This window comes from Bacteroidales bacterium, from assembly GCA_041671145.1.
GTDB lineage: Bacteria > Bacteroidota > Bacteroidia > Bacteroidales > JAHJDW01 > JAQUPB01.
In genome coordinates this window covers 1-57671 of the sequence record JBAZBZ010000011.1, presented here as the reverse complement: position 1 = coordinate 57671, position 57671 = coordinate 1, and the positions used below count along the sequence as shown (strand labels likewise).

General features: G+C 32.1%; 46 protein-coding genes (1 of these 46 running past the window's edge). 22 read left to right on the top strand and 24 right to left on the bottom strand.

All coding sequences use genetic code 11. The features are described from left to right. A protein-coding gene (gene recA / locus WC223_05860; GenBank protein MFA6923764.1) for a recombinase RecA crosses the window boundary here: on the bottom strand, positions 1–779 show its 5' portion. The gene continues 235 nt to the left of window position 1, outside the view; 779 of the gene's 1014 nt are visible here — the first part of the coding sequence; it begins with the start codon at positions 777–779; the stop codon falls past the left edge of the window. A 352-nt stretch (positions 780–1131) separates the two neighbouring features. On the opposite strand from recA, the gene WC223_05855 reads away from it, so the two are divergent. Beyond that, a complete protein-coding gene (locus WC223_05855; protein MFA6923763.1) occupies positions 1132–1740 on the top strand; it encodes a rhomboid family intramembrane serine protease in 609 nt (202 codons plus the stop codon). A 49-nt stretch (positions 1741–1789) separates the two neighbouring features. Here the strand turns inward: WC223_05855 and WC223_05850 are convergent, their stop codons facing one another. After that, positions 1790–3604, bottom strand: a complete 1815-nt coding sequence (locus tag WC223_05850) for an LTA synthase family protein (protein ID MFA6923762.1) — start codon at positions 3602–3604, stop codon at positions 1790–1792. Between the two features lie 199 nt (positions 3605–3803). Here WC223_05850 and WC223_05845 point away from each other — a divergent pair, with 199 nt between their 5' ends. Continuing rightward, a complete protein-coding gene (locus WC223_05845; GenBank protein ID MFA6923761.1) occupies positions 3804–4301 on the top strand; it encodes a hypothetical protein in 498 nt (165 codons plus the stop codon). A 211-nt stretch (positions 4302–4512) separates the two neighbouring features. Here the strand turns inward: WC223_05845 and WC223_05840 are convergent, their stop codons facing one another. Together WC223_05840 and WC223_05835 are read right to left on the bottom strand one after the other, a co-directional pair. Further along, positions 4513–5880, bottom strand: a complete 1368-nt coding sequence (locus tag WC223_05840; protein ID MFA6923760.1) for a peptidylprolyl isomerase — start codon at positions 5878–5880, stop codon at positions 4513–4515. Continuing rightward, positions 5858–6736 carry a hypothetical protein gene (locus tag WC223_05835; GenBank protein MFA6923759.1) on the bottom strand — a complete coding sequence of 293 codons (879 nt, stop codon included), beginning with the start codon at positions 6734–6736 and terminating at the stop codon, positions 5858–5860. Before WC223_05835 ends, WC223_05840 begins: the two co-directional genes overlap by 23 nt. Before the next feature lie 249 nt (positions 6737–6985). On the opposite strand from WC223_05835, the gene WC223_05830 reads away from it, so the two are divergent. The 3 genes from WC223_05830 to WC223_05820 all read left to right on the top strand — a co-directional run bounded on the left by WC223_05830 (position 6986) and on the right by WC223_05820 (position 9148). After that, a complete protein-coding gene (locus WC223_05830) occupies positions 6986–7768 on the top strand; it encodes a class I SAM-dependent methyltransferase (GenBank protein ID MFA6923758.1) in 783 nt (260 codons plus the stop codon). A 94-nt stretch (positions 7769–7862) separates the two neighbouring features. Continuing rightward, positions 7863–8606: an ABC transporter ATP-binding protein gene (locus tag WC223_05825; GenBank protein MFA6923757.1), complete on the top strand. Its 744-nt coding sequence runs from the start codon at positions 7863–7865 to the stop codon at positions 8604–8606. 17 nt (positions 8607–8623) lie between these two features. Then, the gene (locus WC223_05820; GenBank protein ID MFA6923756.1) at positions 8624–9148 is read left to right on the top strand and encodes a cob(I)yrinic acid a,c-diamide adenosyltransferase; all 525 of its coding nucleotides are present in this window, start codon (positions 8624–8626) and stop codon (positions 9146–9148) included. A gap of 83 nt (positions 9149–9231) precedes the next feature. On the opposite strand, the gene WC223_05815 is transcribed toward WC223_05820, so the two are convergent. The 5 genes from WC223_05815 to WC223_05795 form a co-directional block, all read right to left on the bottom strand. After that, positions 9232–10074 (bottom strand): SDR family oxidoreductase, encoded by an 843-nt coding sequence (locus tag WC223_05815; GenBank protein ID MFA6923755.1) that lies wholly within the window; start codon positions 10072–10074, stop codon positions 9232–9234. Positions 10075–10258: 184 nt separating this feature from the next. Beyond that, positions 10259–11095: a caspase family protein gene (locus WC223_05810; protein MFA6923754.1), complete on the bottom strand. Its 837-nt coding sequence runs from the start codon at positions 11093–11095 to the stop codon at positions 10259–10261. Positions 11096–11202: 107 nt separating this feature from the next. Then, positions 11203–11778, bottom strand: coding sequence for a phosphatase PAP2 family protein (locus WC223_05805; GenBank protein MFA6923753.1), 576 nt, complete (start codon positions 11776–11778; stop codon positions 11203–11205). 165 nt (positions 11779–11943) lie between these two features. After that, positions 11944–12936 (bottom strand): GTPase ObgE, encoded by a 993-nt coding sequence (gene obgE / locus WC223_05800; GenBank protein ID MFA6923752.1) that lies wholly within the window; start codon positions 12934–12936, stop codon positions 11944–11946. A 466-nt stretch (positions 12937–13402) separates the two neighbouring features. Then, on the bottom strand, positions 13403–13978 hold the full coding sequence (locus tag WC223_05795; GenBank protein MFA6923751.1) for an adenylate kinase: 576 nt from the start codon (positions 13976–13978) through the stop codon (positions 13403–13405). 231 nt (positions 13979–14209) lie between these two features. Here WC223_05795 and purE point away from each other — a divergent pair, with 231 nt between their 5' ends. From purE to WC223_05770, 5 genes are all read left to right on the top strand, one after another. Continuing rightward, positions 14210–14722, top strand: coding sequence for a 5-(carboxyamino)imidazole ribonucleotide mutase (gene purE, locus WC223_05790; protein MFA6923750.1), 513 nt, complete (start codon positions 14210–14212; stop codon positions 14720–14722). Between the two features lie 52 nt (positions 14723–14774). Next, entirely contained in the window at positions 14775–16676 is a 1902-nt protein-coding gene (gene dxs / locus WC223_05785; GenBank protein MFA6923749.1) for a 1-deoxy-D-xylulose-5-phosphate synthase, read from the top strand. 312 nt (positions 16677–16988) lie between these two features. Further along, positions 16989–18014, top strand: coding sequence for a branched-chain amino acid aminotransferase (locus WC223_05780; protein MFA6923748.1), 1026 nt, complete (start codon positions 16989–16991; stop codon positions 18012–18014). Between the two features lie 109 nt (positions 18015–18123). Then, positions 18124–18873: a hypothetical protein gene (locus WC223_05775; protein ID MFA6923747.1), complete on the top strand. Its 750-nt coding sequence runs from the start codon at positions 18124–18126 to the stop codon at positions 18871–18873. Positions 18874–18895: 22 nt separating this feature from the next. After that, the gene (locus WC223_05770; protein ID MFA6923746.1) at positions 18896–21625 is read left to right on the top strand and encodes a C25 family cysteine peptidase; all 2730 of its coding nucleotides are present in this window, start codon (positions 18896–18898) and stop codon (positions 21623–21625) included. 183 nt (positions 21626–21808) lie between these two features. On the opposite strand, the gene WC223_05765 is transcribed toward WC223_05770, so the two are convergent. Continuing rightward, the gene (locus WC223_05765) at positions 21809–22531 is read right to left on the bottom strand and encodes a pyridoxine 5'-phosphate synthase (GenBank protein ID MFA6923745.1); all 723 of its coding nucleotides are present in this window, start codon (positions 22529–22531) and stop codon (positions 21809–21811) included. 165 nt (positions 22532–22696) lie between these two features. On the opposite strand from WC223_05765, the gene WC223_05760 reads away from it, so the two are divergent. The 9 genes from WC223_05760 (at position 22697) to WC223_05720 (ending at position 38274) form a co-directional block, all read left to right on the top strand. Then, a complete protein-coding gene (locus tag WC223_05760; GenBank protein ID MFA6923744.1) occupies positions 22697–23359 on the top strand; it encodes a CBS domain-containing protein in 663 nt (220 codons plus the stop codon). Positions 23360–23495: 136 nt separating this feature from the next. Beyond that, positions 23496–24944, top strand: coding sequence for a BamA/TamA family outer membrane protein (locus WC223_05755; protein ID MFA6923743.1), 1449 nt, complete (start codon positions 23496–23498; stop codon positions 24942–24944). Positions 24945–25046: 102 nt separating this feature from the next. After that, a complete protein-coding gene (locus WC223_05750; protein MFA6923742.1) occupies positions 25047–25646 on the top strand; it encodes an RNA polymerase sigma factor in 600 nt (199 codons plus the stop codon). Next, on the top strand, positions 25643–27307 hold the full coding sequence (locus WC223_05745; GenBank protein MFA6923741.1) for a hypothetical protein: 1665 nt from the start codon (positions 25643–25645) through the stop codon (positions 27305–27307). The genes WC223_05750 and WC223_05745 overlap by 4 nt, the downstream gene beginning before the upstream one ends. A 93-nt stretch (positions 27308–27400) precedes the next feature. Continuing rightward, positions 27401–28660 carry a PKD domain-containing protein gene (locus WC223_05740; GenBank protein MFA6923740.1) on the top strand — a complete coding sequence of 420 codons (1260 nt, stop codon included), beginning with the start codon at positions 27401–27403 and terminating at the stop codon, positions 28658–28660. A 421-nt stretch (positions 28661–29081) separates the two neighbouring features. Further along, entirely contained in the window at positions 29082–33830 is a 4749-nt protein-coding gene (locus WC223_05735; GenBank protein MFA6923739.1) for a PKD domain-containing protein, read from the top strand. Between the two features lie 14 nt (positions 33831–33844). Further along, on the top strand, positions 33845–34927 hold the full coding sequence (locus WC223_05730) for a PorP/SprF family type IX secretion system membrane protein (GenBank protein MFA6923738.1): 1083 nt from the start codon (positions 33845–33847) through the stop codon (positions 34925–34927). A gap of 2 nt (positions 34928–34929) precedes the next feature. Then, the gene (locus WC223_05725) at positions 34930–36969 is read left to right on the top strand and encodes an OmpA family protein (protein ID MFA6923737.1); all 2040 of its coding nucleotides are present in this window, start codon (positions 34930–34932) and stop codon (positions 36967–36969) included. 99 nt (positions 36970–37068) lie between these two features. Next, positions 37069–38274, top strand: a complete 1206-nt coding sequence (locus WC223_05720) for a YCF48-related protein (GenBank protein ID MFA6923736.1) — start codon at positions 37069–37071, stop codon at positions 38272–38274. A 215-nt stretch (positions 38275–38489) separates the two neighbouring features. On the opposite strand, the gene WC223_05715 is transcribed toward WC223_05720, so the two are convergent. From WC223_05715 to dut, 7 genes are all read right to left on the bottom strand, one after another. Further along, positions 38490–38843 (bottom strand): RNA-binding protein, encoded by a 354-nt coding sequence (locus WC223_05715; GenBank protein MFA6923735.1) that lies wholly within the window; start codon positions 38841–38843, stop codon positions 38490–38492. 67 nt (positions 38844–38910) lie between these two features. Continuing rightward, a complete protein-coding gene (locus WC223_05710) occupies positions 38911–40425 on the bottom strand; it encodes an NAD(P)H-hydrate dehydratase (protein ID MFA6923734.1) in 1515 nt (504 codons plus the stop codon). 90 nt (positions 40426–40515) lie between these two features. Further along, positions 40516–41796 (bottom strand): peptidoglycan DD-metalloendopeptidase family protein, encoded by a 1281-nt coding sequence (locus WC223_05705; protein MFA6923733.1) that lies wholly within the window; start codon positions 41794–41796, stop codon positions 40516–40518. A 7-nt stretch (positions 41797–41803) separates the two neighbouring features. Beyond that, positions 41804–42652 (bottom strand): DUF4292 domain-containing protein, encoded by an 849-nt coding sequence (locus tag WC223_05700; GenBank protein ID MFA6923732.1) that lies wholly within the window; start codon positions 42650–42652, stop codon positions 41804–41806. Positions 42653–42661: 9 nt separating this feature from the next. Continuing rightward, positions 42662–44410, bottom strand: coding sequence for a tetratricopeptide repeat protein (locus WC223_05695; protein MFA6923731.1), 1749 nt, complete (start codon positions 44408–44410; stop codon positions 42662–42664). A gap of 100 nt (positions 44411–44510) precedes the next feature. Then, positions 44511–45521 (bottom strand): sugar phosphate nucleotidyltransferase, encoded by a 1011-nt coding sequence (locus WC223_05690; GenBank protein MFA6923730.1) that lies wholly within the window; start codon positions 45519–45521, stop codon positions 44511–44513. 25 nt (positions 45522–45546) lie between these two features. Further along, positions 45547–45981 (bottom strand): dUTP diphosphatase, encoded by a 435-nt coding sequence (gene dut, locus WC223_05685; GenBank protein MFA6923729.1) that lies wholly within the window; start codon positions 45979–45981, stop codon positions 45547–45549. A gap of 84 nt (positions 45982–46065) precedes the next feature. Here dut and WC223_05680 point away from each other — a divergent pair, with 84 nt between their 5' ends. After that, complete coding sequence (locus WC223_05680) at positions 46066–47346, top strand: radical SAM protein (protein MFA6923728.1); 1281 nt, start codon at positions 46066–46068, stop codon at positions 47344–47346. A gap of 164 nt (positions 47347–47510) precedes the next feature. On the opposite strand, the gene WC223_05675 is transcribed toward WC223_05680, so the two are convergent. The 7 genes from WC223_05675 to WC223_05645 all read right to left on the bottom strand — a co-directional run bounded on the left by WC223_05675 (position 47511) and on the right by WC223_05645 (position 55738). Continuing rightward, positions 47511–47840 carry a type II toxin-antitoxin system RelE/ParE family toxin gene (locus WC223_05675; GenBank protein MFA6923727.1) on the bottom strand — a complete coding sequence of 110 codons (330 nt, stop codon included), beginning with the start codon at positions 47838–47840 and terminating at the stop codon, positions 47511–47513. Then, positions 47825–48013 (bottom strand): hypothetical protein, encoded by a 189-nt coding sequence (locus tag WC223_05670; GenBank protein MFA6923726.1) that lies wholly within the window; start codon positions 48011–48013, stop codon positions 47825–47827. The genes WC223_05675 and WC223_05670 overlap by 16 nt, the downstream gene beginning before the upstream one ends. 239 nt (positions 48014–48252) lie before the next feature. Then, complete coding sequence (locus tag WC223_05665; protein MFA6923725.1) at positions 48253–50598, bottom strand: transglycosylase domain-containing protein; 2346 nt, start codon at positions 50596–50598, stop codon at positions 48253–48255. 162 nt (positions 50599–50760) lie between these two features. Beyond that, complete coding sequence (locus WC223_05660; GenBank protein ID MFA6923724.1) at positions 50761–51789, bottom strand: glycosyltransferase family 2 protein; 1029 nt, start codon at positions 51787–51789, stop codon at positions 50761–50763. A gap of 60 nt (positions 51790–51849) precedes the next feature. Next, positions 51850–53133 carry a M20/M25/M40 family metallo-hydrolase gene (locus WC223_05655; GenBank protein ID MFA6923723.1) on the bottom strand — a complete coding sequence of 428 codons (1284 nt, stop codon included), beginning with the start codon at positions 53131–53133 and terminating at the stop codon, positions 51850–51852. A 44-nt stretch (positions 53134–53177) separates the two neighbouring features. Continuing rightward, on the bottom strand, positions 53178–53723 hold the full coding sequence (locus tag WC223_05650) for a TlpA disulfide reductase family protein (GenBank protein MFA6923722.1): 546 nt from the start codon (positions 53721–53723) through the stop codon (positions 53178–53180). A 113-nt stretch (positions 53724–53836) separates the two neighbouring features. After that, a complete protein-coding gene (locus tag WC223_05645) occupies positions 53837–55738 on the bottom strand; it encodes an amidophosphoribosyltransferase (protein ID MFA6923721.1) in 1902 nt (633 codons plus the stop codon). Positions 55739–56027: 289 nt separating this feature from the next. On the opposite strand from WC223_05645, the gene WC223_05640 reads away from it, so the two are divergent. Beyond that, entirely contained in the window at positions 56028–56459 is a 432-nt protein-coding gene (locus tag WC223_05640; protein MFA6923720.1) for a hypothetical protein, read from the top strand. A gap of 172 nt (positions 56460–56631) precedes the next feature. Next, on the top strand, positions 56632–57671 hold a 1040-nt coding region (locus tag WC223_05635), incomplete at its 3' end, for a glycosyltransferase family 4 protein (GenBank protein MFA6923719.1).

The following is a 57671-nucleotide window of genomic DNA, read 5'->3' as shown; positions in this document are numbered from 1 at the left end:
AAAGGAGGAGCAACTTTATTTTTCACAACTTTAACTTTTACTCTGTTACCGACAGCAATTTCACCTTCCTTTATCTGGCTTATTCTTCTTATGTCAAGACGAATGGATGCATAAAATTTTAATGCATTTCCTCCGGTTGTTGTTTCAGGATTGCCAAACATAATCCCTATTTTTTCGCGAAGCTGGTTGATGAAAATGCAACAACATTTTGTTCTGCTGATAGTAGCAGTTAACTTACGTAATGCCTGCGACATAAGTCGCGCATGAAGTCCCATTTTTGAATCGCCCATCTCGCCTTCAATTTCGCTTTTAGGTGTAAGTGCCGCAACCGAGTCAATTACAAGAATGTCAATTGCTCCGGAACGTATAAGATTATCGGCAATTTCCAGCGCTTGTTCCCCGTTATCGGGCTGGGAAATTAAAAGATTTTCAACATCAACGCCAAGCTTTTGTCCGTAAAACCTATCGAAAGCATGTTCGGCATCAATTAATGCTGCAATTCCGCCTTTCTTCTGCGACTCTGCAATTGCATGCAGCGCAAGAGTGGTTTTCCCTGACGATTCAGGACCATATATCTCAACTACTCTTCCTTTTGGTAATCCGCCAACTCCTAATGCAACATCAAGTGACAACGAGCCCGTGGAAATAACTTCTACCGCTTCAATCGCATTGTCTCCCAATTTCATTATAGTTCCCTTGCCATAAGTTTTTTCGAGTTTATCAATAGTAAGATTAAGAGCTTTTACTTTTTCGCTTGTTTCATTTACTTCTTTTGCCATGATTATTTAGTTTTCAGTTTATAATTTCCTGTTATTGTTTTACAAATTAAAATATTTTTAATCAATTAATCAATTTCTTTTTGTTTAAGATATTAACATTATTAGTCGCAAGTCGTAAGTATTAAGTCGCAAGTAGTTGCTAAACGCTTTTGTGATACTTGATGTCCTCGTGTCTTAGTGGCATATTTTTTATTTAACGACAAATAAATAACAATAAAATTATCGCATCAAGCATATTTTAGAATTAGCTTAAGTTTATTTAGAATTTGCAGTAATATTTTTAGAATTTATAAAAAACCGATTTGGATTTTGTGCTTAGTCAATGAAATATTTTATTAAATTTGCTTCTCTTATGAATAAGGATAACAAGGTATTTAAAAGCATGATTTTTCCGATGTTCCTTGTTTTAACAATATGGATTGTTGAATACATTGAGGTTTCGTATGATTTAAATTTTATAAGTTATGGAATTATACCTCGTACAAAAGAAGGATTAATAGGGATAATAACATCTCCTTTTATTCATGCCAATTTATCGCATTTGGTATCAAATTCCATCCCCTTGTTTTTAATGCTTTGGGCGTTGTTTTATTTTTATTATGAAATTGCATTCCTGATTTTTATTTTGCTGTTTTTTATGACCGACATTCTTGTGTGGATTTTCGCAAGAGATGCAAGTCATATCGGGGCAAGCGGATTGGTTTATGCCACCGGTTCTTTTTTGTTTTTCAGCGGTATTATCAGAAGAAGTACAAAATTGCTTGCAATTTCTTTGCTTATAACTTTTATGTATGGAGGAATGATTTGGGGAATTTTTCCTAAATTTTATCCTCCCGATATTTCATGGGAAGCCCATTTAATGGGAGCAATTTCAGGCTTTATTATTGCAATTATTTTTAGAAAAAAAGGACCGCAACGCGAAAAATATGATTGGGAAGATGAAGATGATAATGAAGAATAGTAAAAGTAATAAGCTGCGAGCCATGAACAGAGAGAAAAAATATCGAAAATTAAAACGCAGGAGTTCGTTTCATTATTGATAAATCGAGATATTGCTGAAATACACTTTGCATAAGTGCTTTTCCTTTGTTTAAGTTATTTTCATTGAGAATTGCAGGCAATTTATTTTTTTCATAAACTGTTTTATTAAGATTGTGGTCGAAAATAACTGATTGGTTTTTATCAATAAATCCAAAGCCGTTGTCGAAAGTATAAAATGCAAAACCTTCGGAATTTTTATTAAAAATATTTTTACTGAATCTGAATTTGCTGCAATTTATATTTAGCTGTGAAAGCAGAGTTGCAGCGAAATCAATATGCGAAGCAATTTTATTGTTTTTCACACCACGGTATTCTTTTTTTAATACATCGCCATAAAATAGAAATGGAATATGGTGTCTGCCAATTTCGTTGTAATTTCTGCATTTCGGGAATGAATGAGCATGGTCGGCTGTAATAATGAACAAAGTATTTTTATACCATTCCTGTTGCTTTGCTTTTTGCAGGTATTGCGATAAGCATTTATCGGTGTAGTGAATAGTGTTTTTATATTTCTCACAAATATTATCATTGCCGAAAATATTTTCAACATCGGCATCGAACCACTCGTGGGATGTGCTTGTCATTATGATTGAGAAAAAAGGTTGTTTTATGTTTTTAATATCTCTCAAATGAAAATCAAATAATTCTTCATCATAAGCCCCCCACAATGTTTTTCTTTTAATGTTAAAGTCATTTTCTCCGATAAGTTTATCAATTCCGGCGGTTTTAAGGTAAACATCGGTATTTGCAAACCATAATTTTCCACTGCAATAGTATGAAGTATAATAATTTTTATTTTTCAAAACAGAAATGAGATTAGGAAGTTTTTCGAATTTTCCGAAATCTTTAATTACTGAATTTTGGGGCTGTGCCGGAAAACCGCTAAGCAAAGCAACTAAACCCTGGTCGGTACGAAATCCTGTTGCATAAAAATCAGTAAAAAGATAACCCGATTTACTTAATGAATCAATTTGCGGGGTAATGTTTTTTTCACCATCTAAACACCCTACTGCATCGGCACTTAAGCTTTCAATAAGTATTAAAATTATATTTGGACGATTTGTATTTATTATAATTTCTGTCGTATCTTTTATATAGGGATATAATTCTTTAATAATTTTATCAGCTTCTTTTTGATTAAAATAATTATATGGATTTTTTGTAACCTGTTTCTTGAAAAATATTTCTGCAAAATTCCAAAATCCATTAAGTGAAGCATTATTTAAAGTTGAATTTGTCGAATAGTAAGCCCAGCTTTTACTTATAGGATATTTCTGCAATCCGCCTCTGATGCCTGTAATACAAAGAAAAATCAACAAAACAGAAAATAATATTTTTTTGAAAATATTTAAATTAATGCTATTCTTAAAATAAATAAATTGCGAATAAAAATAAATCCAGATAAAACTTTGAAGAATAATAAGAATAAATAAAAGTAAATGTTCTTTTGAAAAAATAAGTCCGAATGCCTCACGCGGATATCTAAAACTTTCCATTGCCATTGCATTTATTTTCGAACCCCACGATAAATTAAGCCCTATGTCAGCTGCACCAACAAGGATATTAAGAATTATTAAAATTATGGTAATGCTATTTATTATATTAAGAAATATATTTTTTGCAATAAATAAATAGATTATAAAAAATAATACCGGAAAAACAATTAAATAGCATATTGCTGAAATATCAACGCCAATAGAGTAATAATTGCATGATAAGATTTCCTGAACAGAAACATTTTTGAGCATTTTAAAGCTGAAAAGCAGAAAAATTATTCTTTGCATAAAAAAGAAAATGTACCAGAAAATAAAGAATTTCAGAAAATATTTTATTGCAACTCGCATAAAATTACTTTATCAGGCAAAATTAAGTAAAATGAGGTAACATAAAAAGTGTTGATATAATAAATTATTATTTTACATTTGTAGGAACATAATGTTTCGCTGAATTATTTTTTTTATAAACTTTTAAAATAAATTAAAGATGAAAAATAAAGCATTACGATTAATTTCAATTTCAGTTTGCTTTTTTTTGATTGCATCTTGCTCGCATGAAAAGCAATTTACACAAAAAAGATATGACAAACTTCAGAAAGCTGCTGTAAACAGCGACGGAGCAAATTATTGCAACAGCAATAAAATACCAGAAAAATCTAAAGTAATTACAGCAGAAGATGAAAATTATGTTCCAGATAAGAACAACGATTTACTTTCATATATTCCTGAAAATAAAAATAGCATTTCAACTTCTCACGAAGAAGCATTAATTCCTTTTATTTTAAAAAAAGCAACAAAAAAACTTTCAGTTTCAAATTCTAATGATGTAAAAAAACAAAATTACAAGCAGGATGTGAAAAAATCTGATACAAAAGCAGCACCGAGAGGAGGAAGAGGGCACGATTTCTGGAATATTGCAATTACATGCATTCTTATTATCTGTATTGCGCTTGCTGTATATTTAATAATTACCAAGTCGAAATAAAATAAGTTTTCGGTTTTCAGTTTAGAGTCATAAGTCATTAGTAAAATTGCGAACTAAGAACTAACTAGTGCCTGTCCATAAAGTCGAGAGTTTGGTTCAGAATGTCCGAGTTCGAGGCTTTCGAAGTTTTAAAATCAGGAGTTTACTAAAGTAAATGACTGATTTTAAAACGAGAGTAACGAAGAAATCGGACATTCTGGACAAATTCTAACTATAACCAGTTATATTTAAAATTACATCCTTTATATATACTGTTTATTTTAATGTAGGAATGTTGCTTTGCTTTATTTATCCATTCTTTAATAGCTCTATTTTGTTTTTCGGTTAATGCAGCATTTTGTATTTGCTGATAATCTTCGGTAAGGTTGGCTTTATGGGGTGCCGTGCGACTTTTCAACATTACAACTCTTAATGCCTGTTTACCGTTTTTATCTTTCATTATCACAGGTTTTGAAATTTCGCCTACAGTCATTTTATCAACTACAAAAAATAATGAAGGGTCGATTTCATTCATCTGAAATCTCGACGAGCTTGTTGCCGGATTTACAATTAATCCTCCGTTGTTCCTGCTGTCATCATTAGAGAACTTTGCAGCAGCATCGCTAAATATATATTTTTTATTTTTAATTAACGTGGAAATGCTGTCAAGAAAATTATTAGCTTTTGTAATATCTATGGCAGAAATTTTAGGGACAACAAGTATCTGGCGAAGGTCAATACTTTCACCGCGCCGTTCCAAAAGCTGCAGAATATGATAACCTGCTGGACTTTCTATTACGGTTGAAACTTCTTTTTCTTTAAGGTTGAATGCAACAGAACATATTTCGGCAGGGAGGTCGCTTCTGACTTTAAATCCTATATCACCACCTTTTTTTGCCGATTCTACATCTTCGGAGTATAATGCAGCAAGAGTAACAAAGTCCTCCCCATTGATAATTCTTTTTCTGATTTGTTCGATTTTTTCCTGTGCTTCTTTCTTTTCTTCGATGTTTATCTCGGGATTTTTAACAATTTGCAATATTTCAACTTCCGAATTTACAAGAGGCAAACTATCGGCAGGAATTTTTTTGAAATATGCTCTTACTTCCGATGGAGTAACTTTAATATCATCTGTAATTTTTCGCTGCATTTGTTCCGACAAAATTTGTTCCCTCACTGTTTCCCTGAAGTCCTCTTTTATTTCAATAATTGATTTTTTATAATACTCCTCAAGCTTTTCCTGTGAGCCGATTTGATTTACGAAATACCGCAATCGCCTGTCAAGTTCCGATTCCACCTGCGAATCGGTAACTTTCAAACTATCGAGCTGTGCCTGATTCAGCAATAATTTCTGGAACAGCATATCTTCAAAAACCGAACATTTCATATCTATATCGTTACCGGATGTCATTCCCTGACCCATTGCCTGCATATATTGATTTTCCAAATCGGATTGAAGTATTATGCTGTTGCCGACTGTTGCAATAACTTGGTCAATAACTTTACCCTGCGAAGAGGCAGTATTGTTTACGAAAATAATACAACCCAGGATTAAAATTATTTCTTTTAAAATGCTTTTATTTTTTATGTTTTTTATCATATATCTCAAAATCTTTATTTTTAAATGCGTCTTTAAGTACCTGTTTTTCCATTTCATTTATCAAATCAATTTTTCTTTTGTTTATTATAATGTTTTTTACATTTTCCTTTTCAAAACTTAACGGAGAAATACTCTCTTTTATTTTAAATCCTTTAATATTTATAAAATAATTGCTTTCGGCATCCTGTATTTCGATAAATGTATGGTTCATCAAATAATTTTCTTGGTCATAAGTTTTTATAGGAATTTCTTTCAACACATCATCAAAAAGCAGCCACGACTGGTCATCAAGAAAATAATTCTCGGCATTTTCCCTGCAATATTCTTCAAGCAACATTCTGTCTTTTGGATTATTTGATTTACACCACGCTTTTACTTTCAATAAAGCAGGTGCTTTTAAAGGAGTTTTTACATATAACACCTTTACAATATTATCTTTTAATAAAAAATCCTTTTCATTTTTGTTATAATAATCTTTTATTTGTTCTTCGGTAACAACAGTGTCAAGTTTCTGACGAACAAGTTCCTTTTCATAAGCATAAGTAATAAGTGAATTCCGGTAATCTTCGAGTTGAACATCAAAATTCTTTTGCTCTTTTGTAAGATTTTCTTCGGCTTTATGAAGAAGCAGATTTAGTTTTATCCAACTGTTTATGTAGTTCCGAACAATAATTTCACTGTCCTTTGATTTTGTATTCTGAGGAACAATATTGAGCAAATTACTTTTGTCAAGGTATTTATCATAAACTCTCGCAACAACTTCATTATTTTTTTCTTTTTTAAAATACGAACATGAGAAAATAAACAATGTGATAAGTGCAACCGAAATTATATTTATATTTTTTCTAAAAAACATTTAAAGTAAATGAATAATTAATAATAAAAAACTTGTTGGCTAATAACAACCTTTTATTTAACCTGCCCAAAAGTACACAATATTTACATTAAGATTAAAAAAAATTGTATAATTGCGTAAAACTAAATTTTAAGTTTGACTGAAGATTATAAAATTTAGAAATTAGGATTTAGGATTTAAAATAATTTGCGAAATTTTGAATTTGTAATTTTTTTTTACGATTTACGATTAACTATTAACTTTTCCCCAATGACTACTTTTTGTTTTGCATTAAAATATTTTCGTTATCTCTTAACTTCTTCTGGAGGTCATTCCATTCATTCTCCTTTTGTGTATGATTTATTTGCAAACGTAATTAATAAAAAAACAGATTCTTCGATTTTTAAAAGTATTAAAAACATAAGAAATTCAATGCTTGCCTCAAATGAAATTATTGACTGCATTGATTATGGGGCAAGCGGCTCGGAAGGAAATAACACAAAAAGAAAAATTTCCGACATTGCAAAAAAATCCGCAAAGTCCCAAAAATACTGTGCTTTATTATTTCGACTTGTAGATTCTTTCAAGCCAAAAACAATTTTGGAATTGGGAACATCACTTGGCATCAGCACCCTTTATCAGGCACTACCAAACTATCATCCAAAAGTAATTACAATTGAAGGTTGTGAAAATACTGCTGCAATAGCAAGAAATAATTTCAAGATTTCAGGTCAGAAAATTGATGTAATCACCGGTGAATTTACTCGTGTTTTACCTCAAATATTGAAATATATTAAAAACACAGATTATGTTTTTTTTGATGGCAATCATCGCTACGAACCGACAATAAGCTATTTTGAGCAATGTCTGGAAAAAGCAAACGATAATTCGCTATTTGTTTTTGATGATATTCACTGGTCTGATGAAATGGAAAATGCATGGAAATATATCAAAAATCACGAGAAGGTTAGCATATCAATTGATTTGTTTTTCATGGGTTTGATTTTTTTCAGAAAAGGAATAACAAAACAAAATTTTATTATCAGATTTTAACTAAATTTGCAGAATTATGTTTGTGGTTCGTAGTTTGTGGTTCGTTGTTCGAACTTTAAACTTTAGACCTTAAACTTTAAACTTTTTAAAAGTAATGGCAGAAGAATTGATAGTTTTAAAAAATCTTGTAAAAAATTACAAAGTCGGAACTGAAATCATCAGGGCGTTGCGTTTGATAAATCTCGCTATTTATAAAAATGAATACGTTGCATTAATGGGTCCGTCTGGTTCAGGAAAATCAACACTTATGAATATTCTCGGATGCCTTGATACACCTACTTCAGGTGAATATTTTTTAAACGAAATTAATGTGAGCAAAATGAGCGACAACGAACTTGCTGAAGTAAGAAACAAGCAAGTGGGCTTTGTTTTCCAAACGTTTAATCTATTGCCCCGTTCTTCTGCTCTTGAAAATGTTATGCTGCCACTTGTTTATGCAGGGCTTAATAAAAATAAAAGAATTGAAAGAGCAAGTATAGTCATGAATAACGTGGGGCTTACCGACAGGATTAAACATAAACCGAATGAGCTTTCAGGCGGACAGCGACAAAGGGTTGCAATTGCAAGGGCTCTGGTAAATTCACCTGCTATAATGCTTGCCGATGAACCAACAGGTAATCTCGATTCAAAAACTTCAGTGGAAATAATGGGACTTTTTGAAGAAATTCATAAAAGCGGAAACACAATCATTGTTGTTACTCATGAGCCAGATATTGCTAAATATGCCCACCGCATAATCAAACTAAACGACGGCATGATTATCAGTGATGAAAAAAATAACGATATAAGAACTTTTGAAAATGAAAAACTGAAGTTAGCAGTTGAAAGCAACGACTAATAAATAATAAACGGAAAATGAAAATATACACAAAAACCGGAGACAAAGGAAAAACCTCATTAATTGGGGGATTGCGTGTTTCCAAATGTCATCATAGAATTGATGCTTTAGGAAGTGTTGACGAACTCAATTCGTGGCTCGGTTTAATTTGCTCTCAGAAAATTGATAAAATTTCAAAAAATAATTTATTTGTAATTCAAAAAAATCTTTTCGCTATCCAGTCAGCACTTGCTGTCGGTTATGATAAATCAAAAAAAATAAAAAAACCAAATATTAATTTTTTAAAAGAAAATGACTTGAATTTTCTTGAAAAAGAAATTGATAAAATAGAAAAAAAATTACCTGCACTCAAAGAATTTGTAATTCCCGGAGGGAACCAAATATCTTCACATTGTCATATTGCACGCACAGTATGCCGCAGAGCAGAGCGTATTACCATTAATCTTTCCGAAAAAGAAAAAGTTGATGAATTTATATTAAAATATCTAAATCGCCTTTCCGATTATCTTTTTGTTCTTGCCAGAAAAGAGTTTAAAGTTTAAGGACTAAAGTTTCAAGAATTGTCAAATTGCTGAATTTTTAACCATTTGTAGTATAACAATTAGTCATTTTTATATTTAAATATCTATGCAACAAGTCCCGCAAATTTTTCACTTACTTTCCAGAGTTTGTCCGCAATTTCGGAGTCGTATGATTCTTTTGATGTTCTCTTTATTTTTTTCTTAGCAAAATATTCACCCGACACGCCGTCAACTTCAGGAGAAGATGCAAGGTAAATTGAAGTTTCTGCACCTTTTTCGGGAGTTAATAAAAATGGCTTAAATGAACTCCACGCGAATTTATAAAATCCTTTTAAATCTCTGTCGAATTTTGTATTAACCCCTCCTGGATGAACCGAATTTACTGTTACTTCGGTGCCTTCAAGTTTTTCGGCAAGTTTTTTTGTAAATAATACATTTGCGAGTTTTGCTTGTCCATAAGATTTTGCTGAACTGTATTTTTTTTCAAACATTAAATCATCAAAATCAATATGTCCCATAAGGTGAGCAACTGAGGAAACATTGATAATCCGTGACGGCTTGCTTGATTTTATTGTATCAAGTAATAAATTTGTGAGCAGGAAATGTGCAAGATGACAAACAGCAAGTGTTTTTTCAAAACCATCTATAGTAGTTTCTCTTTTGCTTAAAATAAGCCCTGCATTATTGATTAAAACATCGAGACGATTGTATTTATTTTTGAATTCCGCAGCGAGTTGCCGAACTGAAGAAAGAGAAGATAAATCGCAGAGCAGGTATTCAACATTCGGGTTTTTACTTTCCGATTTTATTTCTTCAACAGTTTCTATTGCTTTATTTTTATCGCGTGCAACCAAAACCAATGTCGCCTGCATTTTCGCCAGAGCCATTGCTGTTGCCTCGCCAATACCTGATGTGGCTCCCGTTATTAAAACAATTTTACCTTTCATTTTTTTGATATAGTGATTTCAAAATATACAAATTTATCGTGTGTTTAGTATAAAACAATAAAATTATCTTAAAAGCCCTTTGTGGTACTTTGCGAAAACCTTTGTGTGCCTTTGTGGTAAAAAAAATCAACCACAAAGTCGCACAAAAGATAGCACTAAGGGGCACAAAGAAAAAAAAGTTATTTTAATTAACCAAATAAAATTCTTTCACCTTGCTTGAATCCAAAAATCCTTTTTTCTCAATTTCCTTGCTTCCTTCAAGATGCGGATTTTGTTTAAAATCATTTGCATCCAAAGCTTTGTTAATATTTTTTACAACAGTAACAAGTGATTCTGATAAACCATTCGGTTTTTGAAGTTCTTTCAATAAAAAATAAGTTAATGCACCATTTGGTCTGTTGTTAAATGTTGCATCGGCAGAAGTCTGATTTGACTGACATCCGGAAATTAAAGCAACATTAAGTTTACTTGCTTCCTTTGGTAAACTATTTGGTTGTATTTTTGTTTGATTATTAAAAGTTTGCAATCGCCATTCTATATCAGCAGGAGGCATCATTGTTTTGGCTGTTTGTTTTGTTTTTGGAAAATATTTGCTCATGTCTCCAGAGTGACATGAATCGGAAATCCAGACAAATTCAACTCCTTTAGGAACCGCAGAAAACAACTTTGCAAAATCTTTGTCTCTAATCATATGTTTATCGGTCCAGTCAAAATCAACGGGACAAATAACTTCGTCTTTCCCGTCAACTTCACCTTTTTTATCTCTTGTGACAACCTGTGCACCGTGTCCGCTGTAATGAAATAAAATTCTGTCGCCTTTCTTTACTCCAGTTATAAGCCACTTCAAACGAGCTAAAATTTCTTTTGCAGTTGCACGCGAATCGGTAAGCAATCGAATCTCTTGCATTTTGAATTTGCAATTTTTTACAAGAAAATTTGCCATGTCGGTGATGTCGTTTACGCATCCGCTTAGCGGTGCACCTGGATATTTGTTAATCCCTACTAATAATGCTCTGTTCATGATTTTTTAGTTTTAAGGTTTTTGATTTTATTGATTGTTTTCTTTTTTTAATCTTTTTTTGTGTAAAAATATAATTTATAATGCGAAGAGCTTCAGAATATATTAAACTAATTAAAAATTTTATTTTTCACAATAGTATAAATTTTAAAAACCATCAAAGCCACACAAGCTCCGAAAACCGCACCACAAATAACATCGCCTAAATAATGTACACCAAGATAAATTCTGCTGAATGAAACTATGCTTGCCCATATAATTAAAGAAGGAGCAAGCCATTTAAAATTTTGTTTCAAAAGTTTTATTATGAATATTGAAATTGCAAAAATATTTGAAGCATGCGATGAAACAAAACCATATTCGCCTCCACAATAATTTTTTACAATATGAATTTTTAAAATAATACCATCATCGTGGCAAGGACGTGTTCGTTTTACCATGTCTTTAATAAAACAAGAAGTTTGGTCGCTTATAATTATTAGAACTAAAATAAAAAATAAAACAAGATATGTTTTCTTTTTTTCAGTTTTAATAACAAGATACAATAAGAATAAATACAACGGAATCCAAATGAATTTGTCGCTAATCCAATACATAACAAAGTCAAAAAAACTGTTGTGAAATTGATTCAGGAATAATGTTATTCTGGTATCAATGCTGTTTAATATTTCGATGAAATTAGTCATCAGTCATAAGACATTAGTCATTAGTAAAAACATTGTTGAATTGCTCAATTGCCAAGCAACTTGGCGACTTGGCGTCTTTGCGGTTAAATATTTTTTTTGGTTTCTCGCAGAGACGCAGAGAAAAATAAAACAACTGACAACAAATTATTAATTATTATTTGTTAATTATTCATTGTTCAATTCTTTCCACAAAACATCTTTTAATTCCATGAGTCCAAAACCAGTATGCGAAGAAATAAAAACAAATGGAATTTTCGGAATATTTTTTTTAATTTTTTTCATTTCATTTTCATTTATCAAATCCGATTTTGAAATTGCAAGTATTCTCTTCTTATCAAGAAGTTCGGGATTATAAGTTTTTAATTCATTCAACAAAACCTCATATTCTTTTTTTATATTTTCCGAATTTGCAGGAACAATAAATAAAAGCAGAGAATTTCTTTCGATGTGTCGAAGGAATCGCAACCCAAGTCCTTTCCCTTCGCTTGCCCCCTCTATGATACCTGGAATATCAGCCATTACAAATGACCTGTGTTCACGGTAGGCAACCACTCCCAAATTAGGAACAAGTGTAGTAAAAGGATAATCGGCAATTTCAGGTTTTGCTGCTGACAATACAGACAGCAATGTTGATTTCCCTGCATTAGGAAATCCAACCAGACCAACGTCAGCCAATAATTTTAATTCAAATATTTTCCATCCTTCAGTTCCTTTTTCTCCCGGCTGTGCAAATCTTGGAGTTTGATGAGTTGCTGTTCTGAAATAATGATTTCCCATGCCTCCTCTCCCACCCGACATAAAAATTTTTGTTTCGCCGTCTTCAGTAATTTCAAGTTCCGTTTCATTTGTTTCGAAGTTTTTAATTATTGTGCCAAGAGGAACTTCAATAATGGCATCATTTCCATCAGCGCCTGTACATAAATTATGGCTCCCCTTTCCTCCGTCTTTTGCGGTAATATGTTTTGTGTATTTTAAATGAAGAAGTGTCCACAATTGTTTATTGCCTTTAATAATAACATGCCCGCCTCTGCCGCCATTTCCGCCATCGGGACCGCCTCTCGGTTTTGATTTTTCATGGCGCAAATGAACGGAACCACCTCCGCCTTTTCCCGATTTACAAAAAATTTTTACGTAATCAATAAAATTAGATTCGGACATTTTAGGTAGTTTAAAGTTTAATGTTTAAAGTTTAAAGTTGTTCGTAATTCAGGGTTTGAAGCTACTATTAATTGGTCATTAGTAAGAAAAACTTCGAAATTCGATATTCATTATTCGATGTTCGATATTTTTTTATTATAAAATCTTTAAAATTAATATTCATGGCTTGTTAAAAAATAATATTTACAATTAATTTGGTATGGTAATATCCCGCATGTGCAAAATTAAACTTTGTGAACTTTGTGTAAACCTTAGTGTTCTTTGTGGTTAAAAAAAAGATAACCACAAAGGGCAAAGAACTGTATTTGGTTAACACTACCTTTATTTTTAATGTAAAGTTTATTTATCAGCAATTCCTCAATGTTCGAAATTCGATATTTTTTTATTATAAAATCTTTTAAGTTATTAGCCATTAGTTTAAAAGTAAAAAATTTTAAACTTTAGACATTAAACTTTAAAACTCTATTTATTTTTTCAACGAATCAATCACTTTAGCAACGTTTACAAAAATATCATCGATACTACCCACGCCATGAATCAATGAAAGTTTATTTTGTTTCTTGTAATAATCAAGCAAAGGAAATGTTTGTTTTTTATAAACTTCAATTCTGTTTTTAATTACTTCTTCTGTATCATCGGTTCTGCCAGTTTGTTGTGCTCTGTGAAGCAATCGTTTCATAAGTATGTCTTCGGGAACATCGAGTGCAACAGTTATTGAAACAGGAGAATTATTATTGTTTAAATTCTGGTCGAGTTTTTCTGCCTGCATTATTGTTCGCGGGAAACCATCGAAAATAAAACCTTTTGCATTTTGATTTTTAGAAACTCTGTCGAGAAGAATTTCAATTATTAATTCATCTGAAACAAGTTCTCCGCGTTCCATTATTCCTTTTACTTTTAAACCGAGTGTGGTTCCTCCTTTAACTTCAGCTCTCAAAATATCACCTGTTGATAAATGAACAAGGTTGTATTTCTCAATTAGTTTTTCAGATTGCGTTCCTTTTCCTGAACCCGGAGGTCCGAATAATACAATATTTAGCATGGTTTTGATTTTTTTTAGTTATTAATGATTAATTTCTGTTTTAGCGTTAAAAATAAAAACAACAGTTCACAAACTTTTTAGTTATGAGCATTTCACGAAATATAAATGCTTAATCAGCAACAATTATTTCCGCTAATATAAATATAAATTCAGTAAAAGAAATTAAATTTTTATTTGAATACGAATTGATAATTATTAAAAAAACAATTACGTTTGCATAAAATTTAAAATATGGAACCAAAAGTTAGTATTATTATGGGAAGCACTTCCGATTTGCCTGTTATGGAAGAAGCTGCCAAAGTTCTCGATGAATTTGGAATTCCTTTTGAAATCAATGCACTTTCAGCACACAGAACTCCCGACAAAGTTATGGAGTTTGCAAAAAAAGCATATTCAAGAGGCGTGAAAGTCATAATTGCTGGAGCAGGCGGAGCAGCTCATCTGCCGGGTGTCATTGCAGCCAGCACTCCAATTCCGGTTATTGGCGTACCCATTAAATCATCTAATTCCATTGATGGATGGGATTCCATTCTTTCGATTCTGCAAATGCCCGCCGGAATTCCGGTTGCTACGGTAGCTTTGAATGGTGCTGCAAATGCAGGTATTCTTGCCGCTCAGATTCTTGCAACAGGAAATAAAGAAATTTTAAATAAGATTATTGATTATAAGGAAAATTTAAAAATAAAGATTATTAAAGCAAATGATGAACTTTCTAAAGTGAAGTTTAAACACAAAGTAAAATAAAAAGTTTGAAACTTTAAGATTAACAAGATTTTCTTCACAATTTCACAAATTTATTTGCCGGATGAAACCCAAACCTCTTCTTGATAAAATACAGTACCCTGCGGACCTTCGCAAGCTAAAAGAAGAAGAGTTGCCGCAATTATGCGATGAACTCAGAGAATTCGTTATTGACGCAGTTTCAAAGAATCCGGGACACCTTGGCGCAAATCTTGGAGTTATAGAACTTACTGTTGCCATACATTATGTTTTCAATACCCCCAACGACCTTCTTGTTTGGGATGTAGGGCATCAAGCGTATGCTCATAAAATACTGACGGGACGCAAGGATTTATTTTATACAAACCGCTCTTATAAAGGAATAAGCGGTTTTCCACGCAAGTCGGAAAGTGAATATGATTGCTTCGGGACCGGACATTCTTCAACTTCAATTTCTGCAATTCTCGGAATGGCAGTTGCATCAAGACATAACAATGACAAAGAAAGAAATCATATTGCAGTAATAGGTGATGGTTCGATGACAGGAGGAATGGCTTTTGAGGCGTTAAACCACGCCGGAGTTGAAAACGCAAACATACTGATAATTCTTAATGATAACCAGATGGCAATTGACCAGAATGTAGGTGCATTAAAAGAATATTTAACCGACATCACAATATCACATGCCTACAACAGAGTTAAAACAAATGTTTGGAATTTATTAAGTGCATACAGAAATATTGGAATTTTCTTTCGTTCGGTTCTACAAAAACTCGGAAGGGGCTTGAAATCATCGCTTCTGAAACAAAGTAATTTATTCGAATCATTAAATCTTCGTTACTTTGGGCCTGTTGACGGACACGATGTTGTTAGATTGGTTAAAATTCTCGATGATTTAAAAGATATTAAGGGTCCGAAAATTCTTCATGTTCTCACATTAAAAGGAAAAGGTTTTGAAAAAGCCGAAAAAGACCAGATAAAGTGGCATGCACCAGGATACTTTGATAAAAAAACAGGAGAAATAATCGTACCTTCAGTTAAAGAACCGGGTCCTCCAAAATACCAGAATGTTTTCGGTGAAACTATTCTTGAACTTGCTGAAATGAATTCTGCAATAGTGGCTGTAACACCTGCAATGGCTACCGGTAGCTCATTAAATATTATGCAAGATAAAATGCCTGAAAGAGTTTTTGATGTCGGTATTGCGGAACAGCATGCTGTTACTTTTTCTGCAGGTATGGCTAACCGTGGACTAATTCCGTTTTGCAATATTTACTCTTCATTTATTCAGAGAGCTTACGACCAGATAATTCATGATGTTGCCATACAAAAACTCCACGTTGTTTTTTGCTTAGACAGAGCAGGACTTGTCGGCGAAGATGGAGCAACACATCAAGGATTGTTCGATATTGCATACATGACATCTATTCCCAACATGATAGTTTCTGCACCTATGAATGAAGAGGAATTACGCAATCTCATGTACACTGCACAGCTTAATAATAATGGACCATTTAGCATACGCTATCCGCGAGGAAAAGGTATGATGCTCGACTGGAGGAAATCCTTTAATGAAATCCCTATTGGCAAGGGCAGAAAAATTTGTGATGGCAAGGATATTGCCGTTCTTTCAATCGGACACATTGGAAACAATATTTCAAAAATTTACGAACGACTGAAAAGCGAGGAACTTAATATTGCTCATTTTGATATGCGTTTTGTGAAACCTGTTGATGAAGAAATATTAAATCATGTTTTATCAAATTATAAAAAAATTGTTACAATCGAAGATGGCATTATTAAAGGAGGGTTTGGAAGTGTTGTACTTGATTATGCTAACGAAAAAAAATATAAAGGTGATATTCTTAAATTAGGAATTCCCGATTATTTTATTGAGCAGGGAACTATTGAAGAACTCCAGAAAGAATGCAAACTCGACCCCGAAAGCATTTTTAACAAAATAAAATCTTTTGCTTAAATCAGAGTAATACAGGTTAAGTAAAATCATTAGCCACAAGTAGTGTTTTTACTTACTTTATAATTATTCTTTTAAAATATTTTGATTGAAAAAAATATTTTATTTAATTTTATAACATTATTATTATGTACTAAAATAATATAATTAATTATAGTTCTCTGTATTCTTTGTATAATTTTTTTTGTGAACTTTGTAGTTGTCTTTTTGTAAAACTACAAAGAACACAAAGGTTTTTGCAAAGTTCACAAAGTTTAAAACATGGATGTCAAATAAAGAAAAATTAAATAAAAAATAATTAAAAAAACATAAAACATGGCAAACAATATTGATTGGGGAAAACTTTCGTTCGGTTATTTTAAAACCGATTATAATGTTCGCAGTTATTTCAGAAATGGGAAATGGGGCGAACTTGAAACCACCGATTCGGAAAACATAAACATACACATGGCTGCAACGTGTCTTCATTATGGACAGGAAGCATTTGAAGGATTAAAGGCATTCAGGGGAAAGGATGGCAAAATAAGAATTTTCAGATGGGAAGAAAATTGGAAGCGAATGGCAAATTCGGCGAAAGGCATTATGATGGCTGAAGTTCCCAAAGAGTTATTTAAAAAAGCTGTCATTACTGCTATAAAATCAAACACAAAATATGTTCCACCGATGGAATCTGGTGCTTCTTTATACATTCGTCCTTTGCTTATTGGCACCGGTGCACAGGTTGGCGTTAAGCCGGCAATTGAATATTTATTTTTGGTTTTTGTTTCTCCTGTTGGTCCTTATTTTAAAGAAGGTTTTAACCCTGTGAACATACAGATTGTTAAAGATTTTGATAGAGCCGCACCACTTGGAACAGGCAATATAAAAGTAGGAGGAAATTATGCAGCAAGTTTAAAATCTCTCGGCAGAGCACATGACGAAGGATTCTCAACCGTTTTATATCTGGATGCTAAAGAAAAAAAATACATTGATGAAGCAGGTCCTGCTAATTTTTTCGCTATAAAAGGCAAGAAATACATAACACCCGAATCAACATCAGTACTTCCTTCAATTACCAACATGAGTTTGATTGAACTCGCAAAAGACATGGGACTGGAAGTTGAAAGAAGAAAAATTCCCCTCGAAGAATTAAGCGAATTTGATGAAGTTGGAGCATGTGGCACAGCTGCCGTTATAACTCCAATCAAAAAAATAATTGACAGAGAAACAAAGAAAGAATATCTATATTGCAAAGATGGAAAAGCAGGTGCAATTTCCACGAAACTTTATAATAAATTAAGAGCCATCCAATATGGCGAAGAACCCGATAAATACGGATGGGTTAATATTGTTGAAGAATAAAAAATATTTTTTCATTAAAAAAGCATTCAAAATAATTTATTGGGTGCTTTTTTATTTTATGTAAAAAAATGCTATATTTGAATTTATTTATCCTAAACTTAAAGCTATTATGAAATTCAAAAGAATTGCTTTTTTAATGGTAATATCGCTGTTTTCGTTTGCAAATTCTTTTTGTCAGAGTCAGGAAGAATTAATAAAAACAGCATCAAACGATACACTCAATAATGAAGTTCGCATTGGTGCAATTCATAAAATACAAAGTCAGAAAGCACTTGCCGATATTGTAATGAATACTGTCATTAAAAACATCAGAAGAACGGCTATGTCGCGAATAACCGAAGAAGCATTATTAATTGACATTGCCAAAAATTCTTCTTATATCGATGTACGCAGAGTGGCAATTGGAAAAATAAACGACCTAAATACATTGGTATATATTGCAAAGCACGATGAAGACATGGAAGCCGTGAGAGCGGCAGTGAAAAGAATTAACGACCAGAACGTGCTTACCGATATTGCACGAAAATCACACTTTACTGAAATACGAAAATTTGCTATTGAAAAAATAAGCGACAACAGTTTACTTTACAGCATTGTCAAGGACTGTGAATTTCCCGAAGCAAGAAAAGCTGCTGCTGAAAAAATAACCGACCAGAAATTATTGTTTGACATAGCAAAAAATGATAAAGAGGATGGCATAAGATTTGCTGCTATGAACAGTTTGAACAATGAAAACATAATGAATTTGCTTAAAAGCGTTACTTGCCAACAGAAAAAGGAAGTTTTTAATATTGCAAAAACAAAATTACCTCCCGAAACTATTAATAAATTGGCTTCGGAAAATAAAGGATGTATTTAATTTTTTTTAATTCTCAAATAAAGTGTTTGACAGAAAGATTATAAAAATATTTTTTATTGTAATTGCATTATTACTTAATGCAAATATTTCTTTTTGCATTAAGTATTCGAACTCCAAAAAAGCAAATTCCGGAAAAATAGAATTAGTATCATCAAACTTAACAACGACTATTATAAATTATTCGCTTGATGATTTTACATTTGTTGAAAGAAAAGTAAACAATAGAACCGAATATTCTATTAATACCGAAAACGCAACCTCCATACTTATTGCCGGTGCACCCGATTTAGTTAAGTTTACTTCATCAATTCTTATTCCTGATATGGATGAAATGCGGGCGGAAGTCATCTCTTCAAAATATAAAGATTATCCTAACATTTTGATAGCTCCCTCAAAAGGAAATCTTCTTCGCAATGTCAATCCTGACGATGTTCCTTATAAATACGGAGAACAATATTCGAAAAATGAATTTTTTCCTGCAAAACTTGTTGATTTGAAAGAACCCTATATTCTAAGGGATTACCGCGGTCAAACAATTGTTATTTATCCTTTTCGGTATAATCCGGTTACAAAAATCCTGCGTGTATATCTTGATTTAACAATTCAAATTTCATCAAAAAGTAAAAACGGAAAAAATCAATTTCACAAAACAAAAAATACAAATAAAATTGTTGAGGAATTTAACAATTTATATTCAAGACATTTTCTGAATTACAACTCCTTAAAATATACTCCGGTTACTGAAAAGGGAAATATGCTTGTAATTTGCTACGGACAGTTTATGGCTGAAATGCAACCTTTCGTCAACTGGAAAAAAACCGAAGGAATTTCCTGTGAAATAGTAAATATTGATTCCATTGGAAACACTTCATCGGATATTAAAACATTTGTTGCTAATTATTATAATACCAAAGGACTAGCTTTTCTTGTTCTTGTGGGCGATGCTGCTCAGATTCCTTCAAACGACAATTCGGGAAATACTTCTGACAATATATATGGCTACATTACAGGAAACGACCATTATTCTGAAATACTTGTAGGACGTATATCAGCAGAAAATATTTCGCATGTGCAAACACAGGTGAGAAGATTTCTGGAGTATGAAAAAAATCCGGTAATTACAGGTGATTTCGGAAAAGGGTTATGCATTGGTTCCGACCAAGGTCCTGGCGATAATAGTGAATACGACTGGCAACATGAACGTGCTATCAGAAATATACTAATAAATTACAAATATCATTATTGTGCCGAACTGTTCGATGGAAGCCATGACGAGCAGGATGCTGCCAACAATCCATCAGCATCAATGGTCGCTTCGGAAATTAATAATGGAGCAGGAATTATAAATTATACGGGGCATGGCTCAACCTATGCATGGACCACTTCGGGATTCAGTAATTCTTATATTAATAGTACCTTGAATAATATAAGTTGTCTGCCTTTTATTTTTTCTGTTGCCTGTATAAATGGCGATTTCGACGGAAAGACATGCTTTGCCGAAGCATGGCTAAGAGCAGTTGATATTTCAGGAAATCCGAAAGGAGCTGTAGCTGCATTAATGTCAACTGTTAATCAATCATGGGACCCGCCAATGGCAGGACAAGATGAAATGAATAATATTCTTACCGAGTCATATTCAGGCAATATAAAACATACTTTCGGTGGAATTTCCTTTAACGGCATAAACAAAATGCTTGATGCTTATTCCGATACATTAATGGCAGACACATGGACAATTTTCGGCGACCCATCATTGATGCTCAGAACTGATACTCCGAAAGTACTTACAGCAAACCATTTCCCAAGCATATTACCCGGAACATTATCTTTTGATGTTAATTGCCCTATTGAAGGTGCAAGTGTTGCTTTGACCAGAAAAGATAATTATGACATTATCGGAACAGGAACAATATCAAGTGGAAGCGTATCCTTCACCCTTCCCGTGTTAAATCTTGGCGATACATTTAGAGTTTGCTGTACTGCATATAATTATGTTCCATATATCGGAGAATTTTTTGTTTGCAATGTAATGTCTGTTAATTTTAGTGCAAAAGATACTATTTGCAGGGGAGAAACGTCAACTATAACTGCAAATGCGATTTGCGGTGCGAATTATTACAGCTACTCATGGAGCAACACTCAAACCACATCCACAATTACTGTAACTCCTGATACTACTGCTACATATTCGGTTACAATTACAGATGCTGCTTTAAATCAAGTTACAGGAAACTCCATTATTACCGTGAATTCCGTGCCCAAAATTACAGATTTCAATATAAAAAAATCTCTTTGTCTGACTTGCGATGATGGGTCTTTGTTGGTCAATGTGAATGAAGGAACATTGCCATACACATATTCATGGAATACGAAACCGATGCAAACCAATATGGTTGCGGTTAATCTACATTGCGGAGATTATTCTGTTACCGTAACTGATGCAAATGGATGTTCCAGAATGGGTGAAACTGTTATCGGGTGCGTCAGGTATAGCAGCGATACAAGCGAAGTTGCAATTTATTCAAATCCCAACAACGGCGAATTCACTATGGATTTTTTGTTTAAAAATGTTGAAACGGTAAATATTAAAATTTATAATCTTACCGGCGAAATAATATATTCGGATAAAATTCTTGTCAATAAAATACAAACTAATTCCATTGACCTCAAAAGCATTGCTGATGGTATATACTTCATGGAAATTAAAAGTGATACTAAAAAGTTTGTAAAAAAAATAGTTGTTCGAAAATGAAGAGAGTTTAAAGTTTGAGGTCTAAAGTTTAAAGTTATTGGTCATTCAACATTAACAATTGCCTAACGGGTCAAAAGTCAAACAAAGAAAAACTTTGCGGCTCTGCGAGAAACTTAAAAAAATATTCAACTGCAAACTGCCAAGAAATATTGACAAATGCGAAATTTCGCAAAACTTTAAACTTTAGACCTTAAACTTTAAACTATTCAAATACATTTTAATTGTATTTTCCAATCCAAAATAAATAGCATCGGAGATTAAAGCATGACCTATGGAAACTTCGAGGAGAGATGGGATATTTTTTGCGAAATAATTCAGATTGTCGATATTCAAATCATGTCCTGCGTTAATTCCGAATCCGAGTTCGTTGGCATATTTTGCAGCTTCTATATATGGCTTTATTGCTTTTTCCCTATTGGAATAAAAATCTTTTGCAAAAGCTTCGGTATATAATTCAATTCTGTCGGTACCGGTTTCCACAGCATTTTCGAGCATTTCCACAATAGGGTCAATGAATATTGAAACTCTTATATTTTCATTTTTAAATTTCTCAATAATATCTGATAGAAATTTTTTATTCAATTTTGTATTCCATCCTGCGTTTGAAGTGATGGCATCGGGAGGGTCGGGAACTAAAGTAACCTGAGCAGGTTTAACATTGCAAACAAGCTTTATGAATTTTTCTGATGGATATCCTTCAATATTGAATTCGGTTTTTAACACATCTTTCAAATCATAAACATCTTTATATTTAATGTGCCTCTCATCGGGACGCGGGTGAACGGTAATTCCATCGGCACCGAATCTTTCGCAGTCAATAGCAACCTTAATAACATCTGGCAGATTTCCTCCTCTTGCATTTCGGAGTGTTGCTATTTTATTTATGTTGATACTTAACTTTGTCATCTTTTTTAATAAAATTAATTACAAAACTAAAAAAAAATGTATGTTTGTGTAATATATTATTTAAAAAGATAAAAAAAATAAAGATTAAAAGATTAAAATATCTGGCTTGTAGCTCGTAGCTCTTGGCTTGCAGCACAAATAAAAACTTAATACGGATTTATTTTTATGATTGCAGAAGAATTAATATCATATTCAATCCCTTCACTGAAAACATCGGATAATGCCAACAAAGCATTAACTATGATGGAGGAATATAAAGTTACACATCTTCCTATTGTTAATAATGAACAGTTTCTCGGATTGATTTCCGAAAATGATATTCTGGATATCAACGAGCCAGATGAACCACTCGGAAATCATTCACTTTCATTAACCAAACCTTATGTATTGAGAAGTCAGCATATACTTGATGTTTTAAAATTAATGTCGTTCCTACAATTATCATTAATTCCGGTGCTCGACGATAAAAATAATTATCTGGGAGCAATAACTTTAAAAACTCTTTTAATAAAATTCGCCGAATTCACTGCAATTCAAAATCCCGGTGGAATAATAATCCTTGAGTTAAACAGCAACGACTATACACTTGCACAGATTTCGCAGATTGTGGAATCCAATGATGCAAAAATTCTGAATATGTTCGTAACAGCACATCCCGATTCTACAAAAATTGATGTTACTCTTAAAGTTAACAGAACCGATATAACTCCCATTTTAAAGACATTTACGCGATACGATTATGTTATAAAAGCATCTTTCGGTGAAGATAATTTTTATGATGATTTAAAAGAAAGATATGATTCTTTTATGAATTACTTAAATATTTAAAAAAAATAAAAGATTGAAAGATTAAAAAATTAAAAGATTCTTTATTTGTTGTTATTTTCTTTCTTTCTCTTGGCTCGAAGCTTGCAGCTCGTATCTAAAAATAAAAAAGTTGATGAATTAATAAGGATAAATCCGCTTGAAAAGAATAATTCCAATATTTATCATTGTATTTTTTTTGTTTTTTACTTTTTTTTTAAAATCGCAGGATATTGCTCTAAATAATGCTACAGGGAAAATTTTTCCCGATAAATCTACAGATGAATATTATATAATAGATAGTATAATCATTACCGGCAACAATATCACAAGAAGGCATATAATATTGCGCGAGCTTCAGTATAAAGAAAATGATACTGTCGGGAAAATAATGTTCGGCAAATACATAAAGACGAGCAGGGAAAACCTTTTAAATACATCATTGTTCAATTTTGTAAACATTGATTATAATATTAAAGAAAACAAAAAAGTAACACTTAGAATAAATGTTATTGAGAGATGGTACACATGGCCGTATCCCCTGTTTGAAATTGCCGACAGAAACTTTAATACATGGCTCGAAGAAAAAGATTTGAGTCGCACTAACTACGGACTTTTTCTCGTAAGAGAAAATTTCAGGGGAAGAAAAGAAATACTTAAATTTCTTGTAAAAATGGGCTACGAAGAAGAATACGGATTTTCGTATAAAATTCCTTATTTGAATAAAAATCAGAGAAGCGGCATTAGCGTTTCTTTTGCTCATTCACGCTTTCACGAAATACCTTATACCTCTACAAGTAATAAACTTGTATATTTCAGGGAGCACCAACGCTTTGCAAGAATTGATTATGAAGGAGAAATAATTTATTCATACAGGCAAGGAATTTACAACACACATAATCTTGAAATTTATTATAATAATACCAGAATCTCAGATTCACTATCAGTTTTAAGCAAAGAATATATTAATAATGGTAAAACTCAGAGAGAATACTTATCACTGAGTTATCTTTATAAAAGAGATTGCAGGGATTCGAAAGCATATCCTTTAAGTGGTTATTATTTTGATATTAGTCTGACAAAAGACGGAATAGGCATAATAAATGATAATAATCTCTACATAACATATATCAATACTTCGTTCTGTGAATATTTCACTATAAGTAAAAGGTTATATTTTGCAAACAGTTTGAGCGCTAAGATTTCTAATAAATCATTTCAGCCATATTACATTCAGAAATCATTAGGTTATGGAAACGACTTTGTTCGTTCATTTGAATACTACGTGATGGATGGACAACATTTTGCATTATATAAATCGAACTTTAAATATGCACTTTTACCAACAAGAATTCATAAATTCAATTTCATAAAAACCGAAAAATTTAATACTATACATTATGCTTTATACGTGAATTTATTCGGTGACGCCGCTTATGTATCAGATGAGCAATTAAAGCGAAACAATCCTCTTTCAAATACATTCATATACGGCGGTGGCATAGGTATTGATTTTGTAACATATTACGATAAGGTTTTCCGCTTGGAATATTCTATAAATATGCTTGGCGAATCGGCAGTTTTTCTGCATTTCATAGCACCTATTTGACAGAGGTTGTCTCATACTAAAACACTACCAGTTAAAAAAATATTTTTCTCAGGCAACTTTACTATATTTATGGTGTCTTATTAAAAAGAGAAATATAAGTTAATGAGTATTTCAGAAAGAATACAGTTAGACGATAAGGTTTTAATTGAGGGATGTATGGCTGGAAAGCGTAGTTTTGAAACCATGCTTTTCGACAGGTATGCACCAACTATGCTGGTTATTTGCATGAGATATTCGAGAAATAAAGATGAAGCCGAAGATATTGCACAGGAGGGTTTTGTGAAAATATTTTTAAAAATAAAAGATTACAAGTTTGAAGGTTCTTTCGAAGGATGGATGAAGAAAATAATGGTTAATACAGCTTTGAATTATCACAGGGATAATCTTAAGCATTTCTTCCATAAGGATATTGATGAAATTGAAGACAAATTAGAAGTGGAAGAAGAAAATTACGAAGAAGCAATACTAAGTGAAAAAGAGTTGCTCGAAATAATTCAGAGTTTACCCGAAGGTTACAGAGCCGTATTTAACCTTTATGTTTTTGAAGAATACGGACACAAGGAAATTGCCGAAATGCTTGGAATAACCGAAAGCACATCAAAATCGCAATTATTTAAAGCAAGAAATTATTTAAAGAAAAAAGTAAATGAGTACTTTAAATTTGAAAATAAAAATCATTTAACTAATATTATAGTAAAATGAAAAATGATTTAGAAAATATAGATAAGTTTTTTAAAGGAGGTTTGGAAAACTATCGCGTCGAACCCGGTTCCGGGCTTTTGAAAGGAGTAAAAAAAGATTTATTCCTTAAAAAGATTTTGACAAAAGGATTTTTAAATGGCACAAATTTGTTTTTATTTGAGATAGTTGATATTCTTATAATATTTTCTTTCTGTGCAACTACTTATTTTAGCTATAATGCCAAATCAAATGTTAATACTGCTTATAACAAAGTTCTTATTTCAAGAAATTTCAGCATTAAAAATTCATCAAATGAAACTAATCATGATGCAATTCAGAAAAAAGCTGTAAACGCAACTTTTTCAAACAATGCTAAAGGTAATAATACCGAAAATATTGAAATAGAAAGAAATGAAGGAAAGCAAAGTGCCGAAAAATCAGGCAATTTAAAAGCGGGAAAAGAAAAAACAAAAACAGAATCTGCTGAAATAAATACTGAATCCAAAACAACAAAGAACGAGAAAAACATTAAAAAGCAATCAGGAAAGGCAAATGAAAAGCCATTTGTTGCAGGCAATACAGAAAAGAAGAAAATGTTTAAAGAAACTAAATCAACTGCCGGGATTGATAAAACAAATAATAATGAAACCAAGTCAAGAAATTCTAATTCCAGTACAAATAAAAAAAATGTTGCTTCCACGAAAACGAGTAATAAAAAACCGATAATTAAAACAAATACTATTACTAACAATATTCCAAACACAAATAATATAACAAGTAAAGAAAATAATGAAAAGACGAATAATCCAAATGAAGTTTCAAATCAACAACAACCTCAAAATAATTTGCCTGCAGAAAACAAAAAATCACAAAAAGACACTTTAACTAATGTTAAATCCGACTCAACAAGCATCACTCAGAATAATCCACCATTACCTGCAGATTACGTTCGTAAAAATAAATTTTCTGTTGATATTTATGGTTCTCCGTTTTGTGCAATTAATACTTTGTCTTCTGTTGAATTTAAAGATTATATAAATAAAATAAAAGAATATGAAAAACCAGCATTATCATATTCTTTTGGAGCAGAAGCAAAATATAATATCAAAAAGTTTTTTATTAAAAGTGGAATTAACTATTCTGAATATATAACAAAAAGTAAATTTTCAATAAATAAAATCACAGGTTATGATACAAGTAAAAGTTTTTTGAAAATTGATACAATTGGCTATGATAGCACCAATCAAAATTTACCAATGTTAGATAGTAATTGGAAACACATTAGCTCACCTGTATCGAAAGATGAAAACATAAAGTCAATAAACTCATTAAGGTATTTTGAAATACCTTTGCTCATCGGATACGAATTTGGAAAGAACAAATTTACATTGCGGGTTACCATGGGAGCGTCAGTTGCATTTTATCTTTCTTCAAAAGGCAAAATTATTTCAACCGATTTAAAAGAAGTAGTTGATTTTAATAAAAATTATTTCCCTTTCCAAAGCAATTTCTTTAATTTTATATGCAGGTTGGGCTTTTGTTATAAGTTAAATGATAAAATAAGTATTGTTGCGGAACCTTCATTCAATTGTACGTTTAATTCTATCTTCAAAAATTCATTTGGGATAAATCAAAAAATAAAATCGGCAGGATTAAATGCCGGTGTGAATTTTAAATTCTAATAAATTCTTTTTTTATTTTCTCAGGCAACCTTTTTAAAAGTTAGTGTCTTATTGATGAAATTAAAAATCATTAATCACTAAAAACTTAAAAAAATGAAAAAGATTATTCTAAAGTTGCTGTTAAACCTGATATTTACAGGAATTATAGCAAGCGGTTATACCGCAAACAACAGGGTTGATTTTAATTCAACCTCCATGAAAACGCTAAAAGGCGGAAATGACTCCATCCCGAATGGAAATGACTCCGCTTGTATTGCTTCATTTATTTATCAAAAAGATTCTGTTAATAACACATATTATTTTAACAGTACATCATCAAGCAGCAACATAAATAATTGGGTATGGGATTTTGGTGATGGTACAACATCAAATATCCAGAATCCGAGCCATATTTATTCAACTACCGGCACATTTAATGTTTGTCTGACAGTATCTGAAATTTCTAATCTGCAAAATATAATATGCAGTGACACGTATTGCAGTAATGTGATAGTTGGCAATGATAATGGAAACGATTCCATCCCGACCGGAAACTGTGTTGCTTCATTTATTTCTTATAAGGATTCTGTTAATATTAATAACACATATTATTTTAACAGTACATCATCAAGCAGCAACATAAATAATTGGGTATGGGATTTTGGTGATGGTACAACATCAAATATTCAAAATCCGAGCCATATTTATTCAACTACCGGCACATTTAATGTTTGTCTGACAGTATCTGAAATTTCAAATCAACAAAATGTAGTATGCAGTGATGCGTATTGCAATACAATTGTTATTGGAAACGGACAGAATAATTGCAATGCAGACATATATTTAGTGCAAGATAGTAGTGGTACAAATTCATTATTATGGTATGCCTACCCTTCTGTAACAGGCACTGCTCCATTCAGCTATCTTTGGGATTTTGGTGATGGAAGTACTTCCACACTGCAATATCCATCGCATACTTATGCTACTCCCGGTCATTATAATATATGCTTAACCATTACTGATGCCAATGGATGCAGCAGTTCTACATGTGAAACAACCAAAGCCAACAGAGGAGAATCAGGTTTTATTCAACAACTTATAGTTGTGGATGCAGCAGCAGGTATTAGAGAAAATACAGTTTCTCTGAATTCTGTTTTCCCAAATCCTTCTAATAACAGGATAGAAGTTTCGTTAAGTCAGTCAATACAGGGAGAACTGAAAATTACAGATATTACAGGCAGGGAAGTATATAATGAAAAAGTTAATTCAAAAAATATCATAGTTGATGTTTCAACACTTCCGGCAGGGTATTATACTCTTTCTGTTGTTTTGGAAAGTAATACAATTCAAGAAAAAATAATGATTGTAAAATAGAAAAACTTCTTGTTTCGATTGTCAGTGCAAAGAACCTGCAGGAAATTCCTGCGGGTTTTTTTATTAGCTTTACTAAACTTTGAAATTTTAGTAATACTATGCTAAAAACCTACCGGTTAAAAAAATATTTTTCTCAGGCAACTTTACTATATTTATGGTGCCTTATTAAAAAGAGAAATTAAAATTAATGGGTAATACAGCTTTGAATTATCACAGTTGTGGCTAACTCCTCAAAATAAACCAACTTATCTTCCAAAACAAAATAATTATCTTTTTAATTCTCATTTTTAAAATTCCAAACTCACGTTAGTAAAAGCAAACAAAAATACCTTTTCTTCGTATAATAAACTTTAGAGTCATAATTACTTAAAATCAAGATTAAAAAAAGCAATAAATTTACTATATTTGATAAAAATATTTTATGTTTTATTTTATCAGATTGACAACAATGAATATGAAAGCTCATAATATTTTTTTTAAGAACGCCCGGAGTAGTTCGTACAGTCAGTCAATAAAACTCATACTTTCATTTTTTCTTCTATTTATAACATCATTCCTTTTTGCTCAGCCAACTGCTATTTTTTCTTCCGACAAAACAGTTGAATGCACACCAGCCATCATTCAGTTTACTGATTTGTCGACAGGCAATCCCACATCATGGTTTTGGGATTTCGGTAATGGAAACACTTCGATTCTGCAAAATCCGACATCATTTTATGTCACGCCGGGTGCATATACGGTAAAGCTTGTAGCATCTAATATTTCCGGAAGTGATACTTTAATAAAACCTTATTATATCAGAGCATATTCATCGCCTGAAAGTAAATTTAATACAAAAGATACTGCTGGCTGTGCACCCTTCAAGGTTAATTTCACCGATGCATCAGTTCCGCAATCAAGTGTCATTACAAGCTGGTTCTGGAATTTCGGAGACGGAAGTTATTCAACTTCACAAAACCCAACACATACCTATGACTCGGCAGGCAATTATACCGTTTATCTTATAGTTAAAGATGCTAACGGTTGTCAGAATTTTTTCTTTATCAACAATTACATAAAAGTACATAAACCAAAAGCTCATTTTAACGATTCCATTGTTGGCTGCGCACCTCCGGCAAATGTTATTTTTATTGATTCATCAAGCGGTGACAAGCTATCATACCGATGGAATTTTGGCGATGGTACAATTTCTATTGCGGTAAATCCGACACATATTTACAATACAGCCGACACTTTTAAAGTCAACTTGATTGTTACAGATAACATAGGATGCAGAGATACATTTCCGAAAGATTTAATTGTAAAAAATTATAAAACAGATTTCATTTACGACGTCAACTGCGATACTGTTGCCCCTTTTTTCATTGTCAATTTTCACGATTTATCAACTCCGTCTCCTTCATCGTGGAACTGGAGTTTTAGCGATGGGTTTAACTCAAATATACAAAACCCTTCTCATGATTATTATTTGAAAACCCCTTTTACTATAACGCTGATATCCACAATCGGCAATGGATGTATGGATACAACAACAAAAGTATATATTCCACCCAAGGCAAATTTCACTGCTGACAGTATTTCTTGTTCATCCCCGTTTCAGGTAAATTTTATAAATACTTCCACAGGCACGAATATTTCAAGTTATTTTTGGGTTTTCGGTGATGGTGATAGTTCAGTAGTTCAAAATCCGGTTCATATATATTCTGTTGCTTCCTCAGTAAAGTTCAAAAACTTCAATGTAAAACTTATCGTTACAAACAATTTCGGATGCACTGATACTATTACAAAAGTTATATCAATAGTCAGAACTATTGCAAAGTTTGAAGCCACTCCTACTGAAGGTTGTATTCCGTTACAGGTTCAGTTCACAGATAAAAGCATTTCTATTGAAGCTATAAATTTCCGTTTATGGAATTTCGGTGACGGGACAACATCAAATCTGCCAACCCCAACTCATATTTATACAGATACCGGAAAATATTCAGTTACTTTAATAATAAAAACAATTAATGGTTGCAATGATACACTTGCAATTTCAGATTATATAAAAGCAGGAATCAAGCCCGATTTCATTGATTTTACAATTACTCCAGCAGGCAATTGTTTCAATTCTGTATTTTCTGTTGATACTTTGTGCTTTCATAATTGGTATCAATCCTGGGACCTATCAGGATTCAACGATACTTCAATCCATACCAATAATTGGTTCTGGAGTTTTGTATACATTCCATATTTAAAACTTAAACTTATGGACTCATCTAAAGTACAAAATCCTGTTTTCAATACAGGACATATACCAATGGGTTTGGATACTATTTTTTTTGTTGCAGGATTTAACGGTTGTAATGATACAATATATAAAAGAATATGGAATGTAAAACCCAGGTCGGGAATATGTCATCTCAGACCTGATTCATCTGAAGGTTCAACTACTGATATGGCTGCCTGCTATCCTCCCGTAAAATTAGGTTTTTACGACTGCTCCATCGGGGCTGATACTACAGTTGATTTCAAAATGACAGATTTACAAACGGGAATAAATACCATCTTAAATCCTTTGGATACTACATTTATTAATTTTACTAAAGCCGGACGTTATGGTTTTAACATTATAACAAGAAACTTCACTTCAAAAACTGGCGGCTGCGGCGATTGTAACCCGGATTATATGCTGGTAATTGATAGTGTTGTTAATGGGTTTACCCCCACTGCAGATACTACCTGCCAGGGAATAACATTTTATTTTAAAGATACTTCTATAAGTTTCTATGGTGAAATAAAACAATATTACTGGGAATTTGGTGATGGTGATACTCTTGTTAATGATAAAGTTCAATATTCTATTTATTATGATTTCTTGGATTATATTCCCGGTATTAACGAAATAATTTTCCCGTACAGAGTTACGGGTACCGATACAATTATTTATCCCAAACATAACCATGATGGCAATCACAACGGGAGAACTAAAGGCACATACAGAAATCCCATTCATACCTATAAAGACATCGGAACTTATATTGTAAAACGCATATTGAAAGTAAACGTTTATTATTTGTGTTGTGGTGATTTAAAAAATGATACTCTGGTCTGTACTTATGTATCAACAGACACTATCAAAATCGTTAGCAAAGCAGGTATAAAAGGAGGATTTACAGTCAGCAATACCACAGCATGTCCCGGAGCTCCGGTTTTTTTTACAGATACTACAATTTCCGATTATACGGTAACCAAATGGCGATGGGACTTTGGCGATGGCAGTCCTTTCGATACAGTTCAAAATCCTGTTCATTCATATTCAATTTCCGGTAATTATTCCGTAACACTTTATGTGAAAAATATCTTTGGATGTGAAGATACTGTTATAAAAAAACAACTCATACACATTAGACCTTTAGCAAATTTTTCAATACAAAACAGTAACCTTTGCTATGGCGATTCTTTATTCTTTATGAATTCTTCTTCGGGTTATAAACTAACATACTCATGGAATTTCGGTGATGGCACCACAAGTAGCGTTTTAAATCCAAAACATAAATACAACTCAATAGGAACATATACTGTTTCTCTCACAGTAACTGATTCATCGGGTTGCAGTCATAAAAAAACGATGAGTAATATACTCATGAAACAAAAGCCAACTGCAAACTTCAACGGAAATCCTGTTTCTACAGATTGTCCACCATTAGCAGTAATCTTTTTCGATTTGTCTTCTTCCGATGTAAACCAATGGCACTGGGATTTTGGCGATGGCAACTTTTCAAACCAGCAAAATGCAGCTCATCTATTTATTACTTCTGGTAATTTCGATGTTAAATTAATTGTTTCAAATAATGAAGGATGTTCCGACTCATTGATAAAAAACACATTTGTAAAGGTAGGCGGACCCGTAGGAAATCTGTCTTTCAATCCTGATTCAATTTGCAACCCCGATACGGTTTTGTTTGCTGCAAATACCAAAAACACCATTGATTATTTTTGGGATTTTGGTGATGGCAGCGTTGTTTATCGTTCTTCATCAAGCAATAAAGACAGCATAATACATTTCTATTCAAAACCCGGAACATATACTCCAAGTTTACTATTGCGGGATTCTCTCGGTTGCACTTATATAGTTCCGAAAACAGAAAAAATATATCTCGAAAATATTATTGCCGGTTTTAATCTTGACGATACTGTATTTTGCAACACTGGAAATATGGCTCTAATAAATACAACAACACATATTTTTCCCGATTCATATACATGGAATTTTGGAGACGGAAATACAAGCATTGTCGTATCACCCACTCACTCATTCAGCAATCAGGGTAAATATAACATTTCTCTTTACGCATTAAGCGACATCGGTTGTTTATCAACCATAACAAAAACAATAAAAGTTAACAAAGCTCCCGTTATTATTTTGTCTCCCGAAGATACTGCCGGCTGTATTCCTTTTAGTTTAACATTTTCGGGAAACAATTCCGACACATCAGTATATGTTAACTCATGGCTGTGGAACTTCGGCGATGGACACAACGGCACAGGCAATATTACAACTCACACTTTTATAAATCAAGGTTCTTATATGGTAAATTTGAATGTAATATATGCCAATAATATTTGCACAAAAAATAATATCATTCATATTAATGCATTCAAATGGCCTGTTTCCGATTTTACTTTCAATCCTATAAATCCTTCTTTGACAAATCCTGCAATTATTTTCAGAAATATATCTTCTTATGGAAACAGATGGCTTTGGTATTTTGGTAATGGTGATTCTTCGATTCTTAAAAATCCTATTTATACTTATAAAACATCCGGAACATATACTATTACACTTATAACATTCAACAGCTCCGGATGCAGTGATACAATACGCAAAACTATTTATGTTTCTTCCGAAGATTTCATAAAAGTTCCCGAAGCATTTTCTCCTAATGGAGATGGACGGAACGATAAATTCAGAATATTATACAGCGGAGTTATTCAATCACTGGAGTTCAGAATTTTCAACAGATGGGGCGAAATGGTATTCGAAACAAATGATATAAATACTGGTTGGGACGGCACTTATAAAGGTAAACCACAGGAAGAAGGAACATACAGTTATTATATTCTGGCAAAAATGATAAGCTCAACAACTCCCAAATTATTAAAGGGAAATGTAACATTAGTAAGGTAAATTAAAATAGTTTAATGTTTAAAGTTAAGAAAATATTGCTGACATATAGCTGTACGCCCCATGCCCTATGCCCTATGCCCTATGCAAATAAAATATTATTATTATTTTTATTGCTTGTTTCTGATTTTATTTTTTGTCAGGATATTCATTTTTCACAATTTTATAACTCTCCCCTGTCTTTAAATCCAGCCCTCACAGGAAATATTGATGGAAACATGAGAGCTATTACTAATTACAGAAATCAATGGAACAGCATTTCCGTTCCTTATATAACTTCCTCCATTTCTTTCGATTCAAAATTTCTTGAGGACCGGTTAAAAGATGATGCTATAGGTGCAGGACTGATAATTATTAACGACAGAAGCGGTGAAGGTCATTTGAGTAATTTCCAGTTTATGTTAAGCACATCATATTGCAAAAAACTTGATGCAAAAAAAGAACATTCAATATCAATAGGATTTCAAGCCGGTTTTTTTCAGAAGAAAATTGATTTTACGAAATTATCTTTCGAAAGTCAGTATTTAGCTGGTGATTTCAACACAAATATTCAAAGCGGAGAAAACACTTTGAATTTTAACATCAGTAAATTCGATATGAGTTCGGGGATTTCCTACCAATTGCAAAAGCCCGGTAATCTAAATATTAACGGAGGATTTTCCGTACATCACATAACAAAGCCCAATGAATCGTTATCGGGAAATATTGCACCAATGCCATTATTATTTGGATTATACTTCAATGCGAAAAAAGTCATTAACGAAAAAATAAATATAAAACCAGATATATTATTTATTATGCAGAATAAAGCCAAAGAATTGAATCTTGGCAGCAGATTGGAATATATCTTTAAAACCACTAACGGAGTTTTTTTGAATTTTACAATTGGCGCCGCTTATCGCACATCAGATGCAATAATTGTAATTACAGGAATTAAATATGAAAAATGGGATGTCTGCGTTAGCTATGATATTAATAATTCAAAGCTGCATCCGGCAACTAATTTCAATGGAGGTTTTGAATTTTCAATAATTTATACCGATAAATTTTTATCAGGAAAAAATAAAATTCCATTTTCAATACCTTGTATAAGATTGTAAAAATGCTCAAAAATAAAATACATATATTTTTTATATTATTTGTTTTAACGTTTTGCTTTTCCAATGCGTCAGCACAACTTTTCAATTTTAATAAAAAGAATAAAGCAAATAAATTTAAAACTATCCGCCTTGCTGATTATGCTTTTACTAACGGGAATTACAATGCTGCGGTTGACTTGTATCTTAAAATTTACGAAACTGAACCCAACAAAGCATATATTTCATACAACATTGCAGAGTCATATTACAATCTCCGCAAGTACAAAAAGGCGGAAATATGGTATAAAGAAACCTGCTTTTCTGACCCCAATGCATACCCGCTTGCAAAATTTAAATACGCTTCAATGATGAAATATAACGGAAATTACAAAGCGGCAATAAATGCTTTTTCAGAGTTCTCTAAAACATATAAAGGTCAGGATGCACAGTATTATAAAAAACTCGTTAAGAAAGAAATTAAAGATTGTGAATTTGCTTTAGCAGCAAGTATTGACTCATCCGCTGTCATCATTGAGCATCTTGATACAAGCATAAACAGGGAAAATTCCGATTTCGCAGCAATACCATTCGACAGCACCAAACTTATTTTTTCATCTCTGCGGCTCAACAGTTCCGAAAATAATAATTTATGTTTACCCAAAACAAAATTATATCTTGCCGAAAAAAATGATAACGGAAAATATATTTTAAAAAAAGAATTTGACAGTACTTTAAACAGCGAAAAAGCACATACTGCCAATGGAACTTTTTCAGCCGATAAAAAAAGATTTTATTTTACACGTTGTAAAACCGATGATAATTCAAAAACAATATGTAATTTATATGTAAGCGAATTTAAAAACCTTAAATGGCAGGAGCCCGTCAAACTACCTGATGTAATTAATTATCCCGGATATTCAACCACACAACCAAACATTTCAATTAGTGCAAGTGACAGCACTCAGGAAATTTTATATTTTTCTTCCGACAGACCTGGCGGAAACGGTGGTTATGATATCTGGTACTCTATCATAACTAATAAGAATAATTATTCCGAAGTGGTGAACTCCGGCACAAAAATAAACACTCCCGGAAATGAAATCACTCCTTTTTATGACGAAAAAAACGAAACATTATATTTCAGTTCCGACGGATTGAAAAGCATAGGAGGTCTTGATGTTTTCAGTTCTAATGGTTCGCTTTCGAAATGGAAAGATGCTGTGAATATCGGTTGTCCTATAAATTCAAGCGTTGATGATTTTTATTATATTTTGATAAACTCAGGCACTGAAAAAAACAAAGAGGGTTTTTTTAGTTCTAATCGTGCTGTAAATGATACAACCGACGAAGGAAATACATGCTGTGATGATATTTATAAATTTCAATATCTTAATAATAACGAATTTGTCATTACAGGAAAAGTATTTGAACAACATTCCGATTCAAAGGTGCCTACGAATTCCGTAATCACTCTCTCAGTTATTACCGACACGGTTTCTATTTTATCAACCGATTCGATTTTAAGCAATGAAGAATTTATTCTCAAATTAAAACCTAATACAAATTATCAGCTTAATGTATCGGAAGAAGGATATTTTGATGAACAATACAGCATAAACACAACAGGATTAACCAAGCTTGAAAATTATAAGTTGAATTTTAACCTCAAGAAAAAACCGGAACAAAATAAAACATATTCACTGAAAAATATTTATTTCGAATTTGATAAAGCAACATTAACAGCCGAATCGATGGAAGAATTAAATTATCTTGTAAGCATTCTTAAAAAATTACCAAATGCAATTGTAGAAATAGCGGCATATTCAGACAGTATAGGCGACGAACAATATAATCTGATTTTATCGCAAAATCGCGCCAATAGTGTCGTACAGTATCTTGTTGATAAGGGAATCAGTGAAAAGCTTTTAATTCCGAAAGGATGTGGAAAAACAAATCCCTTAGCTCCAAATACGAATATTGACGGAACCGATAATCCGCAAGGAAGACAACAAAACAGAAGAGTTGAATTTAAAATTATTGGCGAATTTTATAAACAAGATTAAAACGAAAAAGTCGTAAGAATTTAGGCGTAAGTAATAAGAAAAATAAGGCGTAAAGCATAAAAAATTGAACTCTGAACATTGAATGAAAAAAATATACACATGAAAAAAATCAAATTTCTTTATTTATTCTCATTCTTTTTATTGCTTCAAATGAGCAACGTTAATGCACAGTGGAACGACATTTCCCTGTCGATGCTGTATAATTTCAATTCTGTTTTTTTTAATAACATTTCTACGGGATATATTACAGACTACAGTGGAATAGTAATTAAAACAACCGATGGCGGAAATTCATGGAAAGCATTGTCCACTCCGCAAAATAAATATTTTAATGCTCTTTATTTTACGGATTTAACAAACGGATACATGGTTGGCGACAGTGGAATAATTTTAAAAACAACAAATGCCGGAAGTACATGGATAACAATTTCAAATGCTTACAATTGCCGGTTGAACAGTTTGCATTTCATTAATTCTTCCACCGGCATTGCCGTTGGTGACAACGGAATTATTCTTAAATCCACGGATAGCGGCAACAATTGGACTTACGTTTTATCCCCTTCTATTTATATTTTAAAAGCTGTTTCTTTTCGTAATAATACCGGCTATGCTGTTGGCATTAACGGAACAATTATTAAAACTACCGATGGCGGAAATTTCTGGGTAACCGGCACATTAAATACAACCAATACGTTAAATAGTTTATCATTAATAAACGATAGTATTTGCTATATTGCAGGAAACAACGGGAAAATATATAAAACCACAAACGCAGGCAGCGACTGGGATTCATTAATTAATTTTACTAATGAAAATCTGAATGGTATTTTTTGTTACCAAAACGGGAAATGCTATACTGTCGGTAACAACGGTGTTATATTCAAGTCATCAAATGATGCAAGCTGGAGCAGTCAGATTTCAAATACATCAAGCCATATAAATTCATTGTTCTTCCTTAATCCCGATACGGGATATGTTGTAGGAAACAACGGACTAATACTTAAAACCACTGATGGTGGTGTTGATTTTGTGAAAGAAAAACTTATCGATAAAATAAATATTTCCATTTTTCCTAATCCATGTATAAATGTTTTTTATGTAAAAATATTAACCGATATTAAAATTGAAAGTGATTTACTTATTGAAATGCAAAATCTAAACGGACAGATTGTTCTTTCTAAAAGAGTTGTTTGTAATGATAATTTTATAATGCCTGTAAATATTACAAATTATTCAAAGGGAATTTATTTTGTAAAATTGATAAACAGCAGGTTTGTAAAAACAAGTAAGATTATTATTGAATAAAGTTTTGGTTCTATAATGATAAGTGCTGGGAAATGTAGCGGCGGTGAGATAGAAAAATAAAATACAGCAGTATACTAACAAAATTCGATAAAATAAAACATTTTCTGATTTCGTTAATAAAATAACAGAACCAATCCTGACTAACTTAGTTGTCGGGATTAATTAGAATTAATAAACTTTTCTGATTAAAAGGGATTCAAATACCTGAAAAATCCTTAATAACTAGATCGTCTGTTACCGTCTCTGCTATTTCCTTTATTATAACCGCCTTTATTGTAACCTCCGCGGTCATTTCCTCTTCTGGAATCGCTTCCTCCGGTTCTTTCTTTTTTCTCTTCCGCTTTATTAACAACAATAGAACGTCCCTGGATTTCAGTACCATTTAATTCATCAATTGCTTTTTGAGCTAGCTCATCATCTGGCATTTCAACAAATCCAAAACCTTTACTTCTTCCTGTGAATTTATCAGTAATGATTTTAACTGAGGAAACTTCACCGTAGTTTTCAAAATACTCCCCCAGTTTAGATTCTTCTAAACTATAAGGAAGACTTCCAATAAAAATGTTCATAAAAATTATTTAAATTAATTGGTTAAGTTACAAATATAATCATTTTTTGTTAACGAACAAATTATATTTATTTCAGCATTTTAAATGCCATCCCGATATTTTCGATAATGTCACCTGCTATGAGAGATTCATAGCCGGTTTCTTCGGCTGCAATATCACCTGCCAGCCCATGCAGATAAACTCCGATAATGCATGCTTCCTTTGAAGAATATCCTTGAGCCACCAATGATAAAATCATTCCTGTCAACACATCACCGCTGCCGGCTGTAGCCATTCCTGGATTTCCCGTAGAATTATAATAAATATTTCCATCGGGACAGGTTATGGAAGTGTGCGCGCCTTTTAAAACAAGGTATGCCTGATGTTTATACGTAAAATCGCGTTGTATTTGCTGGCGTTCTACTTCATTTTTTGGCTTTCCGCATAATCGTTCGAACTCACGCGGATGGGGAGTGAATATGCAATTCAATGGTAAAAATGAAAGCCAAGTTTTATTTTCGGCAATAATGTTTATTGCATCTGCATCAAAAACCAATGGCCAGCTTGCATTCTGAATTATCAGCTTTAAAGCGCTTTGAGTTTCTTTTTCAGTGCCTATTCCGGGACCAATACCAACGGCAGAATATTTCGAAATATCAATAAAAGATGAAATAATATTTTCATTTTCATCAATGTCGAGCATTGTTTCGGGAATAGCGGTTTGCAAAATGTTATAGCCGCACTTCGGAATATGTGCGGTCAGCAATCCCACACCGGTGCGTAAACATGCTTTTGAAGCCAGCACAGCGGCACCAATTTTTCCATAACTTCCCGATAAAAGCAAAGCATGTCCGAAATTTCCTTTATGTGCAAATTTCTTACGTTTTTTAAGATTAGGTATTACATCTCCAAATGTTAAAATAAAATTTTGCGTTTCTGCTTTATTTATAAAATCAGAATTTAAGCCGATAGGCAACACCACAAAATCGCCAATGTATTCGGCATTTTCCGGAAACATAAAAGATAATTTCGGCAATTCAAAAGTGAGAGTATAGTCGGCTTTAAAAATATTATTAAAAATATTTTTTGAATTATCTTCACAAAATAAACCCGATGGAACATCAATTGCAATTTTCACTGCTTCTGTTTTATTCATTATATAAATAACATCGGCAGCTAATCCCTCAACAGGTTTGGATAAACCCGAACCGAAAATTGCATCAATAATAACGCACTTTTGTTCACATTTAAAATTTTTAATTTGTTCTTTTGATGAAATGGCGGTTATTTTAACTGTTTTGATTTTTTTCAAACGTTGTTCATTTATTTTAAAATCATCCGAAAACTTGTCGGAATGTTTAATAATAAAAACCTCAACATTATATTTTTTTGCAGATAAAAGGCGGGCAACAGCCAATCCATCACCTCCATTATTTCCGCATCCGCAGAATATTTTTATTTTATAATTTTTATTGAAGTTATCTGTGAGCCACCCCGAACATGCCTTTGCGGCACGTTCCATCAAGTCAATGGATTCTACCGGCTCGTTTGTTATCGTATATGCATCGGCCTCTTTGATTTGTTTTGCAGAAAGAATTCTCATGGCAAAGATTTTGAAAATACAAAGATAAATAAATCAAACATCGAATAATAAACTTCGAAGTTTTTACTAACGACTATTGACAAATGACTATTATTTCCTACTAATCCACAATGAAGGGTCAAGAGTTTTTTTGCCATTCCATATTTCGAAATGAAGTTCGGTTTTTGAATCGCTTGGGTCGGTATATATTTTACCTATGTTTTGTTTTGTTTTTATATTTTCGCCCATTTTAACATAAACCTCGAACAAGTTTGAATAAACAGTCAGGTAGTTGCCGTGTCGGACAATTACGGCTTTATTCGCTCCGGGAATTGAAACAATGCCCGTAACTTTTCCACTGAATATTGCCCTGCATGTCGCTCCCTGATTTGTACCTATATCAATACCGTTATTATTAATTTTAACATTCGGCAATACAAGATGCGGGTGCGAACCGAAAGAGCTTACTATAACTCCTTTTTCCGATGGCCATGGCAATTTCCCCTTGTTGTTTGCAAAATCATCTGAAATAATCTGCTCTTCGGGAGTTAATTCATATATTGAATTAACATTTTTTTCTTCCTTATCCTTAACCTTAATCTTATCCTTAACTTTTTTTGCTTTTTTCACTTCCGTTGATTTTCTTATTTCTTCAGCAATAATAGACTCAATAGCTCGTTGAAGTTTCTTAGCTGCTTTTTCTTTTTCTTTCAATGTAGCAATAAGTTCCTTTTCTTTTACTTTAAGTTTTTTTACTGCAATATTTTTTTCCTCTTTTTCCCTTGACAATTTTTCTTTTTCGGTTTCTTTATTTTTCAGTATTGTTTCCTTACTGTTTTTTTTCTCTTTCAATTCCGAAACTTTTTGTGAAAGTTTCATTTCGGTTTTAATAATCATCTCAGCTTGCTCTTTTCGATATTTGCTGTATTGCTGCATATATTTAAGTCGTTTATATGCCTGATTAAAATCTTTTGCAGAAAAAATAAAAAGTAAAATATTGTATGAGCTTCTGTTTTTATTGGCATAATAAATCATTTGTGCATATTCATCTTTTAATCCATGAAGTTGTTGTTCCAGATTTTTTATTATTGACGAAGTGCTTAATATTTTATTATCCAATCCTGTAATATCTTCGCTCAGAGCTTCAATTAAATCTTCGCGCATGCTTATTTTATTATTAAGAATCATCAACTGGCTGAGCGAAATTTGTTTGTTCTTTTTTGTTTCCTTGAGAAGCTTGTTTGTATATTCAATATCTTTTTCAATTTTACTTTTATCTTTCTGTAATTTGTCTTTGCTTTGAGAATATGATAAATTCAGGGTATTAAAAAAAAATAATAAACAAAGTAAGATTAATATAAAACCAAACCTTATTCTGTTCTGATGCAGCATAAAAAAATTATTTTATTATTTTATTAAAACTATCAGGAATATTGAATGGAAATGTTTGCGGCTCATCAACAACAAATTTCGTAAAATTTATTTTGATATTTATTTTTTTCTCAGCATTAATATCAAAATTCATTTTAAATGGGAAAATCTGCCCGTCAACACTTCTAAAATCCGAATATTCTACTTCAAGCTTTCTTCCCTGCTTGAATTCATTTATAAAATGTTTTATGATTTTGTAATTTTCGGGATTAAGCCATATATCTTCAATAAAAAGCCGTGAAGGGTCGGTATCAGTTTTTGATTTTTTTAATTTGCGTCTGCCAACCGTCCAAAGCAAATAATTATCTTTTGATATAGATGATTTGAATTTATCGTTTTCATAATATCTGAAATCGTTGCCTGTAAGGAATGACTCAAGCATGTCATAATCAAGGTCGGTGTTAAACAACTGATTCAAATACTTAAAATCACCGACAAAATACTTTGACTTTAATCTATAAATATATTTCAGGGAATCATTGGAAATTAAAATTCGCGTAACTTCAATCCCCATTGCCGACAAAGAGAACCATATAGCACTGTCGCAGCGTATTTTCAGATTGCCGTTAAAGGATATTTCTTTTTTATCAATTGTTGCAGAAGCATTGAATTTTGCATTTATCCATTTATATTTGAATTGGTTGCTTTGTAATTTATTAAACAGGAATACTGTGGGGTCTTCAGCAGGTTTTGTTTTTACAGTATCAATAGGAGTTTCTACTTTTTTCTCGTTAATTATAATTTTCTTTGAAGTATGACATGATAAAACAATCAAGCCAAAAAATATTACTAAAAAACTTTTTATTAATTTAATCATATATCAAACTTACTCCTCAATTAATTTTTTTTCCTGTATTTTTTTATCAAGCAAATCGGAACCTTTTCCTTTTGATTTTGCTTTATTCCAATATTCCAAAGATTTTTCGGCTTCACCGAGTTTATATAAAATATCTCCATAATGTTCCAACATCACAGGGTCATTACCACCATCATGATTCATGGCTTTTTCGAGCCATTTTTTTGCTTCGTTATAATTTTGTTTTTTATATAAGACCCAGCCGTAAGTATCCTCATAAGCAGAATTATCGGGGCTCAGAGTATTGGCTTTTTTTGCCATCTCTTCTGCTTTTTCCAGATTCTTATTTCTTAAAACAAGAAAGTAACTGTAGTTGTTGAGAGCACCGGCATTTTTAGGGTCAACCTCAAGACATTTTTCGTAAGATTTATCGGATGCATAGTAATCTTTTGTTTCGTTATATGCTTCACCGAGCATTGAAAAAAATTCGGAAAGCATTTGCTTGTTTGCTCCTGCATAATCTTTTCCTTTCTTCAATATTTCAATTGCAACATCGTATTTTTTCATAAACATTCTTGCCATGCCACAATAGATGTATGGCACCGGCTGGTTAGGGAAAAGCTCTATTATTGTTAAACATGTTTTTTCAAGTGACGTATAATCTTTTAATTCATTATCAATTATTATTAATTGTTCCCATACCACGTACTTGCTGCTGTCGAGGGAAACTACTTTCAGAAATTCTTTTTTTGATTCTTCTGTTTTTTTATCCCTATACAAAAAATCGCCGTATATGGAATGTGCTTTTGCATTTTCAGGATGTACTTCAACCAATATTTTTAAAAGCTGAAACGCCTGATTTTTCAGCGATGTATCTTTTTCAGAAAAAGCATAATAGTCAAGCAGAATCTTGACTTTAGCATCAATATTAAGATTACCATTGGCAAACGCAAGTTTAATTTCTTCGAATGCTTTTTCTTTTTCCCCGATATTTTGATAATAGTTTGCTATAGAAATATGAACCATTCCGTTGTCGGGTTCTATTTCGAGCATTTTTTTGTATAATTCGAATGCTTCCGTTTTTTTATTATCCATCAGATACAACTCAGCGAGAATTCCGTAATATTTTATTTCTTTGGGATATTTTTGTATTAATGTTTCGATTTCTTTCATCGCCATATCAAGCTTTTTCATTTGAAGGTAAAGTTTTTCTTTCTGAAAAGAAAGTTCTTCGAGTATTCCGAATTTATCCTGAACTTTGTTACAAACTTTAATAGCATCATTATATTTTCCGGCAAAAGTGAGATTATTAATCCAATCGAAATAATAATTCAGATTGTTGGGTTGCATTGCTGTAATTTTTTCACATAAATCAGCTGCATCTTGATATTTTCCGGTCTTTGTGTAAATGTCGGATAAAAGTAATTTATACCATATATTTTTATCGTCGTTTTCTACTGATTTTTTTGAATAAAGAAGTGCTTCCTTTAATTGATGGTTTTTAAAAAATAGGTTTGCACACTCATACAAAACTTCCGCATTATTGTTGTCAATCCTCAGGCATTGATTGTAATATTTTACAGCATTCTCATTATTGCCAAGCAATCTTTCTTTTGTTGCATTAAAAAAGTTTGAATTAAATTCTTGCTGCTGTTGTTGTGATATTTCTGATAAAGGTTTTTCAGTATGTTTAAAAATCTTGCATGACGAAATAGTGAAACACAAGCAGACAATAACCAAAATCTGAATTTTAAAAAAAGAAAAAAATTTGTTGCTCATGTTTTATTCAATAATTTAATGCATGTTTATAAATTCTCTACTTTATGGACAAACACTATCTAATGTGATTTATTTTAAAAATTATTATTTATTAATTAATTTACAAGTCCTGTGTAATTGAAGTATAATCGCCAATGTTAAGATTATTTCTGTTTCCCTGATATTCAACATAACTTCCAATCATTGAATTATCAATGTTTGCATTTTCAATTACTGCATTTTCCTGAATGATGCTGTTTGCAATTAAAGAGTTGCTTATTTTTGTACCATTACCAATGGAAACATAAGGACCTATAATTGAATTTGCAAGTTCAACTTCTTCTCCTATATAGCACGGTTTTATTATCAGAGAATTATTTACAATAATATTTTTAGAAACAAGGTTTTCGTTTTTTTTCAATCCAAGAATTCGCTGATTTGTATAAACCGTAGCATTTTTATTTCCGCAATCTAGCCATTCATCAATCTTGCCGACAGTTAATTTTTTTCCATTTTTTGTCATATTCTGCAAAGCATCGGTAAGCTGGAATTCACCTTCTTTTTGAATGTTGCTGTTAACAAGATGTTGTAATTCTTTTTTAAGATTTTCACCATCTTTAAAATAATAAATCCCGATAATTGCAAGGTCGGAAACGAAAGTTTTAGGTTTCTCGATAAAGTCTGTGATAATATTTTCGTTGTTTATTTTTACAACGCCGAAAGCACTTGGATTGCTGACTTTATGAACCCATACCGTTCCGTCATAAGAATCATCTATTGCAAAATTAGCTTTAAATAAGGTATCTGCAAAAGCAACAATAATTTTTCCTTCGAGTATTTTTTCAGCACAAAGAACCGCATGTGCCGTACCGAGTGCATTTTCCTGATAAAAAATTTTGCCTTTAGAACCTGCGTTTTTTGCAATTCTAAGCAAGTCCTGTTCAACATCATCACCAAAAAAACCTGTAACAAAAGCTATTTCTTCAATTTTTTCCTTGCATACTTTTGATAAATCTTCAACCAGATGTTGTATTATGGGCTTTCCTGCAATCGGTATTAATGGCTTTGGTATTGTAAGAGTATGAGGACGCATTCTTTTCCCCATCCCCGCCATTGGAATTATAATCTTCATTAATTATTATTTATTAATTATTAATTTATTTAACTCCTGTGTGTCCGAACCCGCCTGCTCCCCGTTTTGTTTCCTCAAGTTCTTCAACCTTGAGCCATTCAGCTTTTTCGTGTGATGAAATTATCATCTGCGCCACTCTTTCGCCATTCTCAACTGAATAATTTTCGTTTGATAAATTTACTAAAATAACTTTTATTTCACCGCGATAATCGGCATCAATAGTTCCGGGAGTATTTAAAACGGTAACTCCTTTTTTAAATGCAAGTCCGCTTCTTGGACGCACCTGTGCTTCATATCCAACCGGCAGTTCAATAAATAAACCCGTAGGAATTAAAGCCCGTTCTAAAGGTTTTAATAAAACCGACTCGTCAATATTTGCTCTTAAGTCCATTCCTGCGGATGCTCCTGTTTCATATTCAGGAAGGTTGTGCTTTGATTTGGAGACAATTTTTATTTTCATTTCTCTTTCTAATTACAAAATTAACTTCAAAAGTAAAGAAAAATCGGATACGATTTTAATTTTTTATATTTGCAATATATGTCAATGAAAAACAAACATCCACGCAAAGTTCCGTATTTACTTTTCAGTGATGAGAAGGGAAATTTATTTGAAGATAAAAATATGGAGGCAGTTGGCAAAGCAGGGAAAAAAATATTAAAATTAAAACCCGAAGATTTTATTGAACTTCCCGATGGAAGTGATTTTTTTCAATTGCCCGAAAGAAAACCAATTGGCTTCAATCCAAAAACAAATAAATTTGAAATATGTAGCAAAGGTTCTGCTGTTGCCGCTTTTGTTGCCCCTGCATATACACAACTTTATTTTTCTGCTTACGAAAAAAATAATGATGCGGTCATTCTTCCTTTATATGCATACACCGCAATCGGCTGGCTCGACAATAAATTTTATACAACCGCAATAAGAATCGATGATGATATAAGGCAGGATTGTGAGCAATTCAATCAGAAAATTGTAATACGCAATGCAAAGCAAATGCTAAAGGCAAATCCGAAAAATCGTTTACTGACGCATATTGGACATTGTGCAACAGTTTATTTTTGTCCTGCTGCACGAAATTATTTTTTAAAACGATGGGAAATGCCTCTGCCAACTTCCCCTTCATGCAATTCAAATTGTCTTGGTTGCATTTCATATCAGCCGAAAGAAAATAAAATAAAATCTACGCAAAACAGAATAGAATTTGTTCCTACAGTTGATGAAATTGTTGAAATAGCTGTGCCACATCTTGAAAATGCACCCAAACCAATTGTTAGTTTCGGACAGGGCTGCGAAGGCGAGCCATTGCTTGTGTGGAAAGTAATTCGTGATGCAATAAAAGAAATACGAAAAAAAACCGATAAGGGAATTATAAATTTGAACACAAACGGCAGCAAACCCGATACAGTTGATGAGCTTTTTAAAGCTGGATTAGACAGTATTCGTGTAAGTTTGAACAGTTCGCAAAAAGAATTATATAATATATATTATTTACCTAAAAATTATTCTTTCGAAGATGTAATTGAATCAATGAAAATAGGAAGAAAATACAAAAAGTGGGTTTCGATAAATTATTTTACTTTTCCCGGAATTACCGATTCTGTTGATGAATTTGAGGAATTAAAAAAAATATTAAAATACACCAATGCTTCAATGATTCAGTGGCGCAATTTTAATATTGACCCCGATTGGTATATGGAAAAGGTTGGCATAAAAGAAACTACAGAAATTCTCGGAATAAAAAATATAATGAATGAATTAAAAAAAGAATTTCCGAAACTTGTGTATGGATACTTCAATCCACCAAAAGAAAGAATAATAAAATAACCACAGATTATTTGCGAACATTCATTTTTAAAGGTGCTCATGAGAACGCTTCGCTTAATTCACAGATTTAAAAAATATCGAATATAAATAATGAATTTTGAAGAAAATAAAAGATAATAAGGAAAGAAGTTTTCTTTTTTTATTAGGTATAATAGCAAAAAAAATTATAAAACCCAATCCGGCTTCACATTTTTAATTATATCCTGCCTGCCATTAATAACAGCAATTATACAAATTTTCTCAGAAGAATCTGAATGCAGATAAATAATTCTATATCCTTTGTACATAACTTCTTTAAGGAAATTAACAGGAGTATTCTGAAACTCAGGCGCAGGTCTGCCGATAAGAGGAAATTTAAAAAGTTGTTTTTCGGTAGTTTCTATTAAACTTTTAACAAAACGTTTAGCATAAGTAGGAGAATCTTTAGCAATAAAATCGTATATATGATTTAAATTACTGACGGATTTTTCAGACCATTCTATTTTTGTTGCCATTTATCAACTCTTTTTAAAAGTTCTTCAGTAGAAATAGTTTTGCCTTTTTCAATATCATTAAGACCATCAATAACATTAGCAACAATATCAATCTGATACATAATCTCTTCAATGGAGCAAGTATCAGGTAGTCCTTTTATAACGTCAACAGAAATATCTTTAAGGGATTGCATATTAATAATTTTAGTTGGTATGTATAAAATTGTTTGTTATAAATAAAAACACAAAATTCCATACAGAATTGAATTAACAAATATACATAAATTTATTTAATTTAAAGAAACTTATAAACAAACTACAAACCGAAAACTTTTTCCAGTAAATATTGATTAAAAAGAAAAAAGAATCTCTATATTAAAATGTATCTTTTTTATAGCTTTAAGTATTTGAAGTACTCGAAGTACTTATTTCTTTACTCTCCCAAATCTCCGGAAGTTTTAATAGTATCTTTGGCAGCTCCTATGCTATCAAGTTTTTCAATACGTGTATGGCAGGTGTATGATTTTGAAATTTTAATTTTTGGCTTTGGAAATTGTCCTTTCACGTAATCAAATTTATTATCTTTAAAAACTTTTTCCATAAAAATTCCGTAAATAGGCAATGCTGTATGGCATCCTTCTCCGTTTTCGGGATTTCTAAAATGAATGCATCTTTGTTCGCCGCCAACCCATGAGCCGGAAATAAGGTTTTTTGTAACACCGATAAACCATCCGTCGGAATAATTTGTAGAAGTACCTGTTTTTCCGCCGAAATCATTTCGCCAATCTTTGAATAAATCATATTCAAACAATGCCTGTGTGGTTCCACCGGGCTCATGTAATCCACCTCTCAGCATTTCCTGCATCAGAAAAGCAGTTTCTTCAGTCAGAACACGCTTTTTATTTTCTTTATATTCATATAAAACCTTTCCGTTTTTATCTGTAATTTTTGTAACCAAAACCGGCTCGATATAATATCCTTCATTTATAAAAGGACAAAATGCATTAACAAGTTCATAAAGCGAAACATCGCATGAGCCAAGACATACAGAAGGAACATCAGCTAAAGGAGTTTTTATTCCGAGTTTATGTGCATATTCAATTACCTTTTTCCATCCTATTTCCTGCATAACCTGAACGGCAATGCAATTGATTGATTTTGCAAAAGCATATTTCAGAGTAACTTCTTCGCCTGTAAATACACCATCGGCGTTATGTGGAGTCCATGTTTTCTTTTGACCTTTTTCAACATAATTAACTATTACGGGTTTGTCAATCATTTTGTCGCAAGGACCGAATCCGTTTTCCAACGCTGCCGCATAAACAAATGCTTTAAATGTTGAACCGGGTTGACGCTTCGATTGCTTTACATGGTCGTATTTAAAATATTTAAAATTAATATCACCAACCCATGTTTTAATGAAACTTGTAAAAGGGTCGATTGTAAAAAAGCCTGCATGAAGAAATTTTTTATAGTATCTTATTGAATCCATCGGACTGAGCGTTGTATCTCTTTCACCTTTCCAAGTAAAAACTCTCATCCTATGAGGTTTGTTCATATAATAATTTACAGAATCCTTATTATTTTTATATTTTATTGAAAGATATTTGTAAGTGCTTGTTTCCCTTGCTACATTTTCAATAAAACCGCTTATTTCATTGCCTCTTCCATCAATCCACGGGTTTTTATCTTCCCAATGTTGATTGAATTTTTTTTGCAATTTCTTCATGTGCTCAGCCACTGCTGCTTCGGCGTATTGCTGTAATTTTGAATCTATAGTTGAATAAATTTTCAAGCCATCTGCATATAAATCGTAATTATTTTCCTTCAGCCATTCTTTGAGTGAATTATAAACGGCTTCCCTGAAATATGAAGCATTTCCGTCGTAATTATTTTCAACTTTGTAATCGAGTAAAATCGGAAGTGTAACATATTTATCATGTTCTTTCTGATTAATTATAGCGTATTTCAGCATTTGTCGGAGAACTATATTTCTTCTTTTCAAAGCATTTTCGGGATTCATAATCGGACTGTAAAATGTTGGTGCCTTTAAAATACCCACAAGCAAAGCTGATTGTTCGGCATTTAAGTTATCGGGAGTTGTGTTAAAAAAAGTTTTTGCTGCTGTTTTTATCCCGTAGGCGTTGCTTCCGAAGTCAACGGTGTTGAAATACATCGTAAGAATTTCTTCTTTTTTGAAGTTTGCTTCAATTTTAACTGCCGTTATCCATTCTTTTGTTTTATAAATAATTGTTTTAACAAAAGGAATATATCCGAATAAACCTCTCGAATAATTTGCTCTGGTTTTGAATAAGTTTTTTACTAATTGCTGTGTAATAGTACTGCCTCCGCGTGCATCACCTTTCATTATTGACCAGAAAACAGAAAGAAGTGCTTTGAAGTCAATTCCGGAATGTTCATAAAATCTGTTGTCTTCGGTTGCAATTAATGCTTTAATTAAAATAGGTGAAATTTGTTTATATTTGACAGGGGTTCGATTTTCGTTAAAAAATTTTCCTATTAATTTTCCGTCGGCTGAATATAATTCGGAGGCAACATTAAGTTTGGGATTTTTGAGTTCACGCATTTTCGGCGACCTTCCGAAAAGCCACAGAATATTGAGGTCAACGCAACCAAAATATAAAAATAAAAATACGAAAAAATAAATAACATATCTAAGAATTCGCTTTTTTAGCGGCAGCTTCGGCTTATCTTTTTTGCGAAAAGATTTTATTTTTTCTAAAACTTTTGCAGAAATATTTTTTAAAAAATCTTTCACTCTTTAAGTTTTGGGAATGCAAAAATAAGAAATCTGAATTGATTTGCTAAAAAATATTAAAATAGGATATTTCAAAAGTTTTATTTATAACCGCTAATACGCTGAATCGCAAAAATAAAATATTTATTTTAAAACCCTAGCGTCTCTGCGGTAAAGTAATTTTTATTTTGAAAAATCAGATGAATTTAATTGCGTGAAGAGTTTTATTTTATTTACAAAATAATCCCAAACAATATTTCTTTGATAAATGCAACTTACTTTACGGTGGCTCATGAGTTTTCTTTTTTTATCAAGTTTTCGTATTGAAAAATAAAATGAAAAATGAGCTTTTGCAACTGCAATAAAATCTAAAATATGTCCTTCGGCTAAAAAACGAAAAGCGGCAATGCCATCTAAAATAAATCGCAATAAAAATATTCTGTGAAATTTATTTTCAGGAAGATTTTTGTAAAGCAATGAAAGATTGTTTCTGAAATTCAGATATGTTTTGCGTGAATTATTTTTCGGTAATGTACCCCCTCCAACGTGATAAACCACAGAATCGGGGCAGTACATTATTTTATAGCCGGCATTTTTCAAACGCCAGCAAAAATCTATTTCTTCCATGTGTGCAAAAAAATCGTCATCGAGTCCTCCAATAACTCTGAACAAATCGGCTCTCACAAACATACATGCACCGGTTGCCCAAAAAATTTCAACTGCATCATTATATTGACTTTTATCTTCTTCAATATTTTGAAAAATTCTTCCTCTGCAAAACGGATAACCGAACTTATCAATGTACCCTCCAGCGCCACCTGCATATTCAAATTTTTTCTTGTCGTTGTATGATAATAATTTTGGCTGACATGCTCCGATATTTTTATCATTTTCCATCATTTTAATTACCGGCTGGAGCCAGTTTTCTGTAACTTCAATATCGGTGTTCAGCAGCACAAAATAATCGGCAGTAACATTTTTAAGTGCTTCGTTATATCCTTTTGAAAAACCGAAATTTTCTTTAAATTCAATAATTCTGACTTCAGGAAAATTTGTTTCAAGAAAATTTATTGAATCATCTTTTGAGCTATTGTCGGCAATTATTATTTCGGCAATACCAGAGCTGTATTTAACAACAGCAGGTAAAAATTTTTCGAGAAAAACTTTTCCATTCCAGTTTAAAATTATTACTGCTGTTTTTTGCAAAGACATTAAAAAATATTTTATATCACAAAGTAAGCTAAATTATCACAAAGAATGAAAAAAAATAAGTTAGAAAGTAGAAACAAATTCGGTTATAAGTTTAAAAAGCTCATTATACTTTGTCATAGGTAATTTTCCGGGATTATCATTTATACTATGCCCTTCAACTTTTCCGCCCATTGTATATATAAATACTGCTTTCACTCCGTTTTTATAAAAATAATAATGGTCGCTGTTTGCTGCTTCTCCGCGTTTATTAACGGTTTTAAAATATTTTTTTTCATCATTAATTTTAACAATTGCATTAAATTCTTTTTCGAATTTTGTTCCATTTACAACAGTTATTCCATCTTCGCCTGTACCGATAACATCGAGATTGATGAGAAACTTTATTTTATCAAGTGGGAACAAAGGATTTTCGCAAAAATACTTTGAGCCGAAAAGTCCGGTTTCTTCACCGCTAAATGCGATGAAAGCAACGGAATATTCCTGCTGATTTTCGGGTTTTGAATAAAACTTTGCTAAATCAAGTGATGCAGCAACTCCGCATGCATTATCATTTGCTCCCGGAAAATATACATTTTCGCCCATCTGTCCGAGATGGTCATAATGAGCAGTAAATACAATGAATGAATCTGGTTTTGATTTTCCGGAAATGTATCCTATTACATTTTGTGTTTTATAATTTTTATAATAACTGCTGTTAATGTCAACTGTAACCTCTTTAACAGTGTCAATATATTTTTCTCTTAATAAATTTATTGTAAAATAATCAGCTTTTTGAATTGCATCAGAGAGCCGCCATGATAGTTTTCCGTCAACAATGTTTATAATTCCTTTTGCTTTAAAAATATTATAATACTTTAACGCATCAAAAAGTTCTCTTTGAACGGTGTCTTCAACACCTTTTCTGTCAACAATTAAAACCTTATCATAAAAATTATTACTCTTGAATTTTTCAAATTTCTGTTCGTTTGAAATTACATCTTTATTTAATGTAACAACTTTAAATGTTCCTTTAGTTGAAGGTGATGCTGATGAAACAAGATAATCAACAGCAGGAACCAATTCATTATTATTTATTTTAAAAAATATTTTTTTTGGCAAAACATTAAGCGAAACAGTGAAATATTGAAAATAATCATCAGTAAAAAATTTGAGTTTTGCTTCAGAATATCTGTCTTTGATGTAATTTGCGGCAATTTTATCGCCATCATTTACAAATCCTCTGCCGTGCATTGATTCGGAACAAAGTGTATCAATTATTTTTCTAGCATAATTAATATCCTGAGCAATTGAGCCAAATGCAGAGAAAATAAATAAAATCAGAATATAAAAAACTCTAAATATCATACTAATGTTTAATTTTTTTAACTGAAAACTATAAACCGAAAACTTTATTTCACCAGCTTGCTTAGTTCATAATCAAGGTTGCCGCCGCGCAAGCCCTTTGCAATAATTATTCCTTTCGCATCGAGAAGAAAATTTGTAGGAATTGAACCTACTCCATAAATTTTTGCTGCTTCGGAATACCATCCTTTTAAATCGCTGACATGATATTGCCAAATAAGGTTATCGCTTTTAATAGTAGTAATCCACGCGTTTTTATCCATATCAAGTGAAACACTGAATATTTCAAAACCTTTAGCATTTTTAAATTTTTTGTCTTTGAATTTATTATATGTAGCCACTAAATTAGGGTTTTCCATTCGACAAGGTCTGCACCACGAAGCCCAGAAATCAACCAATACTATTTTCCCCTTTAATGAAGAAAGAGATAAAATTTTTCCGTCAACTCCTTCAAATTTCAACTCAGGTGCCATATTACCAATTTCAGTTCCCACTATCGATTTATCAGATGCCGGATAATTAATAAAACTACTTAATGTAATACATAAAAATATTACAATTATTGCTGCGATTTTTTTGTTTATTCTGTTCATGATTTTTTTGTTTTTTTAATTAAATAATAAAATTTATGAAGTATAAAGATAAGAAGTATGAGATAAAAACATACAAAAAAATTATTCATTATTCGCTATTAATTATTAATTTTTCAGTATGCTCTTTCGTTTCTTCCTTCAATATAGTTAATAAAAGAACGGTTTGCAACTTTGTTTCCACCGGGTGTGGGGTATTCGCCGGTAAAATACCAATCACCCTGATTGTTGGGTGAAGCCAGATGTAAATTATCTATTGACTGATAAATAATCTGCAATTCGGCTTTTAAGTTTTCTGGTTTTACTATTTCGGTTATTTTTTGTGAAATTTCTTTAGATGAAAATGGTTCATAAATTTGCTTTACAACATTTTTTATTTTCTCTTTCGGAAGTTTTTCCTGAGCTTTTGCTTTTTTATAAACCTCATCAATTATTTTTTCCTGCTCTCTTTCTTTAAGCAACATAATTGCTGCCTGAAAAGCAACAAAATCGCCGAGTTTTGCCATGTCAATTCCATAACAATCGGGATAGCGGATTTGCGGAGCCGACGAAACAACTATTATTTTTTTAGGATTTAACCGGTCAAGAATTCTGATAATACTTTGTTTTAAAGTTGTACCCCGAACTATAGAGTCATCCATTACAACAAGTGTGTCAATGTGGTCGCGTACAATTCCGTAAGTAACATCATAAACGTGGGCGGCAAGGTCTTCGCGCTGATTATCCTGAGTTATAAAAGTTCTTAGCTTAACATCTTTCACGGCAATTTTTTCAACTCTCGGATGAATTTTCAGCAATTCGTGAAGTTTACTTTTTGTTAAATTATTTCCGGCTTTAAAAATTTCTTCTTTTTTAATTTCATTGCAGAAATCTTCAACGCCTTCAATCAAGCCATAGAAAGCCACTTCGGCAGTATTGGGAATAAATGAAAATACGGTGTTTTCAAGATCGTTATTAACGGCATTGAGAACATACTTGCTCAGCAGCTTACCGAGCATTTTTCTTTCCTGATAAATCTGTGCATCGGTACCTCTTGAAAAATATATGCGTTCAAATGAACATGCCTTTCTTTCCGTAGGTTCCTTAAATATTTGTTTGATTACACGTCCATCTTTTTTAATAATTAAAGCATTTCCAGGACTTAATTCTTTCACATTTTTAAAATGAACATTAAATGCAGTTTGAATTGCCGGTCGTTCCGAAGTTACAACAACAACTTCATCATCATTATAATAAAATGCAGGACGAATACCCGACGGGTCGCGGATAACAAATGCATCACCATGTCCGAATAAACCGGCTATCACATATCCTCCGTCCCACTTCTTGCACGAACCCTTTAAAATATTTAAAATATCAAGTTCTTCGGAAATTTTATTTGTTATTGCAATATTATCAAGACCTTTTTCTTTAAACTTCCTGAATGTTTTTTCAACTTCTTTATCAAGGAAATGACCTATTTTTTCAAGAATTGTAGTTGTATCAGATTTTTCAAAAGGATGTTGTCCTTTCTGAACAAGAATATCAAAAAGTTCATCAACATTTGTAAGATTGAAATTTCCGGCAATAACAAGGTTTCGTGTTAACCAGTTGTTCTGTCTGAGCAAAGGATGACAATCTTTTTTGCTGTTTTTTCCGAATGTCCCGTAACGCAGGTGACCAAGGTAAAGTTCTGCTATAAAAGGAATATTTTTTTTAAGCCACTTTGCATCACTTAATAATTCGGGTGATTTATTATTTAACTGTTCAAAATTGGAATATATTTCATCAAAAATATCTTTAATGGGAGAAGAGGAATTTGACCGTAAGCGGTTAATGTATTCGCTTCCCGACTCAACATCAAATTTTATGCAGGCAACACCGGCACCATCCTGACCTCTGTTGTGTTGCTTTTCCATGAGGAGATACATTTTGTTCAATCCATAAAGAACCGTTCCATATTTTTTCTGATAATACTCAAGAGGTTTAAGAAGCCTTATCAGAGCTATACCACATTCATGTTTTATTTGCTCACTCATGTTGAAAACTGAATTACATTGCAAAGTTAATGAAATTATTAATTTTAAATAAAACCAATCAATATATTTTGAATTTTTTTGAAATTATAAACGGTTTAGGTTATTGTTCTGTTTTATTGTTAAATTGCTGAATTGTTTAATTGCTATCGTTATTATTTACTTACTTTTCTTACGACTTACGACTGAATACTTACGACTTTTTAATTGTTATGCTTCCAAATGAAAATAAATTTTAATTTACTTCGTTATTATTCTTAATTTTGTTTATTAGAAAAAATTATTAATATAAATGAAATTACTTCATTTTTCCAGAATCATTTTAATAACAATAGTTTTTATTTTATTTTCATCAAACTGTAAAAAAAACGAGACTGTTCCGAATGTGTCGGTAGATTTTACTTTAGAATTGAATTCTGTTGATTACACGGCATTAGGTTCTATTGGTGGTTGGGTTTATATTACTGGTGGAGCTTATAATAATGGTATAATTATTTACAAAAGAACTAATGATGAATACAAGGCTTATGACAGAACTTGTACTTATAAACCATCAAGTAGTTGCAGGGTAACTGTTGAATCTTCGGGAATAATTGCAGTTGATAGTTGTTGTGGCTCAAAGTTTATACTGACAGACGGTTCGGTTAATCAGAAACCTGCCACTGCTCCGTTAAAAGAATACCATACTTCTCTAAGTGGCACAACACTGCATATTTACAATTAAAGTTTTTTCAATAAATTATCTTTTATATTTTTGCTGAAATAATTATGCTGTATTAACAAAAATCGAAGTAAGAAGAATGAAGTAGGATGTGAGAAAATCGTACTTTGTACATCTTACATCAGTTTAAACTAATGTCTGGTTTTCCTACTGACTACTAACTGTTAAATTTACTATGAACATACTTTTTGTTGAAGGATGGTGGCTCGAATGCGGAAATTTCATGCGTGAACATGCAGAAGCAGCTGCTTTATATTCCAATGTTTTTGATGTAAGGGTTGATTTTAGAAAAAGCTGGAAACATTTTCCTTTCAGCATAAAAATCACAAAAGAAGAAAAAAACAATTTAACGGTTTATAATGCCCTGATTTATTGTCCGCTCCGAAGATTCGGGATTTACGAAAAGTCAATAAAATTAGCTTACAATATTTTAATTGCAAAAATAAAGAATACCGCCAGTATTGACATTTGCCATCTCAACGTTCACACCAACACCACAAAAGACATGTTTAACCTGAAACAGCTTAAAGGAGTTCCCTTTGTTGTTACCGAACATAGTTCATTTTATCACACGGGAATATACAAATTACCCGAAAAGCAGATAGCTCAGGAGAAAGATGAAATAAGGGAGTGGTTTAAAGCACCTGAATTAAAGTACGTAATGCCTGTTTCAAAACAACTTGGAAGTATTCTGATTAATGAATACAATGTTGATAAAAAAAAGATTATTCCAATTCCAAATGTAGCAAACAAAGTATTTCAATATTCTCCGAAAATAATAAAGGACGATAAAATCAGGATTCTGATGGCTGCCGTTTGGGATGGTCCAAAAAATCCCATTTTGTTTTTTGATGCATATAAGCTGCTACCCAAGAAATATCAAAAACGAATTGAAATAAAATTTGTTGGAATAGGTAAATACATTGAAGAAGTAAAAGAATATCTGAAAACAAATAATTTTGATATAAAAATAGAATTTCTTGGGAAGAGAACAAAAAAGGAAATAGGCGGCTATCTTCAGGAATGTGATTTTCTTGTTCACCCTTCAAATGCCGAAAATCTTCCCTGCATAATAATTGAAAGTTTTTGCTGCGGCCGTCCGGTTGTGAGTAACAGTGTAAACGGTGTTGTTGAATTGATAAACGAAACAAACGGGCTGATGTCGGCGCCACGCGATGTTGAAGCATTTTCGAAAAACATTTGCCGCACAATCGA

Coding starts and splice junctions, on each gene's coding strand:
- WC223_05855 (MFA6923763.1), top strand. CDS start 1,132: ATGAATAAGGATAACAAGGTATTTAAAAGCATGATTTTTCCGATGTTC.
- WC223_05850 (MFA6923762.1), bottom strand. CDS start 3,604: ATGCAAAGAATAATTTTTCTGCTTTTCAGCTTTAAAATGCTCAAAAAT.
- WC223_05845 (MFA6923761.1), top strand. CDS start 3,804: ATGAAAAATAAAGCATTACGATTAATTTCAATTTCAGTTTGCTTTTTT.
- WC223_05840 (MFA6923760.1), bottom strand. CDS start 5,880: ATGATAAAAAACATAAAAAATAAAAGCATTTTAAAAGAAATAATTTTA.
- WC223_05835 (MFA6923759.1), bottom strand. CDS start 6,736: ATGTTTTTTAGAAAAAATATAAATATAATTTCGGTTGCACTTATCACA.
- WC223_05830 (MFA6923758.1), top strand. CDS start 6,986: ATGACTACTTTTTGTTTTGCATTAAAATATTTTCGTTATCTCTTAACT.
- WC223_05825 (MFA6923757.1), top strand. CDS start 7,863: ATGGCAGAAGAATTGATAGTTTTAAAAAATCTTGTAAAAAATTACAAA.
- WC223_05820 (MFA6923756.1), top strand. CDS start 8,624: ATGAAAATATACACAAAAACCGGAGACAAAGGAAAAACCTCATTAATT.
- WC223_05815 (MFA6923755.1), bottom strand. CDS start 10,074: ATGAAAGGTAAAATTGTTTTAATAACGGGAGCCACATCAGGTATTGGC.
- WC223_05810 (MFA6923754.1), bottom strand. CDS start 11,095: ATGAACAGAGCATTATTAGTAGGGATTAACAAATATCCAGGTGCACCG.
- WC223_05805 (MFA6923753.1), bottom strand. CDS start 11,778: ATGACTAATTTCATCGAAATATTAAACAGCATTGATACCAGAATAACA.
- obgE (MFA6923752.1), bottom strand. CDS start 12,936: ATGTCCGAATCTAATTTTATTGATTACGTAAAAATTTTTTGTAAATCG.
- WC223_05795 (MFA6923751.1), bottom strand. CDS start 13,978: ATGCTAAATATTGTATTATTCGGACCTCCGGGTTCAGGAAAAGGAACG.
- purE (MFA6923750.1), top strand. CDS start 14,210: ATGGAACCAAAAGTTAGTATTATTATGGGAAGCACTTCCGATTTGCCT.
- WC223_05780 (MFA6923748.1), top strand. CDS start 16,989: ATGGCAAACAATATTGATTGGGGAAAACTTTCGTTCGGTTATTTTAAA.
- WC223_05775 (MFA6923747.1), top strand. CDS start 18,124: ATGAAATTCAAAAGAATTGCTTTTTTAATGGTAATATCGCTGTTTTCG.
- WC223_05765 (MFA6923745.1), bottom strand. CDS start 22,531: ATGACAAAGTTAAGTATCAACATAAATAAAATAGCAACACTCCGAAAT.
- WC223_05760 (MFA6923744.1), top strand. CDS start 22,697: ATGATTGCAGAAGAATTAATATCATATTCAATCCCTTCACTGAAAACA.
- WC223_05750 (MFA6923742.1), top strand. CDS start 25,047: ATGAGTATTTCAGAAAGAATACAGTTAGACGATAAGGTTTTAATTGAG.
- WC223_05745 (MFA6923741.1), top strand. CDS start 25,643: ATGAAAAATGATTTAGAAAATATAGATAAGTTTTTTAAAGGAGGTTTG.
- WC223_05740 (MFA6923740.1), top strand. CDS start 27,401: ATGAAAAAGATTATTCTAAAGTTGCTGTTAAACCTGATATTTACAGGA.
- WC223_05735 (MFA6923739.1), top strand. CDS start 29,082: ATGTTTTATTTTATCAGATTGACAACAATGAATATGAAAGCTCATAAT.
- WC223_05730 (MFA6923738.1), top strand. CDS start 33,845: ATGTTTAAAGTTAAGAAAATATTGCTGACATATAGCTGTACGCCCCAT.
- WC223_05725 (MFA6923737.1), top strand. CDS start 34,930: ATGCTCAAAAATAAAATACATATATTTTTTATATTATTTGTTTTAACG.
- WC223_05720 (MFA6923736.1), top strand. CDS start 37,069: ATGAAAAAAATCAAATTTCTTTATTTATTCTCATTCTTTTTATTGCTT.
- WC223_05715 (MFA6923735.1), bottom strand. CDS start 38,843: ATGAACATTTTTATTGGAAGTCTTCCTTATAGTTTAGAAGAATCTAAA.
- WC223_05710 (MFA6923734.1), bottom strand. CDS start 40,425: ATGAGAATTCTTTCTGCAAAACAAATCAAAGAGGCCGATGCATATACG.
- WC223_05705 (MFA6923733.1), bottom strand. CDS start 41,796: ATGCTGCATCAGAACAGAATAAGGTTTGGTTTTATATTAATCTTACTT.
- WC223_05700 (MFA6923732.1), bottom strand. CDS start 42,652: ATGATTAAATTAATAAAAAGTTTTTTAGTAATATTTTTTGGCTTGATT.
- WC223_05695 (MFA6923731.1), bottom strand. CDS start 44,410: ATGAGCAACAAATTTTTTTCTTTTTTTAAAATTCAGATTTTGGTTATT.
- WC223_05690 (MFA6923730.1), bottom strand. CDS start 45,521: ATGAAGATTATAATTCCAATGGCGGGGATGGGGAAAAGAATGCGTCCT.
- dut (MFA6923729.1), bottom strand. CDS start 45,981: ATGAAAATAAAAATTGTCTCCAAATCAAAGCACAACCTTCCTGAATAT.
- WC223_05680 (MFA6923728.1), top strand. CDS start 46,066: ATGAAAAACAAACATCCACGCAAAGTTCCGTATTTACTTTTCAGTGAT.
- WC223_05675 (MFA6923727.1), bottom strand. CDS start 47,840: ATGGCAACAAAAATAGAATGGTCTGAAAAATCCGTCAGTAATTTAAAT.
- WC223_05670 (MFA6923726.1), bottom strand. CDS start 48,013: ATGCAATCCCTTAAAGATATTTCTGTTGACGTTATAAAAGGACTACCT.
- WC223_05660 (MFA6923724.1), bottom strand. CDS start 51,789: ATGTCTTTGCAAAAAACAGCAGTAATAATTTTAAACTGGAATGGAAAA.
- WC223_05655 (MFA6923723.1), bottom strand. CDS start 53,133: ATGATATTTAGAGTTTTTTATATTCTGATTTTATTTATTTTCTCTGCA.
- WC223_05650 (MFA6923722.1), bottom strand. CDS start 53,723: ATGAACAGAATAAACAAAAAAATCGCAGCAATAATTGTAATATTTTTA.
- WC223_05645 (MFA6923721.1), bottom strand. CDS start 55,738: ATGAGTGAGCAAATAAAACATGAATGTGGTATAGCTCTGATAAGGCTT.
- WC223_05640 (MFA6923720.1), top strand. CDS start 56,028: ATGAAATTACTTCATTTTTCCAGAATCATTTTAATAACAATAGTTTTT.